Origin of the sequence: Pseudoalteromonas sp. OOF1S-7, from assembly GCF_022347765.1 — a bacterium.
Lineage (GTDB): Bacteria > Pseudomonadota > Gammaproteobacteria > Enterobacterales > Alteromonadaceae > Pseudoalteromonas.
The window spans coordinates 1-54832 of record NZ_JAKRFZ010000027.1 but is presented as its reverse complement, the minus strand read 5'-3'; the positions used below and the strand labels follow the sequence as shown (position 1 = coordinate 54832).

The 54832-nt window shown below is 49.8% G+C and carries 49 protein-coding genes and 1 tRNA gene; 12 read left to right on the top strand and 38 right to left on the bottom strand.

What is annotated here, in order from left to right; all coding sequences use genetic code 11:
• Positions 1-33: 33 nt before the first annotated feature.
• Positions 34-966: a chemotaxis protein CheV gene (locus MHN33_RS23155; RefSeq protein ID WP_010386777.1), complete on the bottom strand. Its 933-nt coding sequence runs from the start codon at positions 964-966 to the stop codon at positions 34-36.
• Positions 967-1105: 139 nt separating this feature from the next.
• Here MHN33_RS23155 and flgA point away from each other — a divergent pair, with 139 nt between their 5' ends.
• From flgA to MHN33_RS23140, 3 genes are all read left to right on the top strand, one after another.
• On the top strand, positions 1106-1819 hold the full coding sequence (flgA, locus tag MHN33_RS23150; protein ID WP_239401771.1) for a flagellar basal body P-ring formation chaperone FlgA: 714 nt from the start codon (positions 1106-1108) through the stop codon (positions 1817-1819).
• A 71-nt stretch (positions 1820-1890) separates the two neighbouring features.
• Positions 1891-2214, top strand: a complete 324-nt coding sequence (gene flgM, locus MHN33_RS23145; RefSeq protein WP_239401770.1) for a flagellar biosynthesis anti-sigma factor FlgM — start codon at positions 1891-1893, stop codon at positions 2212-2214.
• Between the two features lie 8 nt (positions 2215-2222).
• Positions 2223-2651 carry a flagellar protein FlgN gene (locus tag MHN33_RS23140; RefSeq protein ID WP_239401768.1) on the top strand — a complete coding sequence of 143 codons (429 nt, stop codon included), beginning with the start codon at positions 2223-2225 and terminating at the stop codon, positions 2649-2651.
• A gap of 18 nt (positions 2652-2669) precedes the next feature.
• On the opposite strand, the gene MHN33_RS23135 is transcribed toward MHN33_RS23140, so the two are convergent.
• The 3 genes from MHN33_RS23135 to MHN33_RS23125 form a co-directional block, all read right to left on the bottom strand.
• Positions 2670-3011, bottom strand: a complete 342-nt coding sequence (locus tag MHN33_RS23135) for a hypothetical protein (protein ID WP_239401766.1) — start codon at positions 3009-3011, stop codon at positions 2670-2672.
• On the bottom strand, positions 3011-3502 hold the full coding sequence (locus tag MHN33_RS23130; protein WP_082078806.1) for an ImmA/IrrE family metallo-endopeptidase: 492 nt from the start codon (positions 3500-3502) through the stop codon (positions 3011-3013). The genes MHN33_RS23135 and MHN33_RS23130 overlap by 1 nt, the downstream gene beginning before the upstream one ends.
• A 130-nt stretch (positions 3503-3632) precedes the next feature.
• Positions 3633-4127: an LPP20 family lipoprotein gene (locus tag MHN33_RS23125; RefSeq protein ID WP_239401764.1), complete on the bottom strand. Its 495-nt coding sequence runs from the start codon at positions 4125-4127 to the stop codon at positions 3633-3635.
• 134 nt (positions 4128-4261) lie between these two features.
• On the opposite strand from MHN33_RS23125, the gene MHN33_RS23120 reads away from it, so the two are divergent.
• Entirely contained in the window at positions 4262-5452 is a 1191-nt protein-coding gene (locus MHN33_RS23120) for a flagellar assembly protein T N-terminal domain-containing protein (RefSeq protein WP_239401763.1), read from the top strand.
• A gap of 131 nt (positions 5453-5583) precedes the next feature.
• Here the strand turns inward: MHN33_RS23120 and MHN33_RS23115 are convergent.
• The 15 genes from MHN33_RS23115 to rppH all read right to left on the bottom strand — a co-directional run bounded on the left by MHN33_RS23115 (position 5584) and on the right by rppH (position 19882).
• Positions 5584-5658 (bottom strand) — tRNA-Arg (locus tag MHN33_RS23115).
• Positions 5659-5781: 123 nt separating this feature from the next.
• Positions 5782-6441: a FlgO family outer membrane protein gene (locus MHN33_RS23110; RefSeq protein ID WP_239401761.1), complete on the bottom strand. Its 660-nt coding sequence runs from the start codon at positions 6439-6441 to the stop codon at positions 5782-5784.
• A gap of 2 nt (positions 6442-6443) precedes the next feature.
• Positions 6444-7097 (bottom strand): FlgO family outer membrane protein, encoded by a 654-nt coding sequence (locus tag MHN33_RS23105; RefSeq protein ID WP_235410904.1) that lies wholly within the window; start codon positions 7095-7097, stop codon positions 6444-6446.
• A gap of 11 nt (positions 7098-7108) precedes the next feature.
• On the bottom strand, positions 7109-7705 hold the full coding sequence (locus tag MHN33_RS23100; protein WP_239401760.1) for a FlgO family outer membrane protein: 597 nt from the start codon (positions 7703-7705) through the stop codon (positions 7109-7111).
• 67 nt (positions 7706-7772) lie between these two features.
• Entirely contained in the window at positions 7773-8459 is a 687-nt protein-coding gene (locus tag MHN33_RS23095; protein WP_239401758.1) for an SPOR domain-containing protein, read from the bottom strand.
• Positions 8460-8471: 12 nt separating this feature from the next.
• Entirely contained in the window at positions 8472-11447 is a 2976-nt protein-coding gene (locus MHN33_RS23090; RefSeq protein WP_239401756.1) for a hypothetical protein, read from the bottom strand.
• A gap of 13 nt (positions 11448-11460) precedes the next feature.
• On the bottom strand, positions 11461-12273 hold the full coding sequence (locus tag MHN33_RS23085) for a fimbria/pilus periplasmic chaperone (protein WP_239401755.1): 813 nt from the start codon (positions 12271-12273) through the stop codon (positions 11461-11463).
• A 52-nt stretch (positions 12274-12325) separates the two neighbouring features.
• The gene (locus MHN33_RS23080; RefSeq protein ID WP_239401754.1) at positions 12326-12814 is read right to left on the bottom strand and encodes a DUF4402 domain-containing protein; all 489 of its coding nucleotides are present in this window, start codon (positions 12812-12814) and stop codon (positions 12326-12328) included.
• Positions 12815-12820: 6 nt separating this feature from the next.
• Complete coding sequence (locus MHN33_RS23075; RefSeq protein ID WP_239401752.1) at positions 12821-13393, bottom strand: DUF4402 domain-containing protein; 573 nt, start codon at positions 13391-13393, stop codon at positions 12821-12823.
• Between the two features lie 231 nt (positions 13394-13624).
• The gene (locus tag MHN33_RS23070; protein ID WP_239401751.1) at positions 13625-14239 is read right to left on the bottom strand and encodes a hypothetical protein; all 615 of its coding nucleotides are present in this window, start codon (positions 14237-14239) and stop codon (positions 13625-13627) included.
• 85 nt (positions 14240-14324) lie between these two features.
• A complete protein-coding gene (locus MHN33_RS23065; RefSeq protein WP_239401749.1) occupies positions 14325-15158 on the bottom strand; it encodes a thymidylate synthase in 834 nt (277 codons plus the stop codon).
• A gap of 149 nt (positions 15159-15307) precedes the next feature.
• Complete coding sequence (gene lgt / locus MHN33_RS23060; protein ID WP_239401747.1) at positions 15308-16102, bottom strand: prolipoprotein diacylglyceryl transferase; 795 nt, start codon at positions 16100-16102, stop codon at positions 15308-15310.
• 9 nt (positions 16103-16111) lie between these two features.
• Entirely contained in the window at positions 16112-16924 is an 813-nt protein-coding gene (locus MHN33_RS23055) for a sulfite exporter TauE/SafE family protein (RefSeq protein ID WP_239401745.1), read from the bottom strand.
• Positions 16925-16990: 66 nt separating this feature from the next.
• Positions 16991-19270 (bottom strand): phosphoenolpyruvate--protein phosphotransferase, encoded by a 2280-nt coding sequence (ptsP, locus tag MHN33_RS23050; protein WP_239401743.1) that lies wholly within the window; start codon positions 19268-19270, stop codon positions 16991-16993.
• Between the two features lie 93 nt (positions 19271-19363).
• Positions 19364-19882, bottom strand: a complete 519-nt coding sequence (gene rppH / locus MHN33_RS23045) for an RNA pyrophosphohydrolase (RefSeq protein WP_054017354.1) — start codon at positions 19880-19882, stop codon at positions 19364-19366.
• Positions 19883-20298: 416 nt separating this feature from the next.
• Here rppH and mutH point away from each other — a divergent pair, with 416 nt between their 5' ends.
• Positions 20299-20988: a DNA mismatch repair endonuclease MutH gene (gene mutH, locus MHN33_RS23040; RefSeq protein ID WP_239401741.1), complete on the top strand. Its 690-nt coding sequence runs from the start codon at positions 20299-20301 to the stop codon at positions 20986-20988.
• A 36-nt stretch (positions 20989-21024) separates the two neighbouring features.
• Here the strand turns inward: mutH and MHN33_RS23035 are convergent, their stop codons facing one another.
• From MHN33_RS23035 to rlmD, 6 genes are all read right to left on the bottom strand, one after another.
• Positions 21025-21390, bottom strand: coding sequence for a hypothetical protein (locus MHN33_RS23035; RefSeq protein ID WP_239401739.1), 366 nt, complete (start codon positions 21388-21390; stop codon positions 21025-21027).
• Positions 21391-21605: 215 nt separating this feature from the next.
• Entirely contained in the window at positions 21606-22898 is a 1293-nt protein-coding gene (gene eno / locus MHN33_RS23030; protein ID WP_046003480.1) for a phosphopyruvate hydratase, read from the bottom strand.
• Positions 22899-23040: 142 nt separating this feature from the next.
• Complete coding sequence (locus MHN33_RS23025; protein ID WP_239401737.1) at positions 23041-24675, bottom strand: CTP synthase; 1635 nt, start codon at positions 24673-24675, stop codon at positions 23041-23043.
• 102 nt (positions 24676-24777) lie between these two features.
• Positions 24778-25578 (bottom strand): nucleoside triphosphate pyrophosphohydrolase, encoded by an 801-nt coding sequence (gene mazG / locus MHN33_RS23020; RefSeq protein WP_239401735.1) that lies wholly within the window; start codon positions 25576-25578, stop codon positions 24778-24780.
• A gap of 2 nt (positions 25579-25580) precedes the next feature.
• On the bottom strand, positions 25581-27737 hold the full coding sequence (gene relA, locus MHN33_RS23015; protein WP_125783596.1) for a GTP diphosphokinase: 2157 nt from the start codon (positions 27735-27737) through the stop codon (positions 25581-25583).
• Positions 27738-27741: 4 nt separating this feature from the next.
• Complete coding sequence (rlmD, locus tag MHN33_RS23010; protein WP_239401733.1) at positions 27742-29067, bottom strand: 23S rRNA (uracil(1939)-C(5))-methyltransferase RlmD; 1326 nt, start codon at positions 29065-29067, stop codon at positions 27742-27744.
• Between the two features lie 82 nt (positions 29068-29149).
• Here rlmD and barA point away from each other — a divergent pair, with 82 nt between their 5' ends.
• Positions 29150-31930, top strand: a complete 2781-nt coding sequence (gene barA, locus MHN33_RS23005; RefSeq protein ID WP_239401731.1) for a two-component sensor histidine kinase BarA — start codon at positions 29150-29152, stop codon at positions 31928-31930.
• 65 nt (positions 31931-31995) lie between these two features.
• On the opposite strand, the gene MHN33_RS23000 is transcribed toward barA, so the two are convergent.
• The 8 genes from MHN33_RS23000 to pspA all read right to left on the bottom strand — a co-directional run bounded on the left by MHN33_RS23000 (position 31996) and on the right by pspA (position 38690).
• The gene (locus MHN33_RS23000) at positions 31996-32340 is read right to left on the bottom strand and encodes a 4a-hydroxytetrahydrobiopterin dehydratase (protein WP_010386740.1); all 345 of its coding nucleotides are present in this window, start codon (positions 32338-32340) and stop codon (positions 31996-31998) included.
• 10 nt (positions 32341-32350) lie between these two features.
• The gene (gene phhA, locus MHN33_RS22995) at positions 32351-33148 is read right to left on the bottom strand and encodes a phenylalanine 4-monooxygenase (RefSeq protein ID WP_239401729.1); all 798 of its coding nucleotides are present in this window, start codon (positions 33146-33148) and stop codon (positions 32351-32353) included.
• Between the two features lie 213 nt (positions 33149-33361).
• The gene (locus MHN33_RS22990; RefSeq protein WP_239401727.1) at positions 33362-34540 is read right to left on the bottom strand and encodes an aminotransferase class I/II-fold pyridoxal phosphate-dependent enzyme; all 1179 of its coding nucleotides are present in this window, start codon (positions 34538-34540) and stop codon (positions 33362-33364) included.
• 200 nt (positions 34541-34740) lie between these two features.
• Positions 34741-35814: a TIGR01620 family protein gene (locus MHN33_RS22985; RefSeq protein WP_239401725.1), complete on the bottom strand. Its 1074-nt coding sequence runs from the start codon at positions 35812-35814 to the stop codon at positions 34741-34743.
• The gene (locus MHN33_RS22980) at positions 35811-37217 is read right to left on the bottom strand and encodes a YcjX family protein (RefSeq protein ID WP_239401723.1); all 1407 of its coding nucleotides are present in this window, start codon (positions 37215-37217) and stop codon (positions 35811-35813) included. Before MHN33_RS22980 ends, MHN33_RS22985 begins: the two co-directional genes overlap by 4 nt.
• Positions 37218-37308: 91 nt before the next feature.
• Positions 37309-37725: an envelope stress response membrane protein PspC gene (gene pspC / locus MHN33_RS22975; protein WP_239401721.1), complete on the bottom strand. Its 417-nt coding sequence runs from the start codon at positions 37723-37725 to the stop codon at positions 37309-37311.
• Positions 37722-37955, bottom strand: a complete 234-nt coding sequence (pspB, locus tag MHN33_RS22970) for an envelope stress response membrane protein PspB (RefSeq protein ID WP_010386732.1) — start codon at positions 37953-37955, stop codon at positions 37722-37724. The genes pspC and pspB overlap by 4 nt, the downstream gene beginning before the upstream one ends.
• Positions 37956-38030: 75 nt before the next feature.
• A complete protein-coding gene (gene pspA, locus MHN33_RS22965; RefSeq protein WP_046003469.1) occupies positions 38031-38690 on the bottom strand; it encodes a phage shock protein PspA in 660 nt (219 codons plus the stop codon).
• A 180-nt stretch (positions 38691-38870) separates the two neighbouring features.
• Here pspA and pspF point away from each other — a divergent pair, with 180 nt between their 5' ends.
• From pspF to MHN33_RS22935, 6 genes are all read left to right on the top strand, one after another.
• A complete protein-coding gene (gene pspF / locus MHN33_RS22960; RefSeq protein WP_239401719.1) occupies positions 38871-39935 on the top strand; it encodes a phage shock protein operon transcriptional activator in 1065 nt (354 codons plus the stop codon).
• A 104-nt stretch (positions 39936-40039) separates the two neighbouring features.
• Positions 40040-41617: an ABC transporter substrate-binding protein gene (locus MHN33_RS22955; protein ID WP_239401773.1), complete on the top strand. Its 1578-nt coding sequence runs from the start codon at positions 40040-40042 to the stop codon at positions 41615-41617.
• Positions 41618-41619: 2 nt separating this feature from the next.
• Positions 41620-42654: an ABC transporter permease subunit gene (locus tag MHN33_RS22950; RefSeq protein WP_239401717.1), complete on the top strand. Its 1035-nt coding sequence runs from the start codon at positions 41620-41622 to the stop codon at positions 42652-42654.
• A complete protein-coding gene (locus MHN33_RS22945) occupies positions 42641-43534 on the top strand; it encodes an ABC transporter permease subunit (protein WP_239401715.1) in 894 nt (297 codons plus the stop codon). The genes MHN33_RS22950 and MHN33_RS22945 overlap by 14 nt, the downstream gene beginning before the upstream one ends.
• Positions 43534-44541: an oligopeptide/dipeptide ABC transporter ATP-binding protein gene (locus MHN33_RS22940; protein WP_239401713.1), complete on the top strand. Its 1008-nt coding sequence runs from the start codon at positions 43534-43536 to the stop codon at positions 44539-44541. The genes MHN33_RS22945 and MHN33_RS22940 overlap by 1 nt, the downstream gene beginning before the upstream one ends.
• On the top strand, positions 44526-45287 hold the full coding sequence (locus tag MHN33_RS22935) for an ATP-binding cassette domain-containing protein (RefSeq protein ID WP_239401711.1): 762 nt from the start codon (positions 44526-44528) through the stop codon (positions 45285-45287). The genes MHN33_RS22940 and MHN33_RS22935 overlap by 16 nt, the downstream gene beginning before the upstream one ends.
• 53 nt (positions 45288-45340) lie before the next feature.
• Here the strand turns inward: MHN33_RS22935 and MHN33_RS22930 are convergent, their stop codons facing one another.
• From MHN33_RS22930 to MHN33_RS22910, 5 genes are all read right to left on the bottom strand, one after another.
• Entirely contained in the window at positions 45341-47749 is a 2409-nt protein-coding gene (locus MHN33_RS22930) for an ABC transporter permease (RefSeq protein WP_239401709.1), read from the bottom strand.
• 11 nt (positions 47750-47760) lie between these two features.
• Positions 47761-48468 (bottom strand): ABC transporter ATP-binding protein, encoded by a 708-nt coding sequence (locus MHN33_RS22925; RefSeq protein WP_239401707.1) that lies wholly within the window; start codon positions 48466-48468, stop codon positions 47761-47763.
• Between the two features lie 9 nt (positions 48469-48477).
• Complete coding sequence (locus MHN33_RS22920) at positions 48478-49737, bottom strand: HlyD family efflux transporter periplasmic adaptor subunit (RefSeq protein ID WP_239401705.1); 1260 nt, start codon at positions 49735-49737, stop codon at positions 48478-48480.
• Positions 49738-49834: 97 nt separating this feature from the next.
• A complete protein-coding gene (locus tag MHN33_RS22915) occupies positions 49835-50806 on the bottom strand; it encodes a TauD/TfdA family dioxygenase (RefSeq protein ID WP_239401703.1) in 972 nt (323 codons plus the stop codon).
• Positions 50784-54832: amino acid adenylation domain-containing protein (locus MHN33_RS22910; protein WP_239401701.1), on the bottom strand; the 4049-nt coding region annotated here is incomplete at its 5' end. The genes MHN33_RS22915 and MHN33_RS22910, both read right to left, overlap by 23 nt.

Below are 54832 nucleotides of genomic sequence, written 5' to 3'. Positions count from 1 at the left end.
AGTGTTTATTTTCCAAAGTATTACCGCCACTAATTAATCGCAATGAACCCATTTCTTCACGGCTGTTGCCAATTCATCGGGGTTAAATTTAGCAATAAAGTCATCAGCACCGACCTTTTCGATCATTGCGTGGTTGAATACGCCACTTAATGAAGTATGTAAAATAACATGCAAAGGCGCCAGCTTAGGATCCGCTTTTATCTCTGCGGTAAGGGTGTAGCCATCCATTTCAGGCATTTCAACGTCGGAGATCAACAAACCCACGCGCTCTGTGACATCATTCTGGCAATCCATCTCCGCAATTTCTTTCAAACGGATCAAGGCTTCTTTACCATTTTTAGCCAGCTCTGTCTGAACCCCTAAAGGTTCCAGCGCACGCTTCACCTGATTACGTGCCACCGCGGAGTCGTCGGCAATAAAGACAATACGTTCACCCAGATCACGTTGCATTTCACCGTCGGCGACAATTTCTTGACTCACTTCAGTATTGATTGGACAGATTTCGTTGAGGATCTTCTCTACGTCCAGGATCTCTACCAACTCATTTTCAATTTCAGTGACTGCGGTCAGGTATGAATAACGACCTGCGCCCGAGGGCGGTGGCATTATTTTTTCCCAGTTCATATTCACTATGCGCTCTACCGCACCAACCAAAAAGCCCTGTACTGAACGGTTATACTCAGCAATGATGATAAAGCAGTCTTTGATATTTTCTATCGGCGGTCCGCCTACAGCCAGTGACATGTCGATGACGGAAATAGTTTGCCCCCGGATGTGGGCGACACCTCTGATAAACGCATTAGATTTAGGCATTGCTGTCAGGGGGGGGCACTGAAGTACCTCTCTTACTTTGAATACATTAATTCCAAAGCGTTGGCGCCCACGAAGGCGAAATAGTAAAAGTTCAAGTCGGTTTTGACCCACCAACTGCGTTCGTTGGTTGACTGAGTCCAAAATACCTGCCATGTCATTCTCCTGCTATAAAACTGCTTATCGGAACAATGTTTGCTTGTACTCTACCATTCAAAGTCGCCCTTGAAGCGGTGAGGCAAATCACGCAAAATCTTTATACCTTGTTTCACCCCATAAGCATAGTCGAAACATCATGAGTTTGTTAAAAATTACATTATCCGCTTATTTCTTTCCCATAGTGGCATATTTTTTAGCCACGTCATTTGCTTATGGTCAAACCTATGAGTCAAAAGACGTTGAGAAATTGGCAATAGATTTTATCGTGGGGCAGATCCCTGCGCCGACTCAGGAAGAAGAGCAGCAACACGTTTCGGCATTGCCACTGGATACCCGAATTCCAGAACGTCAGTGTCTACGTCCACTGCAAGTCAGCAGCAAATCCAGCCCGCCCTTCAATCGGCAGGTGACGGTCATGGTACGCTGTGATGACCTGGAGTCCTGGGTTCAGTTTGTTCATGTAAAAATCGAAACACTGTTACCTGTGATTGTCAGTACGCGTATGCTTGATAAAGGCGTACTGCTAACCGCAGAGGATCTAACAATCGAGATGCGGCCCAAGCACTTTGTGCGTGCAGCTAACATCGACGATATGAAGCTGCTCGTGGGCAGCAAGACCAAACGCCGCATCCAGCAAGGTAAGCCGCTCAGCATGTTTCAGATTTGCATGATTTGCAAGGGGGATAACGTGACAATTCTGGCCAGTGATGGCACACTTATGATTAAAACCAATGGTATTGCCTTGCAGGACGGGAACTTAGGAGAGCAAATCCGGGTCAAAAATGCAAGGTCAGGAAAAACGGTGCTTGCACGGGTGAAAGATGTTGATTCAGTAGCAGTCAAAATCTGATTTTTTTGCTAAAGTAAGCGAATGGCTTGCCGATATAAAGGCTGAAGCAATTTAACTAACGGGTCATCATCATGGTAAACAACATTAACGGTCAAAATCAGCCGAACAATGTTGCAACAAATGCAAAGCAACAACGTGCTGAATTACAAAGAAATGAAGCAAGTAACACCGCAGCCAAACCGCAAGCACAAGCCAAGGCTGCCGCAGATTCGGTGAGTCTAACGCCGCAAGCTCAGCAACTCAAGGGGTTGCAGGAAAAAGCGCAACAGGCCCCCTCTTTCGACAGTAAAAAAGTCGAAGAGCTTAAAAAAGCCATTGCTGAAGGTAAGTATCAGGTCGACAGTGAGAAGCTGGCTAAAAATATTGCCGCCTTTGAGTTCGATTTATTTGGATAGAGTATTAAGTGGACGATCAAACGGCACTGTGTGCCCATCAACTAACAGCGCAAATTAATCTTCTGGAAGCTCTGACCCAGCTTCTGGATGATGAACTTGAGGCGCTTGCTTCTCGCAACGGCGACAACCTCAAAGAAATCGCCCGTACTAAGCTCACGACCCTTAATCAGTTGCAAAAGCTCGATAAAGACTTGTCTAAATACCCGCAAAACACGTTCAGCCACGATGAAATAACCCCATTAACCGAACAGGTTAAAGATTTACTATATCGCTGCAAGAAACAAAATGACGTTAACGCGCAAGCTGCGCATCAGGCACAATTGACCGTGCGTGAACTGAAAGATATTTTGATTGGTGCGCCAACCTCAATGACCTATGGACAGGATGGTAGTGTTGTTTCCAATATGGGTGAGCTGGTTAAAAACATTAAAGCCTGAGTGATCAGACTAGATAAACTAAGCTTTGGTAGGAAACAAGTTTTTGGTGATCACCAGGATCACGCCGAATACCTCAGCCAAAGTACCCGCCATATATAAATTGAGTGTCCATTCTTCAAAATGCAGCTTACCCACGCCAACCAGCACGAGTACCAGATTCATAATCAAAAGCTGTACGGCAAGAATAACAATGAACCACAAAGCATAACGTTGTTTCAGGCCACGGTCAGACTCGGCATCTTTGACCTTCTGCACCTGCATGGGGTCAACATTGGTAAATTTCTGTTCTTTAACGTTGTGTTTAATTTGTGCAACAAACGACGACTGCTCAGCCTTTCGATCTTCCCTGTTTTGCGTCATTACAACAGCTCCAGTGCATTGAGCTTATATTTGAGGGCCTCAACTGACACACCAAAATGCAGCGCCATTTCAAAGTGAGCCATTTTCTTGCGATGCAGCTTTTTCACTTCTTCATTGGGCATTAATAAGTTGGCAGCAAACTGGTTGGCAAACACTTCTTCCTCGTCTTCGCCGGTAGACGCGCTGGGGCCTCTCAGATCGATATATTCGTATTCTTTGTCTGTATTGTCAGACTCGATACGGGAAATATAATGGCCAAGCTCATGGGCGCAGCTAAAACGCTTGCGATTCAGGTGGTCGTCCTGATGTAACACGATAACCGGATCGGCACCTGCCTCTTTGATCAGCGCACCCGAGACCTTATCTGGTAGCGCCATTTCTACAACGTCCAGACCAAGCGACTTACAAATGGTCACAGGGTCAACCGGAAACTGACTGTCACACCACAAACGTTTAAGCACCTTTTGCGCTTCATTTCTCGGATCAAGCACCGACAAATCTCCCACTCACCTTACTATGCACCTCAGCATCGCTGAGGTGACGTGTATATTTAAACAGTATAAATTGAAGGCACACTGAAAGCAAAGGACATAATTTACCGCCCTAACCCGTCAGGCTCGCTCAGTAATAAGTGACACGTTCGACTTTACGTGGTTTAACCTCGCCAATATACAAATCGTAAACCCGCTTCATATCCAGCTCCAACTCTGTGGTATAAATATCCCCGACCGCATAGCTCTTCATTACCTTTGCACCGCGAATAAGGCCCTGCACCTGACTGCGTAAACCATCATTCTGTGCAACTGCACCTTGTACCGTTGTGCTGGCACTTAACCTGTGACCATAAACCTGCTCTGCCAGTTCTCGATAGGCTTCGAGCTTAGAAACTTTAATGGCCATCAGCATTTTTTCACTGTCACTGCTGCCTGGCTGAGAGCTCAACGGTGCATAGCCAACCGCCTTGAGCACGGGATAAGAGTCGGGTTTCACATAGCTGTATTCAACATGCTTGTCTATGATAGAGCTACATCCCGCCAGACCCAGTGCCGCTGCAATAACACAGGATTTGAGCAGGGTGACTACCCGCTGACGCCAAAGCGCTCTAAACTGATTCATAGGGTAACTCCTCTGTGTGGCCCATGTGGCATATCATCAAGTAACAAATCTTTATGCACAAACCTTGCCAATACCTTTGGCACAGGACTTGCTGTACTAAGTAAGAGATTTGCTTAAAGTTCGGTAATAAAGTCATGAAATTGTCGCGTATTATGAGTGTGTTACTGGCCACCGCCAGTTTTGGGGCCAGCGCAGAGTGGTTTGAAGTTACGGGCTATGCCAATGCACACACCGAAGATCTGGCCGAAGCACGCCAGGAAGCGGTGCAGGATGCCATTACTCAGGCGTTGATCTTTTCCGGCGCCACGGTGTCTAGTGTCACCACACTGGCCGATGGAGTATTGACGCAAGATCAAATCAAGATCAAAAGCCATGGCGAGATCCAGCAAATCAACCTGGTTTCTGAACAAAAGCAAGATGGGATTGTCAGCGTCACTTTGCACCTGGATATCTTCCCCAAACTGGAGCAGTGCGCACAAGCGGCGGTGGCAAAACAAGTGACCATTACGCAAAGTCAGCTCATTCAGCCGCACCAGGCCCGCCTGGGTCAAATTTTTGACATCGCCAAAGCCAGCAGTGAACGCCTTTACCATACACTGGCACAGCGCAATCTCACCGTAAAGCCGATCCCGTATCTGGATCATGCGATCAATGCCCGGCCGTTTTTTACCCAACGCTTTGAGTATGATGGACAACTGATCGACTCTTTGACCACGCTGAGCAACAGTCAGTATGTGCTGATGAGCCAGATCACCGACATTGCAGCGGGAGATAAAACCAACGATGACTACGCATTCTGGCAGGATGAGGAATACGTGCGCAGCTTTAAGATCGACTTTGTTGCATTTGATGCCCTGACCCGTGACAAGGTCTGGCAAAAGCACTACGCCGTCAGTGGTGTCTGGCCTTTTGAAAAGACCAAGATTGTTGATGTCTACAGCGATACCTTTTGGCGCACCAACTATGCCAAGCAGATCCAGAGCGTTTTTAACAGCGTGGCACAGGACCTGGACTCTGCACTGTCATGCCTGCCCAGCAGAGGTAAAATATTACATCGCGAGCAAGGCAAGTTGGTGATTAATCTCGGCCGTAATCACGGCATTGAAGCAGGACAGCTGCTCACCATTTCTCATCGGCGAGATATGCAGGGCACGACCAACCAGTTTTTCCCACAAAGCATCAAAACCCTCAATCAGGTGCGTATCATTCAGGTTAATGCACAAAATGCGATTGCAGAAAACATTTCAGAGCGACCACTGAATAATATCCAGATCAATGATTTAGTCGAAGTCATGGTACAAAAGCAGGAAGATTTTGCGCTGTAAGCGCTTTACTTCGGCAGAACACACAGTGAGGATTAATAACCCACCAGTAATTTGGATTACCTATACCATTTTAGGTTGTTTCTACTGAGGTGTGATTGCTATATCTGATTTGATTTATAAGAGAAAAACGCTGGCGGCCCCTGCAGGAATCGAACCTGCAACTATCCCTTAGGAGGGGACTGTTATATCCATTTAACTAAGAGGCCGTGTCGCTTTGAAAAATACTAAGCGTTTTCGGTTAATTGGTCAACCTTTTGATTCTTAATAAAATAAATGATGTTTTTACAGAGGATGGGCAACGGCAAAGGCAGCACTTTGCCGCTAAATGGCTATCTGGCCGCGGTTGCGCCTGAATCTAAAACAAAGTAGGGAATAGTCACCATACAACTGGCAACCACCAGCCGGCTTTCAAAATCCAGCAAGCGTGCGTTGACTTCCACGCCCCGGTCACGATAGATCATAGTACCAGAAAGCACATGGCTGGGATCGGGCTTGCCTGGTAATGCTCTGCTGTCCCGAGAAAATACAAAATCGCCACTGCGGGTCACCTGGATCTGTTGCTGTGATTTGAAATCAAGGGCCGCATAACCCAGTTTTTGAAATGCGTGTATCAGATTCTCAGACAACTGATTACCCAACTGATTGCTGCTTCTGAGTGTGTCATCAAAACTCACAAAGCTGGTCACTGCCACGGAATGTGGGTGCACGCCTAACAAAGAGTCGGACAATTCCAGTGCTATCTGGGATGCATAGTTGGCCACCTGTTTACGGTGTCGCTCGCTCACAAACCCCGGATCAACCGGCTGCTCAGCCTCTGGCGCTTGTTCCTCCAGTGCTTCATAAAGCACCTCTATCTCTCGAAACTTGGCCACTTTGGGCGTCATAGGCGTGGTTGCCACTGTCTGCGGGGGAGGCTGTGTACCCATCAACTGACAGCCATTCAACATCAGTACCGACAGCGTTAAGCCACTCAGAATGCGTGTTTTCATGATCACTCACCCGCTCGTTGTAACCGGATCCCTTCATGAATAGCGCCGTCTCTTAGCGCATTCACCACTGACTGAGGTAAAAACCCTTGGGCAGTGCCCACCACCACTTTGCTTTGCATACCCACTATCCGGGCATTCACTAAGATCCCCCCCTGATGATGGGTCAAGGTGCCTGCCAGTACGTATTTAAATGGCAGCTCATCAGAGAGCTCTAAAAAGTCACGACTGAAGATAAAATCCCCGTGCTTAGTGACACGCATAAAGTCCGTGGTTTTAAAATCGATCACCGGCACGCCAAAGTTATGCAACTCATGAATAAAGCTTTCGGCAATCTGGTTGCCAAGCAAAGTTGCGTGATTAAAGTCTTCGTCTAAAAAGACAAAACTCGATACCGCTACTGGCGTCTGGTCATTAATGTATTTCACATTGCTCACCATGTCCTGCATCAGCTTCTGTACATAGTGCGTCACATTTTTGGCCGCCATACGTTGAGATACAGACATTTGTTGCACGCCCCGGGGATGGGCCTGAAACTGTTCAGCCGCACTGAATTTACCCGGTGATGTGGCGGTTTCCTGGTGTTTTGTCATACCCAGTTGTGCGCACCCAAACAGAGTTAAGGTAGGTAACACAAGTGCTATCACAGATTTTTTCATCTTTGTCTCCACTAATACTGGCCGCGATGTAGCTTGCCATCTCGCATCTGGGCTTTTTCATTGCCCCACAGCACAGCCTTGGGCACGGATATGGTCGCAGCGGATGCCGTACGACTATCAAGCATAGTGATCAATCGCGCATTGATCGTGTAATGGTCGTGGCTTTCGCTGATGGTGCCTGTCAGAGCAAGGTCAAATTTATGACGTTCGCGCAGCAGGGCAACATCACGGTTTAATAAGTTATCGGCACTGTCCGACAAAGTTAAAGTACGCTGCAGCCGAAACTCCACCACTTCCAGTCCCATCTGTGTCACATAGCTGATCAAGCTTTCCTGAACCTGAGTACTGAGACCACTGCCCTGGTTGCTGGCAACGGCATTGCCAAGTTGGTCCGCCAGATAAAAACTCGTGACGGCAACCGTGGCACCGGGTTTCAATGGGCGGCTATGCTCCCCCAGTGCGGCAGCAAGTTGCCCCATGTATTGATGCAATGTCGGCAAGGGTTGCGCTTGTTCCACCTTCTTTTGTTGCTGCGTCTTCATTATTCCGGCACAGCCACTGAGCAGCACCGACAGGGCCAGTGCGGCTATCACAGCAGGAAATTGCATAATGATCACCTCTTTCTATTTGACGAAACAAATGCAAAAAACGATCCACAATGCTGATGATAGGACACTATAAAGTGATAGGGTTGTCTGTGTAATGACTCAGCAAGCACTGTGGATGAAATGGCTTTAGCTTGTCGCACAATGCTCTACCTTGCGCTTTATTTTCAAATGCGCCCAGTTTCAGCCGAAAGTATCTTTGGCCACGAATTTCGACTTGCTCAACGTTCACCGGTTGCTCCTGTAACGGCGGATAACTTTTGAGCAACCGCTGATGAACCATTTTTAGCTGACTTTGCTTCCTGGTTGATGCCAGCTGAACTGCAAACTCTGCTTTATCTGTTTTTACAGCTAACTTAGGTTGCACATCGCGCGCCTCTTCCGGCACTTCCTTGTTTTCACTGGGTGCAGACTGCACGCCAAGAGGACCGTGATTGCTCTGAGCCTGTTCAACATTACTGGGGGGAGTTGCCACTTTTGCAACCATAACATCCCCCGCGGGCTGAGCAACTGGTGCCAGTGCCAGCTGTAACTGTGAAGCCAGTAAATTCAGATCTTGCTCAATATTTAGCAATTCACTGACCTGAGGCGCAACCTGCTGCCACTGCTCGACACTGCGCTTTATTTGTTCAACCTCGGTATGCAACTGAGCCAGTTGCTGCTCAAGTTGGGCAAGGCGCTGCTCATCCTGGCCTGTACTGGCACAGCCACTGAGCACAACCAGCAAGGGCCATACCAGATAACAATATAACTTCATCACTCACTCCTCTTATAACTTCAGTTCTGTGTCTTCAAGCTGACAGGGAACGCCAGCGCTTTGCAATGACTCGCAATGTTGCTGCAACTGTGTGGTATCCGCGCCCTGGTGAATAAACGCGATCCCCAACACATAAGACTTGGTTTTATCATCAAAAACATAAAACGGAGGCTCTGATATCAAGCTACTATGACGTTGGCGGAGCAACAGCGCATAGGTTTTCAACACCGCCAGCGACGTAAAACGTCCGACAGAAAGGACGGTGACGGCTTTGCCAGACTGTGGTGCCAGCTGCAAATCGACTTCCACCAGCACATCGCCCTGCTCGGACAGGACCACCTCAACCCGATCGCTATGGGCCAGACCGCGCCTTGCAGCACTTGTCACTTTTGCCTGATAGCGGCCAGGCTTAACGCCTGTAAATACATAATACCCATCATATGCCGCCTCGGTTCTGGCTGCCTCCTGCCCCAGCTCGTCAATCAAAGATACTTCCGCATAAGGCAGGGGCGCATGCTCAGTGTCCGTTTGTTGGTACACCACCCCTTCTATTTCGCTGGTGTTCACGAGGGGAAATTCGAGATACTCCACAAAGCCTCGCCGTGGCGTGATTGCAACCCCTTCACTTGCCGGGACAACAAAAGGCATTTCAAGACTCTGAGGATCAATCACCATGTCAGTTTTTTGGTTAACAGGCATACCACTGAGCAGAACCAGCCCCTGCGCATCGGTTTTACCCTGCATGTAGTTTTGCAACGCCCGGATCCGCACATCAGGCACCACTTCATCATCCGCATCAAACACCCCATTGGCATTGTGATCCAGATAGACCTTAACCAGTACAGCCCCATTGCTCGCCAGTCGCCGCTGGCTGACCAACAACTGCTCACTCTCGTTGTGATACCCGAAACTGAACTGGCCATTGACTCCAAGCGACCACTCATCATCACTGTCGTAGCTAAACTGACTGTTAAGGCGTAATTTATCACCCAGCCAGTTAAGGCCTAACTCACTTCTTTGATAGTCGGTATCAAGTGTTTCCCGAAAGCTCAGCTCAACGTTGAACTGCTCGTTCAGGCTGCGGTAGAACCTCGTTTCATATGCAGTTAACTCGCTGTATGGATGCAAGTCGTAATCTAAAATCAGTCGGCCAAAGACGCGACCTAAACGGGTTTGAAATCGCAGCTGACCTGAGGTTGCATGGTCCTTTGCAGTACTGCTGGATTGCCGTTGTAGCTGATTGCTGATGTTCACACGGCCAAATGACGTGCCCACCCGATTGCTCAACACTGTGTATTCGCTGCCCTGATCGGTGCGATTCCACTGTATCTGATTCTGATAAGACAGCGGCTTATCGAATACATTAACCGTACCCGACATCACCATATTCAGACCCTGGCTGTGGCGATACTCCTCGCTTGCTTGTGCGCCTGTAAGCCGTCGTCGTTGTGTTTGCCAGCTGGTACTAACGGCCTGCCCTGCCCACTCGGTTCTGGCACTGAGTTGAGCCTGATGCTGAGCGTCACTGTCGTGGGATAAATCCAGATTTAGCAGCATTCTTTTCCACAGGCTCAGCGTACCACCTGTCGTCAGGATGCGCTCTGTCACCGACTCATTCGTTAAAGCCTGAGAGATACCCGCATACACCGAGATATCATCAGACAGACCGAGATCGTAACGGCCATCGAACTGCCAACCCGAACGAGACGCTGGTGCAGTTCCATTATTAAACACCGAACCGCCTATATCTGTTACTGACACATCAAAATAGCCCTGGCCACTGTCCAGCCCCGTGCCTTCTACAAAATAGCTGCGCTGTTCACGCTCTACTTGCCCCTGAGGGCCATATTTAACCAGCTCAAACTGATTGCTGCCAAAATACAGGGGAATGCGGTCAAAATCATATCGACCCGTTTGAACCTGAAGCTGCTGTGCAACTAGCAGGCCGTTATGATACAGCTCAACGTCCCAGCCAGCTTGAACCGAACCACTGATCTGGACGCTTTGCTCCTGAACTTCATTGTGCAGCGGCCTGTCGGCAACACGCACCCCAACACCTTGCCCTGAGGGTTGTCCGGCGCCAACGTGTGTTGCAAGTATATCGCCCACCTCAACCTGAGTGGCTTTAAGCCCCCCCAGCAGGCGACCTTGCCCATCTTCGCGCTTTCCTTTAAGGCGGCCCTGATCAACAACATCTCCGTCTGTGCCTGAAACAAAGTATTCGACATTCCAGAACGCCAGATCATGTGCCCCTAGCATAGAGTAGTAGTACGCGTCCTCTTTATTGTCACGACGATAGCCAAACTGAACATCCATCAGTGGTGACGACAACATCTGGTAAGCATTCGGTTTCCAGGTTAACCTGGAGGCCGAATTGCCTTGATGCTGAACCAAACGACGCGCCGCCCGAGCCTGACGCTCAAGCGCTGGCAATGGTTCAGGTGTCTGCACACTGAGCCTTTGATCTGTATAATTGAACTGTAAATCGAGTCCAAACCAGTCCGCAACTAAGGCAGACTCGACAAACACTTCACCCTGCGCATGCAATACATCCTGCTGCGCAACGACATATTGCTGTTCGTTGACCTGCGCCACCGTTTGCGCGCTATCAAAGGAAAAGGTGCGTTCAGGGCTGAAATACCAGCCGGAGAAATAATCGGTTTCTTCGTCATCACTGATGGCAAAATCCAGTACGGCAAACAAGCTGCGCAATTCAATTTTTGCCTCTTGCTGACTTTTAACCGCAAACACTTCACCCAGATAGACATTGTCGGCATACACAGACAAGAACAAATCTTCCCCTTCCGGGATACCTGTTTGTTTTGACTGATTGCGCACTGCCAGGCTGGCTTTAGATTGTGTCAGCTTAGCCTGGATGCGTTGCAACGTACTGAGGGCTTTGGAGAGATCCTGCTGCTGAGCACTATAGACAGGCATGGCGCTTCCCAATGCCAGCCCAAGTAGCAGGATCAGAACAAATCTCACCATCTGACCACCGGGGTCAGCGTAACGTGACAGGGAAGATGCGCTCCGCAAATGGTATTCCCTGATATTCACCACTGCCGGTATACACCACTTTTAGCTCCCCGGCACGCGCCCCCTGCATAATACTCGGATCTATCAGCTTTAGCTGTAAGTGCGACTGACTGACCTCCGGATAAATGCTATAGCTGCTCACAATGGCGGCTTCTTGCCATTTAGCTGTGTTGTGTCTGCGCCAAAAAACACTTACCTGGCCAAACGTACTGGCATCTCCCTGGCGAGAGAGCGCCAGCTTAAGGGTATCATAACGACCACTTTCTCCCCGGCTCACCTTAGCACTATCAATGGTGACCTGCGGCACAGATGCCGATTGACGATAAATCACTGGAATACTGTAACTCATAATCATATTCAGCCTGATCCCAACCCCCTTTTTTGCCGAGTCTTTTTTCTCAGGCAGTGCCTGAAAGAACAGGTGTGAGCGGTATTCACCCGCAGCCATGTCTTTCTTTCGCCGCAAAGCCAGTTTAACGACCTGGCGCTCGCCTGGTGCAAGGCGTACCTGCTTCGGTGTCATTCTGAGTAACCCACTTAAACGCCTGGGATTTTCCTGCTCTGACACATCTTTATACCCGCCCTCTGGCAGTGCCAGTTTTTCTTTAAAGCTCAGACGGTAAGTTTTGTACTCCTGGCTGTTGTTGATCAGAAATACTTTGGCATTTCGCTGGCGCTCATCAAACACGACCCGGGTGGGTGAAATCAATAAATTGGCCTGAGACTGAGCGGCGCAAAACAACAGCACCAACAGCATGATGTGAGTAATATATTTCATTGGATCTTGCCTATTCTACTTCTAACGGCGATGAAAGAGAGTCTGTGCTTACTTAATAGCTGACTTCGACGCTGATGGTTGTCTCATACTGTCCATCCAGGTAACTGCCAGCATGGGGCATACTCTGCAATGTGCCTCCTATCACAAGCCGGGCGCGACCATATTGATCAGCGAAGACCCTGGCAGGATGATGAAGCTGGATAACACGCAATGTTCCCTGGCTGATAAGCTGAGTATGTGCCAGCTCATCATTGAGTATATCTGTGGAGATATTCAGATAGACACCGATGGGAAAAGACTCCAGTACAAGCTCTGCTGGGTGTCCTTTTTCGACCACATAGATACTGCCAGAGGAGCTTGTTCCACCGCCCCGGGATACAGTAACCGTGCCGACCACACTGGGGTCTGCCACAATAACAGTGCCAAAGTTCAGATCAGCATTGAGTATAATACTCGCCTGACAGAGCATACTGCCCACCAAGCTGACGAATAGCAAAAGCGCCTTCATACTAAACTGGCGGGCAAATCGCTCACCCGCCATAGCAGATTAGTAGCTCAGCTCAACGCTGAACGTACCTTCATACTCGCCGTCGATATAGTTACCCGCAGCGGCGCTGGTTGTTGTCAGCGTTGCACCCACATTAAACGCAATTTTACCGTCAGCATCAGCCTGTACTGTGGTTGTTGCCGGGGCTGGAGATGTACCAGAAGTCACATAGTAGGTGAAAGTGCCTAGCTTAAAGCCGGGTGTTGTTGGCGGCAAATCTATCGGTAAGACATCGGTTTCTGTCGGATCAGTAATAGTCAGCGTCGCATAGGGTGAAACGCCATCAACGGTAAATTTTGCTGGCGTACCAGGTTCCAGGATCGCAATCTCCGCTTTTGTCACATCGGTTGAATCTGCCCGAGGCGCGGTATTAGGGTTTGCAGCAATAACCAGAGTCGCAGTTTCAACCCCCCCCGTGTCACCACTGGCACGTATTGTACCAAAGCTAAGTGGCTCGGCATTTTCAAACGTGAAGATATTTCTTACTGTTACGGATGCTTTGAATTCCGCAGGCTGCGCTGCAGCCAGTAAAGGCATTGCAGCCAAAATTGAGAGTAGAGAGTACTTGTTCATTAACTTTTCCATCAGCTAGTCCTTTTCATTAAATAGCCGCTTCCATACCCGGCCAAACCACACGTGCAGCGCTTTGCACTGAACGTACAACTAAGACTTTATAGTGATTTTATCAATTCATTCGAGTGCCCTTGGGTAGAAAGGTGCTCAATTTGAATAAAAACACTACTCAGACTTCTTTTATATCGTACCTAAATACAGAATCTTTAATATTATTTCAATACTTTTTAGCTAGTTAACCAATTTACAAGGTTGGCCACTGGCTTGAATAAGACGACAGAACACGACACTTTCTTGTACAGACAGGAAGCCGGAAGCCTGGGAAAGGTAAAACTGAGTATCATTTACCGCCGGTGTTTGTAAATATAATGATACATTTCTAAACATCTCTGGGTAGTAACTTTGTATGAGAGACAAAGATGCGCTGATCCGGTCGTTTTGTGCTCGAGCGCGTGCGTTCAAAAGGTGACGCCCAAACTGCACCACAATGGAACCTTCGCTTGGTGCATTGAACAATTCGCTGGCGGAAGCTGGCTCTACTTGATGAGTCACAACACTTTTCTCTGACTGAGCGATTTTCTCTTCAAGCGGCTGTATGTCATGAGCAGACGATAATAAGATCAGAAGCTGAGACAAGTCCTGCTCCATCGCAGCAACACGCTCAATACCTGCTTTGTGTTCATTGTAGGTCTTGATCAACTCAGCCCTGGCACGCGCTTCAGCTTCTTCGTCCACTGATGGCTGTGAGCTGCAAGCGGACAAAAACCCGGCTACTGTCAATAGTGTGGCCAACATACCAACGAGCCGATGATGTACTAACTGAGTTATTTTGGAATGGATGGACATAACGCCTTACTCCTGCTACAACAAGCGGCCTTCACTGGCCGCCTACCACATAACTAACACCAAATTGGTATAGAACAGTTTAAAATCAGATCGCAACAGGAGCTTTGATGTTGGGATCGGCGTTATAACCCTCAATCGCAAAGTCCTCGAATCGGTAGTCATAGATAGACTCAGGCTTGCGCAGAATATTTAACGTTGGTAACCCCTTAGGCTCCCGTTGCAACTGCTGTTCAATCTGCTCCATATGATTTGAATAAGCATGCAAATCTCCAAAGCTGACAATGACTTCGCCAGGTTCAAGGTCGCATTGTTGTGCCAGCATATGCACCAGTAAAGACAAGCTGGCGATGTTATACGGCAGCCCCAGGAAAATATCTGAGCTGCGAATATACAGCTGCCCTGATAACTTACCGTCCGCCACGTAGAACTGATAGAGCAAGTGACAAGGTGGTAAGGCCATACGACCGGCTTCAACATTCTCTTGCGGGCTCATCGACTCGTCCGGCAGATACTCAACGTTCCAGCCATGGAACAAAATACGACGGCTGTTAGGGTTGTTTTTTAAAGTATCAACGACATAGTCGATCTGATTAATTTCACCACCGTCTTTGGTCGGCCAGGCTGTCCACTGCTTGCCGTAAATTGGGCCAAGATCACCGTTTTCCAGTGCCCATTCATCCCAGATTTTCACCCCGTTTTCATTTAACCAGGTTTTATTGGTATCGCCTTTGAGGAACCAGATCAGCTCATTGGCAATGCTCTTAAAGTGCAGCTTTTTGGTGGTCAGCAGCGGAAAGCCATCCTGAAGATTGTGACGAATCTGACGGCCAAACACGGAGCGCGTACCAGTACCTGTGCGGTCCCCTTTCTGGGTGCCGTTTTCTAATACATCCCGCAACAACTCCAAATACACTTTCATGCTTTACTCCTCAAATGATCTCACTATTGACCCGACTCAGGGGTTATCTGGCACGAAAGTATACTACGTTCGCAGGCTGGGGTAACTAATTCACGACGGGATTTATTGGCGGGCAAAACGGGACCCTGAGATTAGGGTCCCCCTGAGGTTTACGCGCGTGCAGTCGCCGTACGCTTGTGGCTCCAGATCATCAAGCCAAGGCCACCAATCATCATAGGTAAGGACAAGATCTGACCCTGAGAAATCATGCCGGCATACAAACCAATATGGGCATCCGGTTCACGGAAGTACTCAACGATAAAACGGAAAGTGCCGTAGCCAACCAGGAACAAACCAGCAACACTGCCAGCAGGGCGCGGCTGTTTGCGATACCAAATCAACATGATAAACAACACCAGTCCTTCCAAAAAGGCTTCGTAGAGTTGTGACGGATGACGTGCAAGCGGACCACCTGTCGGGAAAACCACAGCCCAGGGCACGTCTGTTGGGCGACCCCATAATTCACCATTAATGAAGTTACCAATACGTCCTGCCAGCAGGCCCACTGGGACCATAGGCACCACAAAGTCGCCAACTGTCAGAGGTGACTTTTTGAATCGCCAGGCAAAAATAAAAATACCTGCAATGACACCCAGTGCGCCGCCATGGAATGACATGCCACCCTGGTCGATACGTAATAGGTACATCGGATTTTCAAGGAAATGATTAAACTGGTAAAACAATACGTAACCAATACGCCCGCCCAGAATGACTCCCAGCATGCCATAAAATAGCAAGTCACTGACTTCATCTTTGGTCCAGCCCGAATTAGGTTTGTCGGCCTCTTTGTTTGCCCACCACATGGCAAACGCAAAACCTATCAGATACATCACGCCATACCAGCGTACACTTAGGGGTCCAATCGAAAAAATGATTGGATCGATTTCTGGAAACTGCAAAGCCATCGCTTTCCCTCAATAAAATAACATTTTTCCCGCAATCACCACGAGCAGTAACGCGAACACTTTCTTAATCACTGGCACCGGCAGGTAGTGCGTTGCTTTAGCTCCGACAGGAGCAACAAACCAGGATGTCAGCACAATACCAAATAATGCTGGTAAATACACAAAACCAGCAAAACCGTCGGTTAATTTCAATATCTGACCACCCGACACTATGTATCCCACGGAGCCAAACAAAGCAATAACGATCCCACTGACCGCCGCACAACCGATTGCCTTGCGCATATCCACGCCGAAGTAGCTCAGCAGCGGGACAATCAGCACGCCACCACCTATGCCAATCATGGCAGACAGTGCCCCCATCAACGTGGTGATAGCAGTAAGCACAGGACCTGATGGCAGTTCACGTGGCTTTTTCGGGGCGCTTGTGCGTGTGCTGAACACCATTTTAGCAGCTATTAACAACACCGAAATGACAAACGTCCACTTTACCCAGTGCACCGGGATCAGCGCGACCATAAACCCACTGATCAACGCACCAACAGCCACACCCGTCATCACCCAGGGAGCAATCTCCCAGGGCACATTATGATTTCGGTGGTGAGCCAGCGCAGAGGAAGTTGACGTAAATAGAATTGATGCCAGTGACGTTGCAATAGCAACAACAATAACAGGCTCATCGGCCAGCACTTCAAAGTACAGTAAGATTGCCGACAGTACAGGCACAATGATCAAGCCTCCGCCGATGCCAAGTAATCCGGCAAGAAAACCGACAATGCAGCCAAGCAAGGCGCAGCTTAAAATGAGTAGCACACTGATTGTCATAAAGACACTCTTATTATTATGGGCGCGTTATAGTAGCGTATCTGTGCGCAGGCCTCCAGTCACGGTTCAGGCCGTATCACTTTTGGTGTAAAGCAGTTCACTAAGGCCTTGCGCTATCAGAAACTCACGCAACAGTCTGTGAACCTGTTTGGCGCTGGATGCCGCAAGACACTGCTTAAGCAGAGTTTCCATATCTTTGACCGCCAGCCTGCGCAAAGTCCACTTTATTTTATTTAATGAGGAAATGTTCATACTAAGACGACGAAATCCCATTGCAACCAGTAAAATTGCACCTTGGGGCTCACCACCCAGTTCACCACACAAACTAAACGGCAGCTCCAGCTGCTGGCAGTCGTCAGCTATTTTCTTTAGCACCCGTAGCACGCTGGGGTGATAGGGTTCGAACAACTCAGCCACCTGCGCATTAGCCCGGTCTACCGCTAATAAGTATTGTGTTAAGTCATTACTGCCTACCGAGCAAAAATCAACTTTGTCGGCCCATTCCGGCAGTAAAAAAATACTGGATGGTACTTCCAGCATCACCCCGATGTCGGGTTTATCGATAGTATAAAACTGATCGGCCCATTCCTCCTGCAACTCGAAATATGCCTGCTCCAGCAGCGCCAATGCTTCATCCACTTCCTCAGTGTGACTGACCATAGGCAACATGATCCGCAAGTTACCCAGGCCCGCATTGGCCTTGAGCATGGCCTTGAGTTGATCTAAGAACAGCTCAGGATGGTCGAGCGTGACCCGTATCCCACGCCAGCCAAGGAAGGGGTTATCTTCACTGATATTAAAATAGTCCAGCACTTTATCGCCGCCGATGTCCAGAGTACGCATAACGACTGGTTCTGGATGATAGCGCGCCAGCACGTCACGATACCAGTTTTCCTGCTCGGCCTGAGACGGGAACTGTCCACGTTGCATAAACCAGGCTTCAGTGCGATAAAGGCCTACACCGTCACAGTATTTAGCACTGAGGTGTTCAGTAGACAGATCCAGACCCGCATTCAGCAACAGGCTGATCCGCTCACCATCTGCGGTGACAGACGCTAAGTGGTGTTCAGCCTCAAATTTATCATGTAGCTGGCCTTCTTTAAGCTTCAGCGCGGAATACTCGTTGCGCAAAACCTCAGAAGGCGAAATATAAACGCGCCCCGCATAGGCATCGAGGATCATATCTTTGCCATCGAACTGCAACAAAGGAATATCTTCAATCCCCCAGATAGCGGGGATCCCCATTGCCCGGGTCAGAATCGAAGCGTGTGAGTTCGCTGACCCATGAACACTGATGACCCCTTTGAGCTTATCTTTAGGTACTTCGGCCAGCATCGCCGGGGTCAACTCGTTGGCAATTAAAATGGTGTTATCCGGGTGGCTTTTCACCATGCTCTCAGTGCTGACCAGGTGATGTAATACCCTGATCCCTAAATCTCTGACATCGACCGCGCGTTCACGGATATAGGGATCGGACATGGCTTCAAACTGCGTCACCAACTCAATAATCACATGCTTTAATGCAGATTTTGCGTTCCATCCCTGCTCCAGCTGTTGCTCAACACGCTGGCCCAGGCTGCGCGCATCCAGAAGCTGCTGATAAACTTCGAATACCGCCAGCGCTTCTTTGGGCAACGAGTCACTGAGGGTATTTTTCAGTACATGAAATTCTTGTCGGGTGGCGGCAACGGCTTGCTGAAACAGCTGTCGCTGCTGATGGACTTGCTCGCACTGCTGAGACTCAATGCTGGCAAAGTCGAGCTTAGGGATCACCACAAAAGCTTCCCCCAGCGCTATACCGGGGGCACTGGCAACGCCTTTGAGCACCGACGTTTTATGACTGGAAGCGTCTTGCTTCAGGACGGACTGTAACTCAACCTGCGCAAGCTGTGAGGCAAGCTGCGCAGACAATGTAATGAGAAAAGACTCTTCATCATGACTGAACACCCGTTCATCACGCTGTTGAACCACTATCACGCCCAGCACTTTACGTTGATGCACGACGGGGACCGACAAAAAGGCATTATAGCCTTCTTCATGTACTTCGGCGTGTAATTTAAACCTGGGGTGACTCTGCGCGTGGGCAATGTTGATTGGCTCTTCACGCTGGGCAACCAGTCCAACCAAACCCTCTGTGAAGCCAACCCGAAACCGGCCAACCGCATCCGGATTGAGACCATCGCTGGCCATCAACACGAAGTTGTCCTGACTATAATCGGCAAAGTAAACAGAACAACACTCGGTGTGCATTGCCTCCTTAACCATCATCACAAAGCGAGATAAAGCCGTTTCGAGGTTATCCTGCTGAGAGACCACCTCCGCGATGGTTCGTAATGTTGCTAACACACCTGACTCCTAAATTGGTAGAAATCGCTCTGTACTGCTTATTTACTCTTTCTGTTGACCACATTTAACACTGGTGACGATACTTTGCACGGATTAACGACGCCGCCAGTGATCTTTATGCGAATGTTCTTTGCGATTAAAGGGCATCGCAAAAGGCGCGAACTCTTTCATCACCCGGCGATAGACATCCCGTTTAAAGGACACAACCTGACGCACGGGATACCAGTAACTCACCCAACGCCAGTCGTCAAATTCAGGATGATGCGTGCGCATTAAGTCTACATCTTCATCTTTGCACTTGAGTTTCAGCAAAAACCATTTTTGCTTCTGGCCAATACACACGGGACTGGAGTCTTTGCGGATCAGCCGCTTTGGCAGTTTATAGCGTAACCAATGTTTTGAGCTGGCAACAATTTCTACATCTTCCGGCCGCAGCCCAACTTCTTCATGCAGTTCACGGTACATGGTCTGCTCGGGTGTTTCACCTTCATCGACGCCACCTTGCGGAAACTGCCATGAATGCTGGCCATAGCGTCGCGCCCAAAATACCTGCCCCTGATTGTTACAAATAACAATTCCTACATTGGCACGAAATCCTTCGGCATCAATCACCTTAAGTGCCTCGTATATTTGTTTGATATGATTTTGATTGTTCCACAACTCAGGGCACTGGGCAAATTTAATTCCCGCTTTTACGCAACTTACCCACAACTTGTGCATAAGTTTAATTATTCATGATGATTTTACAGACAAATCCACAATAACACGATGAAATCTGCATTTTCTCCACAGAATCTGTGGATAATTATGTTTATATACTTGTATTTATCCAATACCGGGCTGCTTTTACCTTTTAATTATGTGGAGCAAAATTCAAAAAGCTCATATAAATCATAAAATTAAATATAAAGAGTAAGAAAGTCACCGCTTAAAGAGTAACCCACAACGTTAACGTACAAAAAACACACAAACCAGTTTTCATCCACATTATCAATTTATTTTTGTTACCATACGGGTCCAATCAGACAATGGCGAGCCAGACCGTGCAAAAACCAACCCCGCCCCTCTCAATTGCCGAACTTATGACCCGTGTAGATGTCATCGCCGGACAAACGCTGGGAGAGCTGGCGGCACAATTTCATTTTAAAACCCCACAGGATCTGAGCCGGGAAAAAGGCTGGCCCGGTCAGCTGATTGAGTATGTACTCGGCGCCAGCGCAGGTTCGAAACCCGTACCTGATTTTGAATTTATCGGTGTCGAACTGAAAACCTTACCGATTGGCTTTAATGGTAAACCGCTGGAAACCACCTATGTGTCTGTAGTACCTCTGACCAACCTGACAGGTTTGCGCTGGCAAGACAGCACAGTCAAGAAAAAGCTCAGTCATGTATTGTGGCTGCCGATTTTAGCGGAGCGAGACATCGCCCCGGTTGATCGCACCATAGGGACAGGTTTCTTATGGCAGCCAAACGCCCTTCAGGAACAGCAGTTGCAACGGGACTGGGAAGAACAAATTGAATTAATTGCGCTGGGACGAGTGGATGAGATCAGTGGCAAACTGGGTGAAGTGATGCAGATAAGGCCAAAAGCAGCCAACAGCAAAGCATTGACCGACGCCATTGGCCCTCAGGGCAAGCTCATAAAAACCCTGCCACGCGGGTTTTACCTGAAAATGCAATTTACACAGGGCATATTAGCTGAACAGTTTGTGGGGTAATATCACAGAGCTGCGATTCTCTACGTTACCTCACTGTTATTTATTCAGCGCAAACTTTTTCATACCTAGTTTATCTAAGGATATCCACCTGCCTGTTGGGCAAGTTGTGGTGTCTTTAAACCAAAATGAAACCTCCTGCTGAGTAGTCAGCGCCACCAATAAAGCACTGTAGATGCCCTGACAGTATTCACTTTGGCTGCCATTTAAATGACAAATACCTGAATCTTTTACCCCACCACTATATCCATTCCAGTTGGTCATGGAAACTAGTAACCGACTACCCGGATCCAACTGAACGCTGCTTACTTTAGCCGTACAAACAGCTTCGGCCGCATTTGCGGTTGCAGAATATCCAAATGAAAGCGCGCCGAGCAAAAGGCATGCGCTGAAATACTTGATCATTGTTAAGGTTCCTTTTTTGAGATTAGGCCTGTTAATTGAGTTTACAACCAGAGCCTACTCCAAAGTTAATAATGGAAGTATTATACTGTTTTCATTAAAGAAACAAAAATCAAATGCTGCACTGTATGTCACATTGCTAAATCAGCGTTAATTTTTTACATGAAAGGCATAAAAAAACCGCGCTCATAGCGCGGTTTTCAGTCAGATAATATGGATTACTGACCTTTGATCTCGCTACGACCTTTGTAGATAGCCTTGTCGCCCAGCGCTTCTTCAATGCGTAGCAACTGGTTGTACTTGGCAACACGGTCTGAACGGCACAGTGAACCCGTCTTAATTTGACCAGCTGCAGTACCTACAGCTAAATCCGCAATGGTTGCGTCTTCTGTTTCGCCTGAGCGGTGAGAGATAACCGCAGTGAAGCCTGCATCCTGAGCCATCTTGATTGCGTCGAGAGTTTCAGACAGTGAACCAATTTGGTTGAACTTGATCAGGATAGAGTTACCGATCTGCTCATCGATACCACGCTTAAGGATCTTAGTGTTAGTAACGAACAGGTCATCACCCACCAGCTGTACTTTGTCACCAATTTTATCGGTCAGGATCTTCCAGCCAGCCCAGTCGCTTTCGTCCAGACCATCTTCGATAGACACGATTGGATAACGTGCAGCCAGGTCTGCCAAGAAGCCAGCAAAACCTTCAGAGTCAAACGCTTTACCTTCGCCCTGCAGGTCGTATTTGCCGTCTTTGTAGAACTCAGAAGCCGCACAGTCCAGTGCCAGTGTGACGTCTTTGTTCATTTCATAGCCTGCAGCTGCAACCGCTTCAACGATCACTTCCAGCGCTTCTTCGTTTGACTTAAGATCTGGAGCAAAACCACCTTCATCACCTACCGCCGTGTTCAGGCCGCGTGATTTCAATACTTTCTTCAGGCTGTGGAAGATTTCTGCGCCCATGCGCAGTGCTTCACGGAAGCTTTTCGCACCCACAGGCTGAACCATGAACTCCTGGATATCAACGTTGTTGTCAGCGTGCTCGCCGCCGTTCAGGATGTTCATCATAGGCACAGGCATAGAGTACTGGCCTGCTGTACCGTTGATGTCTGCAATGTGCTCGTACAGCGCCACGCCTTTTTCTTGCGCTGCTGCTTTAGCCGTTGCCAAAGACACAGCCAGAATCGCGTTAGCACCCAGCTTTTCTTTGTTTTCAGTACCATCCAGGTCCAGCATCAGCTGGTCAATTGCACGTTGTTCAAGGGCATTGTGTCCGTTCAGGGCTGCTGCGATTTCGTTGTTAACATAGTTTACCGCGGTCAGTACACCTTTACCCAGGTAACGAGCTTTATCTCCGTCACGTAATTCAAGTGCTTCGCGAGTTCCTGTTGATGCACCTGATGGTGCACATGCGCGGCCCCATGCGCCCGACTCTAAATGTACATCGGCTTCAACGGTAGGGTTACCACGTGAGTCCATAACTTCACGGCCAATCACTTTTACGATTTTTGACATCTTGATTCCTCTTTTCCCAAAGTGGTGAGTGTGTTGTGTGTCTGCTTTCGCATTGCTATATACCCGCTTGTTGCAGTTACATAGCAATACGGTGTGTTACGGCGATTAAAAAAGCCGTGCACTGAGGCACGGCTTTTCATCATTAAGAATCAGCTTTTTGGTAGCTAAACGCAGCTGCAACGAACCCTTCGAACAGCGGGTGGCCATCGCGTGGCGTTGACGTAAACTCAGGGTGGAACTGAGCCGCAATAAACCAGGGGTGATCTTTGTTTTCGATGATCTCAACCAGTTTCTTGTCTTCCGACAGCCCCGTGAAGGCCAGACCTGCCTGCTCTAGACGCTCAACGTAGTGGTTGTTTACCTCGTAGCGGTGACGGTGACGTTCGGTGATCTCGGCATTACCGTATACGTCGCGTACTTTTGAGCCTTCTTTAAGGTGACACAGCTGAGCACCCAGGCGCATCGTACCACCTAAGTCCGACTCTTCAGTACGGGTTTCAACGTTACCATCAGCATCTAGCCACTCAGTGATCAGACCCACAACCGGATGGGGAGATTTGGTATCGAACTCAGTTGAGTTAGCGCCTTCCAGACCCGCCACGTTACGTGCGTATTCAATCAGGGCAACCTGCATACCTAAACAGATACCCAGGTAAGGTACTTTGTTTTCACGTGCGTACTTGGCCGCCAAAATCTTACCTTCAACCCCCCGATTACCAAAGCCGCCTGGCACCAAAATTGCGTCCAGGTGGTTCAGCAGCTCAGTGCCTTTACTCTCGATGTCCTGTGAATCAACGTACTCGATATTCACGGTCACGCGATTTTTCAAACCTGCGTGCTTAAGTGCTTCGTTGACCGACTTGTAGGCATCCGGTAATTCAATGTACTTACCAACCATACCAATGGTTACTTCACCCGTCGGGTTTGACTCCTGATATAACACCTGTTCCCATTCAGACAAGTCTGCTTCTGGCACATCCAGGTAGAAACGACGACATACCAGGTTATCCAGCTCCTGAGATTTAAGCAGCGCCGGGATCTTGTAGATGCTGTCTACGTCTTGTAATGAGATAACCGCTTTTTCTTCTACATTGGTGAACAGCGCAATTTTAGCGCGCTCATTGGCTGGCAGTTTGCAGTTTGAACGACACACCAGGATATCCGGCTGAATACCAATTGAACGTAACTCTTTCACCGAGTGCTGAGTGGGCTTGGTTTTTACTTCGCCTGCTGCGCCCAGGAAAGGCACTAGGGTCAGGTGCATAAACAAAGCGTGCTCACGGCCCAGCTCCGTACCCAGCTGACGAATGGCTTCAAGGAAAGGTTGTGACTCAATGTCACCCACAGTACCGCCGATTTCAACAATCGCGATATCATGGCCTTCAGCCCCTTCCAGGACTCGACGTTTGATATCGTTGGTGATGTGTGGGATCACCTGAATGGTTGCGCCCAGGTATTCACCTTTACGCTCACGACGCAGTACATCTTCAAAAACACGGCCCTGCGTGAAGTTGTTGCGGCTGGTCATTTTGGTGCGAATGAAACGCTCGTAGTGACCTAAGTCCAGGTCGGTTTCTGCGCCGTCTTCCGTCACAAAGACTTCACCATGTTGGATCGGGCTCATTGTGCCAGGGTCAACATTGATATAAGGATCCAGCTTAAGGATAGTGACGTTTAAACCACGCGCTTCTAATATCGCAGCCAATGAAGCAGCTGCAATACCTTTACCCAAGGAGGAAACAACTCCGCCCGTTACGAAGATAAATTTTGTACTCATGCGAACCCTAGAATATCAGGAAAATTGGAATTTAAATAAGAATCAAGACGGGGCAATAGTATAGCAAAAGCGCAGGGGGCAATCCAGCGAAAAATCACCCCTTTAATTATTCTCACCTGAACGCTGGCGTCGCTTGATTTCCTCCCAGGCGTCATCCATTTGCGCCAGGCTGGCGTCCGGCAAGGCAATTTCCCGCTCCGCCAGAATGCCCTCGATGGCACTAAAGCGGGCGATAAATTTATCACTGGCACGGCGCAAAAGCTGCTCCGGGTCGCGTTTGATGTGACGTGCCACATTCACGGTGGCAAACAGCAAATCGCCAAGCTCCTCCGCACTATGTTCAGAATGCGGGTCCGAACTGAGTGCCTCACTGACTTCTGTGACTTCTTCGGCGACTTTGTCCAGTGCGCCCTGGTAAGTCGGCCAGTCAAAGCCCAGCGCGGCGGCACGCTTTTGGATTTTTGCTGCCCGTGACAGAGCCGGTAAATTCAGTGGTACGTCATCGCCAAACCGCGCGGGCGTCGCTGCGCGTTCCTGGTCTTTAATTGCCTGCCACTGCGCATTTAATTCAGCATCGCTCAACGTGCTATTAGGAGTGTCAAAGACATGAGGATGACGGCGTACCAGCTTATCATTAAGCCCTGTTACTATGTCGTCAAATTCAAATAACCCGGCTTCTTTGCCCAGCTGAGCATAAAAGATCACCTGAAACAATAAATCGCTCAACTCATCTTTGAGCCCGACAAAGTCTTGCTGCTCTATGCTGTCGGCCACCTCGTAGGCTTCTTCCAGTGTGTGGGGCACTATGGTTTCAAAGGTTTGTTGTTGATCCCAGGCGCAACCCTTTTGCGGGTCACGCAGGGTGGCCATAATCTCCAGTAATTGCTGCAATGGGGCACTCATAGTCAGTGTTGTCTCCGGGCTTCAAATACGCCTTCTATTTGCATCAGTTTGGTCAGCAAACGGTTCATCGCAGATAAGTCGCCCACTTCAAGTTTCATGGTGAAAATGGCAATGTGCTTGTCATCCTGCGTATTGACGTTCATATTCATCACATTGAGCTTTTCGTTGGCCAGCACCGAACTGATATCGCGGATCAGGCCGTGGCGGTCATTGGCCTCAATATGCAAGGTCACGGCATAACAGGCACGCACATCGTCTGACCAGCTGACGGCAATTTCCCGTTCCGGGTGCTGCTCACAAATATGGGCAAAGGAATCACAATCGGCACGATGCACGGCAATGCCCCGCCCTTGCGTGATATAACCGACAATCTCATCCCCCGGAACCGGCTGACAACACTTGGCAACATGGCTCATCAGATTGCCAACGCCTTCAACCACAATGCCATTGCTATCGCCTTTGTGCTTTTTCGGCGTGCTCATTTTGAGCTTAGGCATCGGCTCTGGCTTGTCCTGAACATAATTCAGAAACTGATTGATGCGAATATCACCGGCACCAATGGCCACCATTAAATCGTCGAGCTCTTTAAAATTAAAGCGCTCAATGGCGGAGTCGAGATCTTTGTAAGTCAGGTCAAGCTTTTGCAGATGACCGTCCAGAATTTCTTTACCCGCCTGCAGGTTTTTATCTCTGTCCTGCTGCTTAAACCAGTGATGGATCTTGCTGCGTGCTCTGGATGAGTGTACATAGCCCAGCGACGGGCTGAGCCAGTCACGGCTTGGTGACGGGTTTTTCTGGGTCAGTATCTCAACCTGATCGCCGGTTGATAGCTTATGGGTAAAGGGCACAATTTTGCCAAATACCTTGGCACCGATGCAGCGATGCCCGACATTGGAATGAATGTAGTAGGCAAAATCCAGTGGCGTGGCCCCCAGTGGCAAGTCAAAAATATCGCCTTTGGGGGTAAAGACATACACCCTGTCTTCTACAACCTGGTTTTTCAGTTCTTCGGCCAGCTCGCTGCCATCGACCACTTCTTCTTGCCATTGCAGCAGTTTTCTCAGCCAGCTTATCTTTTGTTCATACCCTGAACCACGACCCGGCAACGCCCCTTCTTTATACATCCAGTGCGCCGCCACGCCCAGCTCGGCATCCTGGTGCATGGCCTGAGTGCGGATCTGGATCTCAACGGTTTTGCCTTCAGGACCAAACACCACAGTGTGAATAGACTGATAGCCGTTCTGCTTTGGTGTAGCGACATAATCGTCGAACTCTTTGTGCAGATGGCGCCAGTTAGTGTGTACTATGCCCAGTGCGCCGTAGCAGTCCTGAATTTCATTGACTACCACCCGCATTGCCCGGATATCAAAGAGCTGGTCAAACTCGTAATTCTTTTGCACCATTTTTTTGTAGATGCTGTAAATGTGTTTTGGGCGGCCATACACTTCGGCCTCAATGCCCGCCTCTTTGAGCTTGCTCTGCACCAGCTCGACCATATTGGCCATATAGGCTTCACGGTCCAGGCGTTTATCCGACAGTTGCTTGGCAATGCTCTTGTAGGTTTTTGGGTGCAAATAGCGAAATGAAAGATCTTCGAGCTCCCACTTGAGCTGCCCGATCCCCAGCCGGTTGGCCAGTGGGGCAAAAATATTGGCCGTGGCTTTGGCTGCCACAACCCGCTCTTCCTCAGAGGCATTTTTAACGGCGCGCAAATAGCAGATCTGCTCCGCCAGTTTGATCACCACAGCACGGACATCTTCTACCATGGCCAGTAGCATGCGCCGGATTTTGTCTATCTGCAGACTGCCCTTGCCCTGATGGGCCAACGTACTGATGGAAGCCATCTGTTCAACGCCCTTGAGTAACAGGGCAACATTTTCGCCCTGTGCCTCTTCAATGGCGTCGATCTCAATTTGTCCGGACAGGAAGTAAGGCGTCAGAAAAGCCCCGGCCAGCGACTCCGAATCGAAGTTCAGCTCTGCCAGGATCTCAACCATTTCAATGGCTTTGGCCAAAGTGGTGGTCGCCTCATCTTGCGGACATAAAGCATACACCTGATCCAGCCGGTCGCGCTTTTCCTGCGATAAATTCAGTAACCCAAGCCGGGCATGAAAGTCAGCCGGAAGACCGGATTGATGAGACTGGCGAGTCGCAACCATATGACTACCTCCTTTGGAACAACGCCATGGTTTCTATATGTCCTGTGTGCGGGAACATATTCATTAAACACACTTTATCGACCACAAAGCCCGCTTCCAGTAGCAATGCCGCATCTCTGGCCATGGTCACCGGATCGCAGGACACATATAAAACCTGTTTAAATTGCGTCAACGGCAACTGGCGTAATATCTCGTACGCCCCGGTGCGTGAGGGGTCTAACACCAGCACATCCAGCGCCGCATGAAACCAGTTCGCCGTCGTCAGGGGCTGAGTGAGGTCAAACTGATGAAAACTGACCGTGTCGATGTGGTTAGTGTGCGCATTTTGCCGTGCCATTGCAACCGACTCAGCCACCCCTTCTACCGCAACCACCTTGTTTGCGTATTTTGCCAGCAATAAGGAGAAGTTGCCTATGCCACAAAACAGGTCCAGAACCTGTTCCCTGCCCTTCAAATCCAGCCACTCGAGTGCCCTTTGCAGCATTTGTTCATTAATATCTCGGTTCACCTGAATAAAGTTGTCGAGCTTAAACGCAAACGTCACGCCGGCGCTTTCATAAGCAGGCAACAGCGCATATTGTGGCTGAGACTTGCCATCATCCCAGACAAGCTGCCAGTTTTGCCCCGCAAGGCGCTCTGCAAATTGTGCTTTAACCTGTGAGCTAATCACCCGGGTATGACGCAGCAACACAAACGCACCATTATCTGCGGCACAAAACTGGATATGACTGACACTGCGCAGCTCAGGGTGGGCGCTCAGCGCCCGGCGCAGCGCCTCAAAGCCACCAGCAAAGGCATCAACCATGACCGCACAGTGATCAATTTCAATAATTTTCTTTGACCCGGCGGAGCGAAACCCTAGTCTGAGCTGGTTATTTTGTTTGTCATAGATGCAGGCAATGCGCCCTGCGCGGCGATAATGACGATCGGGCCCTGTCAGTGACGCCTGCCAGGGCAACTCAGTTGCTTTGGCGAATTTGTCAAATAAGGCCGACACCGCCTGCTGCTTGTGCACCAGCTGCGCACTGGCATCCAGATGCTGTAACGAGCAGCCACCACATTGTTGATAGTAATCGCAAAACGGCGTAACCCGCTCCTCACTTGCCTCCAGCACCTTGACGGTTTGCGCTTCGAAAACACGACTTTTTTGTGTCTTTATACGTGCTTTAACCCGCTCGGAACGCAGTGCACCATCCACAAAGCCGACTTTTCCCTGGTGTCTGCAAACACCGCGCCCCTGATGATCCAGCGAGTCGATTGTCAGCTCAACTGTCTCAACTTGCTTACTACGTTGTTTAGAAGATTTTCCAGCACGAAATATTTGTGCCATATTGCCGCCCCTATAAGATTGCTAAACACCTGTTAACTCGATACTCTAGGACTCAGACTACTTACTGTTTTACATCCAATTTATGTCTAAATTGAGTTTGCGCGACAGCGTTTTAGTGTTGACCCTGATCCCAACGGTGTTAATCGGCCTGGTACTTGGCGGTTATTTTACTATAAATCGTTACGTTGAGCTTGAACAAATCCTCAAGCAACAAGGCACCAGCCTGGCCAACACCCTGGCAATGACAGTGGAACAACCCCTGGCTGAACGAGATAAAGCCAGATTACATCGGGTGATCACCACCACCCACAACCAGCATGGCAATTTCGTCAATAGCATCGCGCTGTTTAATGAAGACAATCAATTGCTGTTGACCAGTAACTATCACAATGATTTTAATCAGTTGCATTATCGAGGTAATGTCACTGAATTACATGCCACTGAAATCGTTCAGTACCTCGACAGATACATTATTTTTGCCCCTGTAAAACAGCAACAACAACAGCCCGCCTCCGACTGGCAAAATGCCCATACCCGGACCACCGCATTGCTCATGATAGAGCTCAGTAAAGATCAGGCCATCATTGGCCAGCAGCAAGCGCTGCTGTTCAGTGGCGCCATTATTATGGTGGCGTTGTTGCTGAGTGCCTTTGTCTCGACACGGCTCAGCCGGATGTTTTCAACGCCGCTGTCTCACTTGCTGCTGGCCACGGACAAACTACTCGAAGGCAAAACCAAAATTGGCGTCGATCAGCCCATGCAGGGCGAATTCGACTTGCTCCGTGAAGGTCTGATCACCATCAGTGAAAAAATGGTGCTGCAACGCGATGAAATGCAAAAGCACATAGATCAGGCCACCAGCGATTACCGGGAAACGCTGGAGCAGTACGAAACCCAGAATATCCAGCTGAATATTGCGAAAAAAGAAGCCCAGGTGGCCAACCGGGTAAAATCCGACTTCCTCGCTAAGATGAGTCACGAACTCAGAACCCCGCTCAACGGCGTGATTGGCTTTACCCGCCAGCTCTATAAAACGCCCCTTAATAAGCACCAGAAAGACTACTTAGATACCATAGAGCTGTCGGCCAACAGCCTGCTGACCATCATCAGTGATATTCTCGACTTTTCGAAGCTTGAAGCCGGCGCCATGGAGCTGGAAAGTATACAGTTCCAGCTCAGAGATGCAGTCAATGAAGTGATGACGCTGCTTGCCCCGAGCGCCTATGAAAAACAACTGGAACTGTCGATTGCGATTAATCGCCAGGTACCGGACAACCTGGTGGGCGACCCGACACGCTTTAAACAGGTGCTGATCAATCTGATCAGCAATGCCATCAAGTTCACTGAAAAGGGCTCAGTGAAGGTCGATATCAGCCACCGCCTCAAAGGCGACAGCCAAACCTCGCTGCTAATCTCAGTCAGTGATACCGGACTGGGCATTGCGCAAGAAAAACAAGATACCTTATTTACACCATTTGCTCAGGCCGACTCCAGCATAACCCGCAAATTCGGCGGCACGGGCCTTGGCTTAATCATCACCAAACATATTGTCGAAGCCATGAGTGGCCGCATCACGCTGAACTCTGCGCCTGGCAGTGGCTCGTGCTTTACCTTTAATGCCATTTTTAATCTGCCAAGCCGTTTATTTGACGACGACCTGCCGACCAAGCCGCTGGAAAACAAACGCGTGCTGTACTTTGAGCCGCAAGAGCACACCCGCAACGCTGTTCAGGCTCAACTTGAGGATTGGGCAATGCAGGTCACCTGCTGTAAAAATGAAGAGACTTTCTTTGCCGCCCTGGAGCAGGAGTTTAAGTATGACATCTGCCTGATCGGCAATATGGCAACGGTGGATGATATGCAAACCGTGAAGGCCTATATTACCCAGGCCAGAGAGATGGCCGATTATCTGTACCTGATGGTCAATACCATTTCTCATAATATGCGCGAATCATTAATTGGCAGTGGTGCCGATGCCTGTATCAGCAAACCTATGCACCACAGAAAACTGTGCGATATGCTGGCAGCGCCTTACCGCTTGGATCATCCCAGCGTATCAATTGACGACACAGACTTAGCGCACCTGCCGCTCAAAGTGCTGATAGCCGATGACAATGATGCCAATTTAAAACTGCTTTATACCTTGCTGGAAGAGCAGGTCGATACCATAGATACGGCCCACAATGGTGCGCAGGCGGTGAGTTTATGTAAGTCACAAAAGTACGACCTGATCTTTATGGATATTCAGATGCCGATCATGGATGGCATCACCGCGTGCAGAACGATTAAAGAATCTTCACTGAATGATGATACCCCTATCATCGCGGTAACAGCACACGCGCTGACAGGCGAGAAGGAGCAATTGATCAAAGATGGCTTTAACGGCTATATGACTAAGCCCATCGATGAAGACATGCTGCGTCAGATCATATGTGACCATAGCCCCTCATTACCTCCGGAGAAGCAAAAAGCACAACAGCCTCAGGTGGCCAGCATTGCCCCGTTTGAAAGCCACTTGCTGGACTGGGAGCTGGCCCTGCAACGCGCAGGCAATAAACCGGAGCTGGCCCTGGAGATGCTGGATATGTTGTTGCAAAGTGTCCCCGAAACCCTCAGCCAGCTGAGTGAGTCGGCGCAACAGGAAGATACCCAAACGCTGCTGACGGTGATCCACAAGTTTCATGGCGCCTGCTGTTATACCGGTGTGCCGACGCTCAAGAACCTTGCCGAAACGCTGGAAACGGCCTTAAAACAATCCCGTGACTTTGATTATATTGAGCCGGAGTTGCTGGAGCTGATTGATGAGTTGGCGCATCTGGAACGGGACGCCCAGGTGGTATCAGGCCCGACGTTAACGCATTAGCAAAAGTTGAGCGGGTAGCAGACATTAAAAAAGGCGCTGATGCGCCTTTTTATTTTGCCCGGCACTTACAGTGCAGCAAAGATCTCGTCGGTTTTCGCCGCACAGATAAAGTCGTTTTTGTGCAGGCCTTTGATAGAGTGGCTCCACCAGGTTACTGTCACTTTGCCCCACTCAGTCAACAGACCCGGGTGGTGACCTTCATCTTCTGCCATATCACCTACTTTGTTGGTGAATGCAATGGCTTGCTTAAAGTTCTTAAACTTGTAAACACGCTCAAGCTGCATAATGCCGTCACGTACTTCTGGCACCCAATCCGGGATCAGCTTGATCAGTTCAGCTAATTCGGCATCTGACACTTTAGGCGCATCCGCACGACACGCTTCACATTTTTGTGCACTTAAATCAGACATCAATAAATCCTTAACTTGCTAGTTTGTTTTTAGGTGGGAACTTAGGCTCAAACAGACCCAGTTCTTTGGCCTTACGTACCTGCGCCATAATATCCATTTGTGAGATATCAAACAAATCGTCAATGGCGTTAATGGTGTAGTACAAAGGCTGCATAATATCAATTCGATATGGTGTGCGCAGTACATCAAGTACTTCTAACGGGTTGATCTGAGGCTCGCCGCTGTAAACGTATTGAGTTTCACCCGGGCTTGATAAGATCCCGCCGCCATAAATGCGCAGGCCATCTTTGGTCTGCATCAGACCAAACTCAACGGTAAACCAGTACAGACGGGCCAGATACACGCGGTCTTTTTTCTCTGCGGCATAGCCCAGTTGACCGTACTTATGCGTAAATTCCGCAAACGCCGGGTTAGTCAGCATCGCACAGTGACCAAAAATTTCGTGGAAGATATCCGGCTCCTGCAGATAGTCGAATTCCTCTCTGCTTCGGATAAAAGTCGCAACCGGGAACTGCTTGTTAGCAAGCAGGCGGAAAAACTCATCAAAGTCGATCAATGCTGGTACTGGCGCTACCTGCCAGCCCGTCTCACGCTCCAGTACCTCGTTCAGCTCGTGTAGCTGTGGGATACGGTCGTGGGGTAAATTGATTTTTCGCAGGCCTTCGAGGTACTCATCACACGCTTTGCCTTTAATGCACTCTAGCTGTCTGGCAACCAGTTCAGACCAGATCTGATTTTCTTCTTCTGTCCATTCGATCAGGCCCTGCTCGTTGGGCTGTTTAGACGTGTATTTACTCGATTTAGCCATAGTAACCTTCTTGGTAATGCGCCGTATTTGAAGAAAAACAACGCGTCAAAGTGTTACCCGGATACTATGTAAAAGTGAGGAAAAGTTTAATAGCCAGACCTGAAATCGGCCCGGCCAGAAAGGGTAATTTTGTACAGTTTATCTTACATGATTAGCAACAAAATAATACACCCCTTATTTAAAGGGCATCACAGAGGATACAACCGTAAACATCTATATACAAGCAAATGCATTTTCCAGGTCTTCGATAATATCCTCCACAGCCTCAAGTCCGACAGAAATACGGATCAGGCCATCAGAAATCCCTGCAGCCAGACGTTCTTCCCTGGTATAAGGAGAGTGCGTCATTGATGCTGGATGCTGGATCAAGGTTTCCGGGTCGCCCAAGCTGACCGCCAGAGTGCACAGCTCGGTCGCATTAATAAACTTCTCGCCTTCGCTCACCCCGCCTTTGATTTCAAATGCAATCACGCCCCCGGCACCTTTCATTTGCTCACCAAGGAAACGGTACCCCGGGTGCGCTGGCAAACCCGGATAATAAACGGTATCAACCTTAGGGTGGCTATCGAGAAACTCCGCCACTTTTTGCGCATTTTCACAGTGCCTTGCAACACGCAAGTGTAAAGTTCTGAGGCCTCGATTGATCAACCAGGCATCGTGCGGGCTAATCGTTGCCCCAATGTCCTTCAGTACAGTAAGTTTGATAGTCTCAATGTGTTCTGCACTGCCGCAAACAATACCAGCCACAACGTCGCCATGACCATTGAGGTATTTTGTTGCGCTGTGGATCACAATATCAATGCCATAGTGCTTGGGTTTTTGCAGTAACGGCGTCATAAAGGTATTGTCGATGACACTGATCAACTTGTGTTGCTGAGCAAACTGCCCCAGCATGACCAAATCCAGTACCGTCATATTGGGATTGATCGGCGTTTCAGCAAATAACATCTTACTATTTGGCTGCAGCGCATCGGCCAGCGCCTGCGAGTCTGTCATATCGACAAAGGTCACCTCAATGCCAAACTTGGGCAGCATATGCGCAAATAAGGCAAAACTGCACCCATACAGTGCCTTGGATGCGATCAAGTGGTCACCCTGCTGCAGAAAGCTCAGCACAGAAGCTGATACCGCCCCCATACCGGTCGCCGTCGCTGCTGCATCTTCCATTTCTTCGAGCTGGGCCAGCTTCTCTTCCAGCTCCCGGGTTGTCGGGTTACCAAGACGGGTATAGATATAGCCAGCTTCTTCACCAGCAAAACGCGCCGCGCCTTGAGCTGCATCTTTGAACTTGAACGTCGAACTCTGATACAGAGGCGCTGTCAGGGCACCATGTGGGTCATTAAAGTGGTTGGGACCATGGATACAATTGGTCTGATCATGTAGCTTCTTCATTGCTTACCTATTTTTGTTATTCGGACGAATACCAATTAGATATTCCATGGCGCAAAAATGTACAAGCGTGCCGGACGCGCAGATGGCTAACCCGGGCCGGTTAAATTAACCCGGGTGTACACATAAGTTGTCACAAGAAAGAGAAGAAAAATAAAAAACCAGTAAGAACAAACAAAATAACAACAGTAAACACTTACAAACTACTTTTTAACCGCCTCCTCCGATCCGCCGGAAGATTGCCGTATTAACAGGTTTGCCAGTTTACGTGCAGTCTGCGATAAGTAACCTGCGGCAGGCTTACTGACGGGAATGGGTCGACATAGAGACATCGCTTTGTAACCAAGGCGGGCTGTGAAAACGCCAGCGCTGAGACCCTGCGCCGAACGCGCTGACAGCTTACCCAGTAGCTCAGCGCCCAGGCTGGTGGCTGCCAGATCGCTCAACAGCTCACTGGCACCGACAAAAATGATCTGTTTAAGTAGTAAACGATAAAGCTCAATACGGCTGCGATAACCCAATTTAATTCCGTACAACTGGCTTATCTTTTCTATCAGCACCACCCCTCGCCACAACACAGCCAGCATATCAGTAATGGCCATGGGGCTAATCGCCACCATTAGTGCGGAGGTACTGGCAAACTGTGCGATGAGTTGCCGGGCCCGTTCATCCAGTTCCTGTAGTAAGGTTTTGTCGTACAGTGCCAGAACTTCCCGGTCGGTAAAATGGGGTTGTAAGGTCGCCATAAACTGACTGACCTGTTGCTTATCATGCTGCTTGAGGAGCGGCTTTAACCAGGTTTGTGCTTCGCCAATTTGGTTACTACTTAACAACCTTTGTGCCCCGGCGCGTTGCTGTTCCAGCTTTTTTAGTCTGCCAAGGGCACGTACTTCTGACCAACAGAACTTAGCCAGCACAACCAGCGCACTCACAATCACCAGTCCATATAATCCGGCCAGAACCCAGCTGCGATTAAGTGCATCCAGCAGTGTCAGAATCATTTCTACCGGGATCAGCACAGCCAAACCCAGCAGCAATAATTTACGCCAGCTCAGAGTGGCTCTGTGTGGTTGTACAACTGGCTCCATGGGGATCGCTTGCAACTGTGCATCAAGCGTCTGCTCGCGCTCATCTGATGCACTTATACTTGCCCGCCCTGTGCCCTGTTCAACGCGCCGGGCCTGTTGCTGCTCAGGCTCAGTGGTTGACTGAGCGGCCTGTGGGGCCGCCTCTACCCGAACTCGTCGGCCATGGGGTGACTGCGTTGGCTCACTCATAATAGTTTGTCTCCCAGTAAAAACTGTAATACATGGTCGAGCCGGATATGTTCGATTTGCCCCTGGTAAGCCGGATAAGGCTCAAAAGATAAGAACTCATACCCTTGCCCGGGCCATTGCTGCGCGCTGGGCAGATGCTCGGGCGGGATCGGCGGCAGATAGCTGATATAATTCGATTCCCCCACCGGCTTGCCATAAATGCAGGACAAGGTCTTACCCTGCTCGGTCAACTGCTTCGGCTGAGTACTCTTCACCGATGAAATTGCCATGGTATCGATTTCCACGCCTGAGAACCTGAGTTCGTTTTCGCTGGGCAACAGCAGAGCATGTAATAAACGGGTTAGCTTATCCTGATCGGCCAGCGCCACGCTGTCACACTTATTGGCCGCAAATAACACCTTGTCTATGCTGGGACGAAACAAACGGGCCAGCAGGCCGCTTTTACCATGGCGGAACATCGCCAGCGTATCACTTAACGCAGCCTGGGTCTCTGTTAGCGTGGTATGGCCGTCGTTGAGTGCGCTGAGCAGGTCCACCAGCACCAGCTGACGGTCAAAGCGGCAAAAGTGCTCACGATAAAAAGGCGTGATCACTTGCTTTTTATAGGCCTCAAAACGCTGTTCAAGATGATGATACTGACTCTGCTCGGGCACAGCGTCCAACCCGGATACCGGAAAAAACTGTAAAATTGGCGCCCCTTCAAGCTCACCGGGGATCAACATACGGCCCGGCTGCAACCGTGCCAAGCGGGTTTTCGCCTTGAGTTGCTTAAGTACATCCGCATAACAATTCGCCAGCGCAGCCAGCTCACTTTCATCAACTGCAGCCGTAGCATCAAACTTGGCCAGTTGCTGCAAAAAAGGTGCACTAATATGCGCATAATCCGGCTGAGCCAGGCGCCTGAGCTGTTGCTCGCTCCAGCTGGCAAAATCCTGGTTCAGCATTGGCAGGTCCATCAGCCATTCACCTGGATAATCGATCAGCTCCAGGTAAACGGTGTGAGTGTCACTAAGGTGCTGTCTCACCCCCTGCGTCGAGCGAAACTTCAGTGCCAGTGTCAGGGTGTTGATCCGCTGCGTAGAGGGCGGCCAGCTGGGCGGTTCAGCCAGTAAATGTTGCACCGCATTTTGGTATTCAAAACTGGGAATATCTAATGCGCTTTGTGGCACCTGTTTACAGGCGACCAGTCGCTGCTCACGCACTACTTCAAAAAAAGGCAGGTTCTGCGCCGTCGCCTGAGTGGTTAAATGCTTAACCAGAGCCGTAATAAAGGCCGTTTTACCACTACCGCTGAATCCAGTCACAGCCAGTTTGACATGCCTGTCCAGACTTCGGGTGAGGGTTTTGTGGGTGGTTTGCTGGAGCTTTTGCAGCGCCCTGGCAGTCAGACCTGATACACTCATAAAGGCACATATTCCTTATACTGTCAGCAAAGGTAACAGGGCTGCCGAGGCCTGGGCAGCGCCCCCTTTGCATAGCTGTCATTCACTCTGGCTAAAGTTTATTGATCTCGCGCTTTACCGTGTACTCGCTCGAAGTAACATACGTCTCCATATGCTGGATGCGGCCATCCAGGCGTGTCAAACGATCTTTCAGGTCAAACAGGGCCTGGCGCGGCGGCTCACCTTTTTGCCAGACTTTAAACTTGACCGAGACTGGGTCTTCGTCTTTGCTTGCATAGCTGCTGTCTGCACCCTGCGTTTGTGATGCCTCAGCTTTTTTATCCAAAATAAACCAACAGGCGATATAGACTACAATAAACAGCGGGCCACCGGATAACAACACCGCAGTCACGAACAAGATCCTGACCAGCCAAAGCTCCATGTCAAAGTAGTCGCTCAGCCCCGCGCACACCCCCGCTAATTTGCCCCTTTTCGGGTCGCGGTATAATTCTCGTCTACGTTTACTCATACTTTGCGTCTCCATTCAGGTGACTCTTGGTCAAGCAGGGCCTCCAGCGTTTCAACGCGTTGTGCCATCTTCTCTGCTTTGTGTGCCAATTCTACCAGCTGGCGGTGCTCGTGTTCGCTCAGCCCCTGACTGACCTGCTTTTTGCTACGATAGTGCAGGATCAACCATAGCGGTGCCACGACAATCATAAAAATAATGATCGGGGCGACTAAAATCTCTGCATCAAACATATTCCTCTCCTGTCTAACCTGGGCATGTTGTTCTTTTCATTATTGCACCTACCTTAACAGCAGGTGCAGTCAAATTCACTTATCGGCCAGTTTTTTCTTCAATGCCGCAAGCTCGTCGTCTACTTTTTCATTTTTTTGCAGATCAGCAATTTCATCCGCCAGTGATTTCTTGCCTAAATCGTACGATTCAACCTGAGATTCCAGTCCATCAATTTTGCTTTCATAACGCTCAAACCGATTCAGTGCATCTTCGACTTTACTGCTATCCAGCGCCTTTTTCACATCCAGACGAGATTCGGCTGAACGCTGACGCAGTACAATGGCTTTTTGACGCGCCTTAGCGTCGGCCAGTTTTTCCTGCAAAGTGGTAACTTCCTGTTGCAGTTTTTCAATGTGTGACTCAACGTGTGCCAGCTCCTGTGTCACACTGTCTGCAGCGTCCGTGGCCTTTTGCTTTTCCAGCAAGGCCGCTCGTGCCAGATCTTCACGATCTTTGGTCAATGCGAGTTCCGCTTTTTGCTGCCAGTCGTGGGCCTGAGTGCGTAGCTGTTCAACACGACGCTCCAGTTCTTTTTTCTCAGCCAGCGTTTTTGCCGACGTCGAACGTACTTCAACCAAGGTGTCTTCCATTTCCTGAATGATCAAACGGACCATTTTTTCTGGATCTTCCGCTTTATCCAGAATCGCATTGATATTAGAATTAACAATATCAGCAAAACGTGAAAAGATTCCCATAATCTATTACCTCTTTGGTTAGTAATTAGTTTGCTGATTAGATGTATCAATTAGCTTGCCAACTTTTCAATAAAATTACTTTATTAGAATCAAAAGGTTATAATAATACAAAAATACTTTCGCTTCACCGGTTTTTAAAATACACTAGATGTTAGTCAAAAATACTAAGAGTTAGGCAATATGAGCCAGTTTCGCCAACAGGATAATTTACTCGGCCAGTCTGATAGCTTTCTGGCTGTATTGGACCAGGTCTCACAGCTCGCTCCACTGGAGAAACCGGTGCTGATCATCGGTGAGCGTGGTACAGGTAAAGAGTTGATTGCGGCACGATTACACTACTTATCCGAGCGCTGGGATCAGAACTATGTCAAACTCAACTGTGCTGCATTGAACGAGAACTTACTGGAAAGTGAGCTGTTCGGTCACGAGAGTGGCGCGTTCACCGGTGCCAGTAAACGACACGAAGGTCGCTTTGAGCGTGCCAATGGCGGCACCCTGTTTCTTGATGAGCTTGCCAATACCTCAGCCATGGTGCAGGAAAAACTCCTGCGGGTAATTGAATATGGTGAATTTGAACGGGTTGGTGGTAAACAAACAGTTAAGGTCGACACCCGACTCGTCTGCGCCACCAATGAAGACCTGCCGACACTTGCTGAGCATGGCGAATTTCGCCACGACTTACTCGATCGGTTAGCCTTTGACGTTATCACACTTCCCCCATTGCGCGAACGTAAAGAAGATATCCTGCTACTGGCTGAACATTTTGCTATTAATATGGCCCGCGATCTGGGCTGGTCGTTATTCAGCGGCTTTACCCGCAGCGCCACTGAATTGCTGCTCGATTATCCCTGGCCGGGCAATATTCGTGAGCTCAAGAATGTGGTGGAACGGAGTTTATATCGTCATGGCAGTGAGCAATTGGCTGTGCACCAGATTGTATTCGACCCGTTTGCCAGTCCCTACCGACCCACGCAACGCATTAAAAGAGCCGTAGATATCCCAGCTCAGGCAGCTGTGGCCCCTGTGGTTATGGCAGAAGCACCGCAAACCAAACCGTCTGTTTCCTCGTTTCCGTGCGATCTGAAGTCACTCTCCAATGAGTTTGAAATCGACCTGCTGCGCAATGCCCTGGAGCATAGCCAGTTTAACCAGAAAAAAACCGCTCAGAACCTTGGCCTGACTTATCATCAGCTACGGGGCTATCTGAAAAAATACAATCTACTGGACTCGCAACAAGAGGCTTAGCCGTGGCTAACAGAGCAACTGATAAACCACCGACCCGGGCACTCTGTCTGGTGCCATTGTGTCAGCATCTGGGCAAAGGCTGGCTGCTACCCATCACTGCGTTCATCGCTCTGCTGCTCAGTGGCTGTAGTGATAACAAAGCACAGACCCAGCGCAAGATCCAGGGGATCGTCTATTGCGCCGAAGCTAATCCGGTGTCGTTTAATCCACAGGTCACCACAACAGGTTCAACCATAGATATCATAGCTAACCAGCTATACAACACGCTGATCAGCATAGATCCACTCACCGCAGAATTTCGCCCTGAACTGGCAACCGGCTGGGAGATCAGTGAAGATGGTAAGCAAGTCACCTTTACGCTGCGCAAAGATGTCTCTTTTCATAGCACGGACTATTTTACCCCCACCCGGACTATGACTGCCGATGACGTGGTGTTTTCGTTTAACCGTCTGTTCGATGTGTACAATCCGTTTCATTTTGTCGGTGATGCTAATTACCCCTATTTTCAGAGTGTTGGCATGGATCAGCTGATCCGTCAGATAATCAAGGTAGACGACTACACAGTAAGATTTGAACTATTCAGCAGTGAAAGTAGCTTTTTATCCAATATTGCCACTGACTTTGCGGTGATCCTGTCGCAGGAGTACGCCATGCAACTGGTAGCACAGGAGCGAAAACAGGATTTTGACATGCTGCCAGTGGGCACCGGCCCCTACAAGTACAAAGGCTTTTTGCGTGACAACCTGATCCGCTATCACAAGCATCCGGGTTACTGGAAACACGACCTGGCCATGGATCAGCTGGTGTACGACATCACCACTAACAATACCAGCCGCATTGCCAAAATGCTGACCAAGGAATGCGACATCACCGCGCACCCCAGTGCCACTCAGCTGGAAACCCTGGCGGCGCGCAAAGATATCCGGGTCGATAAAGCCGTTAATCTGAACGTTGGCTACTGGGCGTTTAACACTGAAAAACCGCCGTTTGATAATGTCCTGGTGCGCAAAGCACTGGCACACAGTATCGACTTTCAAAAAATCATGAAAGCGGTGTTTTACGGCAACGGGATCCAGGCCCGTTCTATATTGCCACCTTCTTCCTGGGCATTTCAGACTCAGGCAATGCCCAGCTATGATCCGGAACGCGCCCGGGAGTTTCTGACACAGGCAGGGTATCCAGATGGCTTTGAAATGGATTTGTGGGCTATGCCGGTGTCGCGCATTTATAACCCCAATGCCCGAAAAATGGCCGAACTGATCCAGAGCGACCTGCGTGAAATAGGGATCCGTGCGACCATTGTTGAATATGAGTGGAACACCTTTTTGGAGCGTGTAGACCGCCACGAACACGATAGCGTGCTGCTGGGCTGGGCCGCAGATACACCAGATCCGGATAACTTTTTCAGCCCTTTGTTAAGCTGCACAGCCGCCTTTAGTGGCAAGAACCCTGCAAACTGGTGTAATCCGGAATTTGACTTATTACTGACTCAAGCGCTGGATACAACCGATCTGCAGCAGCGTAAGGAGTTTTATCAACAGGCTCAGCAAATGTTGATTGCCGAACTACCGCTGGTGCCAATTGCCCATGGCATGCGCTTTCAGGCCAGTAATACCAGTGTGATGGGCATCGAGTTGCGCCCGTTCGGCGGCATCTCTTTGGCGAATGCGAGGAAAAACTAATTATGTTTGCTGACTTTCTGTTTCGTCGCCTCAGCCTGCTGCTGTTTATGCTATTTGCCCTGACAGCATTTACCTTTGCGCTGAATTACTTGTTTCCCGGTGATCTGCTGACCAACTTCAGTGGCGAGCTGAATGCCAACTTCAGCGAGACACAAATTCTGGAGCAAAAGTATCACATAGACGACAACCTGCTGGTCCAGTATCAGGCCTTTCTGGTACGCCTTGTTCAGGGTGACTGGGGGCTGTCTTTGTCCTCGGGCCAGGCTGTATTCGGCCACATTAAACAGCTATTTCCCGCCACCATTGAGCTTTGTGTATATGCACTGATTGTGGCGCTGTGTCTGGGGATCCCGGCCGGTGTTGTCGCCAGTGCCTATCACAATAAATGGCCGGACAAAGTGATCAGCTCGCTGACCTTGCTGGGTTTCTCTATTCCCGTGTTCTGGTTGGCCTTGTTACTGATTATGATTTTCTGCCTTAGCTTTGGCTGGTTCCCCATGTCGGGCCGTATTGGTCTGCTTTATGAGATCCCAGCGGTCACCAACTTTATCCTGCTGGATATCTGGTTACATGACTTTCCTTATGGCGGCCAGGCGTTTGCAGATGCACTGCACCATCTGACCCTGCCCACTGTGGTGCTGGCCATGTACCCAACCACCGTATTAGTGCGTTTTACCCGGGATTCCATGTTAACGGTACTGGAACAAAACTACATTAAAACGGCTCGGGCAAAAGGCCTCAACCGCCGTCAGCTGATCCTCGACCATGCTCTGCGTAACGCACTGTTACCAGTAATAAAACAAATCGGTCTGCAATTTAGTACACTGATCACGCTGGCCATGGTAACCGAAGTGATTTTTTCCTGGCCCGGAATTGGTCGCTGGATGATTGAGAGTATCTATCAGCGAGACTACCCGGCCATTCAGGGGGGACTGCTTGCGGTCTCCTTTTTTGTCATTTTCGCCAATATGCTGGCCGATGTGATCCACACGCTCCTTGACCCGTTAGCCAGGAATCAGGCCCATGGCAAAGTTTAACCTCTTTACAGAAGAGTCGAACCGCTCTCCGTTATCCCGGCTGTGGCGAAAGTTTAAAGCCAATCACCCGGCACTGGTCGGCTTGTGGCTATTTATTGCGCTTGCTTTGCTTGCGTTGCTGGCGCCTCTGCTGGCACCTTACGGCATAGATCAACAACATGCCGACGCCTTATTGCTGCCCCCTTCCTGGCACGATGAGGGCAACGTGAATTTCATCCTGGGTACTGACGATTTGGGCCGGGACGTATTGTCTCGTCTGATGCGTGGCGCCACCTATACCTTTGGATTATCTATTGTGGCGGCATTATTAACCACCCTGATGGGGGTGGTGCTGGGCACTTTGGCCGGATGTAGCCAGGGCTTCAAGTCGAGCTTGCTCAATCACTTGCTGGATATCACGCTGGCCATTCCCTCACTGCTGCTAGCCATCATCATTATTGCCATTTTGGGCCCGGGCTTATTCAATACCGTGTGGGCGATTATTTTCGCGCTGCTTCCTCAATATATTCATTCGATCCGCAATCTGGTGGTTGAAGAACTTAACAAAGACTATATCAGTGCATTCAGGTTGGATGGCGCCAATCGTTGGCAGTTGATAGTACGAGGCGTACTACCCAATATTTATGAACATATCGTGGTGATATTCACACTGGCATTGTCTACAGCAATTCTGGATATTGCAGCACTGGGCTTTTTGAAGCTCGGAGCTCAGCCGCCCACCACCGAGTGGGGTGCGATGCTGGCAGAAAATCTGGGCCTCATTTACCTTGCCCCCTGGACCGTGGGCTTGCCCGGGGCGCTATTGTTTTTATCGGTGCTTGCAACTAACCTTGTCGGAGACGGGTTACGTGACGCATTGCAGGCGAGAAAGGCGGATTAATGCAATTACTTGATATCAAAAACCTCACCATAGAGTTACCTACGGACAATGGTGTGATCCGCGCCGTTGACCGGGTCAGTATGAGTCTGAAAGAAGGTGAAGTGCATGCGCTTGTGGGTGAATCCGGTTCAGGTAAAAGTCTGATAGCCAAAGCCATTGTCGGGGTTTTAAACAACCGCTGGCGGGTCACCGCGGATCGGATGCACTGGCAAGGGGTTGATCTGATGCGCCTGAGCCCGGAGAAACGTCGTAAACTGGTAAGCCGGGATATTGCCATGATCTACCAGGAGCCCAGCCGAAGCCTTGACCCAACCGCTAAGATTTTTGAGCAAGTCGCTGAATCTTTGCCCGATAATTGTTTTAAAGGGGGCTTTTTCAGCCGCCGCAATGAGCGCAAAGAAAAGGTCAAAGCCCTGCTGCACAAAGTGGGGATCCGGGATCACCGCCGGGTGTCCGGTAGCTACCCTCATGAGCTCTCGGAAGGCGTCTGTCAGAAGGTGATGATAGCGATGGCCATTGCCAGAAGCCCCAAGTTACTGATTGCCGATGAACCCACTACGGCACTCGAAACCACCACCCGGGCACAGGTTTTTCGCTTATTAAAAAGCCTTAATCAGCTTAAAAACATGTCGATCTTGATGATCACCCATGAGCTGGAAGAAATCGCCGACTGGTCTCATGCCATGCATGTACTCTATTGTGGCCAGATGGTTGAGGCGGGGCCCACAACAAAAGTCTTTTGCCATCCTTATCACCCCTATACGCAGGCGCTGGTGAAATCTTTGCCCGACTACGCCCATGGAACTGGCCACAAAGCGTCTTTCTTTGCACTCAAAGGCACCATTCCGCCTTTACAGCACTTACCAATTGGCTGTCGGCTGGGCCCTCGTTGCCCGCAAGCACAGCGTGAGTGTGTAGTCACACCAGATCAGGTGAAATCGCATGGGCACGCCTATGCCTGCCACTTTCCATTGCTTCAGGAGAAGAAAAAATGCAACCCGTGCTGAAGGTGCAGTCATTGAATAAAACCTTTAACACCCGGGCAGGCCTGTTCCGACGCAAGCGCGTTAAGGTGCTTAAAGACGTTTCTTTTGCCGTGGCACCGGGCGAAACGCTGGCGGTGATTGGTGAAACCGGCTCAGGTAAAAGTACCCTGGCCCGGGTTCTCGCGGGCGCAGAGCATGCCGATTCGGGGCAGATCCTGCTAAGTGGTGAGATGATTGAAGACAACGGTCATCACAACCATGATTGTCGTCATATCCGGCTTATCTTTCAGGATCCGACTCGCTCACTCAATCCGGGTCTGACCATAGGGGATATGCTGGACGACTGCCTGCGCTTAAATACCCAGCTCACCAAGCGTCAGCGCGACAAAAAGATCAATGCAACCTTATCTCGTGTTGGCCTACTTTCCGAGCACTACGATTACTATCCCCATATGTTCAGTGGTGGGCAATTGCAGCGTGTGGCACTGGCGCGCGCCTTGATCCTGGACCCCAAAGTGGTGGTACTGGATGAAGCATTGTCGTCACTCGACCCGTCAGTTCGGGCGCAAACCGTAAACTTGCTACTGGAACTGCAACGTGATTCCGGGTTGAGCTATATCCTGATCACCCATCATCTCAGTCTGGTTCGCCACATGAGTGATAAGTTACTGGTATTGAGCCGGGGAAAAAGTGTGGAATATGGACACTGTGAAGCAATTTTTCGTGCCCCCCAGTCTAAGGTCATGCAGAAGTTGCTGGCAGTTTGATTATGTCAATACACATGGGCCAGGCACCTCATTCCCCTGCCTGGCCCATCGGCTTACTCTGCTCTGAGGGCCGCAACCGGTTCATCCTGAACAGCACGCCGCGTTGGTACATAACCGGATAACAACAACATACTGGTCAACAAGGTGCTGGTTATCAGGGCTATCGCAATATAGGTTGCCAGGCCAATCTTAGACCCTATCATGGAAGCAAACACCATGCAGCTCAACACATAAACTACCAGACCAATACCAAGGCCAATCAGCAATGGACCCATATTGCGTTTTAGAAACAAGATGGTGATCGCGTGGTCTTTCGCACCCAGTGCACGACGAATGCCAATTTCGTGACTACGCATACTGACCGACGCCGCAGATACCCCATACACGCCCATCAGGGCCAGAAATAATGAGAATACACCCGAGTAAATCACGCCATTTGACATGATCCCCAGCATATCGGCATACAGATTGGCATTTTTCTCCAGATCAACGATAAAGGAGAACTGATCCTGGTAATCACTGCGTCCAAGCCAGGTATAGAAGTCCTGCTGGGCAGACTGCATGCCAGATTGTTGCTCAAAGATCAGCTGAACCCACTCGTATGGCGATTGCAGGTAAGACACATACAATTCATCGTATTCTGCCAGGGGGGCATACATACCCTGAGTGTTACCACTGCGATCGCTGACAATACCTACGACAGTGTGGGTGACATATTTATCGTCCAGCTCAATGTCTAATTGCTTACCCAGCGCAGACTGAGTATTGAAGTGACGCTTGGCAAACGACTCGCTGACAAGGACAACACGCAGGTTTTCGCTGTTGTCTCGGGCATCTATCCCCCGTCCTTCAAGCAGGGTTTGGTCAAAGAATGCCAACTTGCCAAGTGTCCCCATCACATCGACTCGGACTCGTGACTGCGCATCCATACGGACATTTTTCAGCCCCATGTTCTGCATCATATCAGCCTCCGAGACACTGCTTAATTTTGCCAGATCCTGCACGGCGGTTTCGACAAAGTTGACCTTTTGCTCAGGCCGTTCAAACTCAGCCCCCACCAGATCAAAATAAGCGGCATAGCGCCCCTGGGTGTTTTCCGCCGTCACCATATCGGTAATATTAAAGATAACGGAACTACCCAGACTGCCCGACAACATGAGTACAGCAATGATCGCAACCTGAATAGTCACAATAATACGCGACAAACGACCTGCGCCTCTGCCCAGCGAACCTCGGGTGCCGTCGCGCAATACTGTATTAATATCCATCTTAGCGGCTTTCACGGCCGGTAAAACGCAGGCAAAGAAAAACGTAAACAGAATAAATAGTACTGCCATACTTAATGTCTGCCAGTCCAGGTGCCAGTTCCACCAAAACGGCATGCCATTACCTAAACTTGCCTGCAAAATGCCATTAAGCACTGATAATAAAATAGTTGTCAGCACAATGGCCAGCGTGCCGCCGAGTACGGTAATTAACCCCCCTTCACAGACCAGCTGGCGTACCAGTCGGGTTGTTTTAGCGCCCAGGGCACCACGGATAGCCGTTTCTTTCTGTCGCTCAATGGAGCGAGAGAACAGCAAGTTACCTGTGTTAATACAGGCCATAAATAAAATCGCCAGCGCAAAGCTTTGCAACCCGATAAAGATAAAGGCGCCCATACCCTCAATGTTCTGTTGCTGCAAACTCATGTGTGTGACTGTGGGGGCAATAAACTGCACCCGGTCACTTTGCGTCAGACGTCTTTCTCGCACAGCGGTTAGAGCCGCAGCCAGTTCCGCATTGGCCTGTGCCTCTGACACATGGTCATGCAGCCGGCCCAGCACACTGACTTGTTTGTCCTTCAGGTCAAACTGAGCGAACTGATTAGGATCCAATGGTAACCACAGATCAGAAGTGACCGGGAATTTATAGCCTTCGGGCATCACCGCAACCACTTCATAGCTTTTTCCTGCGAGACGAATATGCTCGCCAAGGATCGTTTCCCGACCTGCAAACACGGTTTGCCAGACATGATAACTTAACGCCACCACTGGTGCCTGGCCTGCAACGCCATCGTTATGATTAAAAGTCCTGCCCAGCAGCGGTTCAGTCCGGGTGAAGGAAAAGAAGTTTGGCATCACCTTTTCACCGAGCAGACTGACGCCCTGCCCCTGGTTGTCCATACGTACTTCTTCACGGTAATGCAAAGTATACTCATCGTACACCGCGCCAAATTGCGACTGACCCAGTTGCGTGACGTCTTCAAATGTCAGCACCCGCGTACTGCCTGTCAGGTGTGGTGTCACAATGCTGCTGGCGTCTTTACCCTGTAACGGCTTAAACGAAATGGTATAGACCATGTTGAAAGTCAGCAAGCTGATCGTCAATCCTGCGGTCAGTATAAAAGTCACCAGCATGGTGAATTTCGGTGCTTTCGCTAGCAGCCTGAGGGCATAGCGAATATCAATTAAAAAACCCATAGCCCCTTACCTCAAGCGCTTTTTGCCAGCTCAGGCAGTGGTTTATCACTGACAAGCTGGCCATCAAAGATATCAATTCTGCGGCTGGCGCAGGCAGATGATCGTGGGTCATGCGTGACCATGCAAATGGTACGCCCTTGCTGATGTAGATCATCAAACAGCTGAAGTACGATATCGGCATTTTTTGAATCCAGATTACCCGTTGGTTCGTCCGCCAGGATCAGTTTGGGATCGTTAACCAGTGCTCTGGCAATCGCAATACGTTGTTGCTGACCACCTGACAACGCAGACGGAAAGTGTTTTACCCGATGTAACATGTCAACCTGCTCAAGCACCGACAAGGCTTTTTCTTTCGCTTCTTTAGCATTGTACTTGTCCTGGTAAGTCAGTGGTAAAATAACATTTTCCTCTATGGTCAGATCACTGATCAGGTTAAAAGACTGAAATACAAAACCAATATGATTGCAACGTACGGTAGCACGTTGATCCCGGCTCAGGTTTGACACGTCATTGCCCGACAGAAAGTACTGGCCGCCAGAAGGCGTATCCAGCATCCCCAAAATAGACAGTAAGGTGGATTTTCCACACCCCGAAGGCCCATTTATTGAGACATATTCTCCTCCTTTCACTGAGAAGCTAATGTCTGATAAAGCCATCGTTTTCAGCTCGTCGAACTGAAAATATTTACTGATATTCTTAAGTTCTAGTATGTTGCTCATTGTGCTGTCCTAATTATGTAAAAATATTTTTTCGTTATTAGCAAAGTTGTCGGTGGCGGAAATAATTACGGTATCACCGTTATTCAGGCCCTCAGTAATCTCGATAAAATTCACAGAACTTTGTCCAAATCTGACCTGCACGGCCTGCGCAATATTGCCTTTACGATCCACTTTAAAGAGCTTGGCACTTTGATATTCTTCGGCAAACGCGGGCTTGGCAACGAACAAAGTATTGGGTTTGTCGGTGATATTAATCACCCCTTCAATTGACAGTTCAGGCCTTGCTTCACTGGGCAGGGTATCTATCAGATCCACTTCCACCGCAACCAGGCCCTTTTCAACCTGAGGGCTGACGCGTGATACAACGCCCTGGATCTGAGATTTGCGCGTATCTATGGTGACCGCTAACCCGGGTGTGACATCCTTGATTTGTAACTCCTGCACATCTATTTCTGCGATCAAACTGCGCGGATTGGCGATTTTGCCAACACTGCCGCCTTCTGCGACATCCTGACCCAATTCCAGATCCATGCTTTGTAGCACGCCATCCATTGCGGCACGTACATACAGGTTATCAAGCTGCTCCTGAGCTCTGGCCAGTTCTTGTTGCAGGGTCTGCTGCTGTGCTTTGTGGGCCTGCTTCTGCGCTTCAATATTGAGCTTTAATTTTTCCAGTCGCTGCTTCTGTAGTTCGTGATCCAGCTTGCTGCTTTGTACTGTAAATTCGGTACGCTTGAACTTAATCTGTGACACACTGCTGTTGCCCATCTCACGCAGTTTGCGCTGCGCATTCAGCTCCAGCTCATTGCCCTGGTGTGTCATTTTAGCCCGCTTTACCGCTGCCTCTGCGTCCAGCAAGTCAGATTCGAATTGAGCATACTGGGCGGTATTTTCGGCAATGGTTTTTTCCAGCTTGGCTTGCGCATTCGCCAGTACCAGCGACAGTTTAGGGTTATTGAGTTTGACGATGGGCTGTCCTTTTTCAACCACCGCACCGGCCTTTACAAAGACTTTCTCTACCCGCCCGGCCACTTCCGACGCCACCCAGATCACTTCTTTGGGTTTAAGTACCCCCATGCCTCTGACACTCACCTGGAACTGCCCGGTTTGCACTTTTGCCGTACGCACATCGGTACTGTCAACCAGGGCGGTTGCCTGTCCAAAATAGCTTTTAAGCCACCAGGCACAAGCCATGATCACCACCGCGGCCAGCGCAATTTTGACGTACCGCCAGTTAAACTTCTTTTGCTCTTCAATGGTAATGTCCATCTCTGTTCTCCACTGTGAACCGGACCCGCTGTCCAATTCAAATTATGTGTTATTTTGGTATTGCTTATTATTGCTTTAGGGCACGCACAGCAAGTGCTTACCAACCATGTTCTCTGGCCATGCCAACGAGTACTTTGCGATCACCACTAAAGGGCCTTCTGCCATGGGTAAACAACATATTGTCTACCAGCATCAAGTCGCCTTTTTGCCAGGGGGTGTACAGTGTGGTGTCATCATAAGCTGCACGAATAATATCCAGCACGTCGGGTTCAAGTGGCTCACCATCACCGTAAAACGCGTTGCGTGGTAAGCCACCTTCACCACAGGCACTAAGCAGCTGGGCGCAGGTTTCCTCACCCAACGAGGACACATGGAACAAATGCGCCTGATTGAACCACACCTGCTCGCCGGTTTTAGGATGTCGGGCAATTGCCGGGTTGATCTGTGAGGTGCGCAGGCGATGTTCGCCGATCCACTCAAAATCGAGCTGATTACTGACACAATACTTTTCTACTTCATGTTTATCTGTGGTCTGAAATACTTCACTCCATGGCAAGTCGATATCACCGTAATTGCGCACATATTTCACTTTCTTCGCGGCAAACTTTTCGCGGATCTCTCGCGGAATACGATTAAAGACTTCGCGGCTGTCAGCAATCGGAGTTTCACCTCCGGCCTGCGGGGGTAACAGACAACATAGCCCCAGTCGCATCGCCCACTTGTTTGAATAAGCGTGCTCATTGTGCTGCGGGATCACTTCATCCGGGTGATATTCCGTTGCCGTGTAGACGTTGCCCTTCAACTCAGTACGCGGCGTTGAGCGATAGGAATAATTCAACAGTTCAGCATCAAACAGGGTACTTAATACCTGACCGAATTGTTTACTGCTCATGATATTGAGACCACGCAACAATATCGCACCATTGGCATCGAGCAAGGCATCTATTTGTGCCCCATACTCCGCCGCCCAGTGAGTGGCTCTTTGCCCGTCCAGGGCAACCTCCAGTAGCAGAGGCATGCCCTTTACTGACTGTAAATCCTCCACGCTATACTTCTCTAACACTGTCATCTTCAAATCTCTCTTGTTGTAACTGTTGTTTGCCAATCCGCTGATCAATCTGCTGTTTTATCTGGGCAGCAAGTTCTTTGCTGTTTTCCTGCCACAATATTGAATAGTGATCGCCGGTCACACTGCTGTGAGGCAGCTGTAATTTATCTCTCAAAAATATCTGATAGGTTTCGGTCCAGCTGGGGTTTGCCCGGGCACCAATCAGGAAGCAACGCTGTGCCACTTCGCTCGTCAGCTGATAGCCTTTGGCCAGACTGGTGTGACGTAGCATCAGACGTTCAAACTGCTCGGCAAAACCAGCGGGGATCGCCAGCTGTTTAATCAGTGCCTGTAGAGCCTGCTCTGTGTTGGTCTCACTGACATCGGAACAGGCTATATAGCTGTCCAGCAATATGGTCAGCGCAGGCGAGTACGATGCCAGTTGCTTGCTGATCTCAGCCGCCAATAGTCCACCCATAGAGTGACCTAATAGCACCAGGCGCCCTGCTTTCAGTGGCTGCATAAAATGGCTGCGAATATGCGTGCAATATTCATTTGCATACGCCTGAATGCTTAAGGCTGCTGCGTGTTCAGGCAAGTGTTCATAGCCATAGACCGCCCCTTCTCCCTCCAGGGCTTGAGCTAGCGGCGTAAAGCTGCGCGCCAGGTCGGCCGCGCCCGGCAAACACAACACAGTGAATGCCGCATCGGCGCTGTTGTTTAAAGGTTTCAGCTGTGGCGTCGCCTGTTCGGTGCCGCCCGCTGCAATAAGATCTGCCTGAGCTGCCAGCTGCGTTGTTTTAAACAACTGCTCCAGCGCCACTGCACAGGCGAACGATTTTTCAATCAACATCGCCAGCGTGATCAGTTTCAGTGAACTGCCCCCGAGCGCAAAAAAGTCACTCTCTTTATAAATTGTCTGAGTCGGGCACTGCAGTACCTGCTGCCACAAGGTCGCCAGCTGCTTTTCCATGTCCGTTTGTGGCGCGCGTGCTACCACGTTTTTGCGCGCTGGCGTTGGCAGAGCGCGCCGATCAACTTTGCCATTTGCGGTCACAGGCCAGGGTGAAACATGGCACAACAGCGTCGGCACCATATAGGCCGGTAAACTCTGGCTCAGGCACTCCTGTAACTGCGCTGTCAGCTGTGCTTCATCCAGCTCCGTGGCACTTAGCGTGCTTTTAAAATAGGCCACCAGAGTCGGGGTAGCCTGGTCCAGCTCAATGGTGGTAACCAGGGCTGAATCCACTTCTGGTTGTGCCAGTAAAACGCTTTCTATTTCTCCCAGCTCGATGCGTAGTCCATTGATCTTTATCTGATCATCACTGCGCCCGAGATACTCAATATCGCCGTTATCGAGATAACGCACTAAATCACCGGTTCGGTACAATCGGGCACTGGCCCGCCCGCCCATTTCGTTCTGGTAGGGATTGGTAACGAACCGCTCAGCAGTCAGCTCTGGCTGGTTATGGTATCCCCAGGCCAGACCATCTCCGCCGATAAACAACTCTCCGGCACTGCCAAAGGGCACCAGCTGCAATTCATCATCGAGGATCAACAGCTGGATGTTCTGAATAGGTTTACCTATGGGTACTGTGGTGCTGATTGGCTGCGAGCAATCCCAGTAGCTGACATCAATTGCCGCTTCGGTTGGCCCATAGAGATTGTGTAATTGTGCCTCAGGCAAACTGGCTCTGAAGCCCTGTACCTGCTTAACCTGTAACGCCTCCCCGCTACAGAATACCTGACGAATACTGGTGCACTGTGCCAGCACACCATAATCCAGCATGATGCCCAGCATGGAAGGAACAAAGTGCAGCTTGGTCACACCGCTTTGGCGAATTAACTGACACAGATATTGTGGATCTTTATGTCCCTCAGGTCGCGCCAGTACCATCTGAGCGCCCCGGCACAACGGCCACATAAACTCCCACACAGAGACATCAAAACCAAATGGTGTTTTTTGCAAAATAACATCGTGGCTATCACACCCGTACTGCTTATCCATCCAGTCAACCCGGTTCACCAAAGCCTGATGGCTGACTAATACTCCCTTTGGCTTACCCGTCGACCCTGAGGTATAAATCATATAGGCCATATCCTGAGCACTCAGCCCGGTTTCCTGCGGACTCAGGTCCTGCGTTGCATAGTGTTCAAAACGTGTCGCGTCCTGCGCGTATCCATCCATCAGGATCAGTGCAGGCACATTTTCTTTATTTTCCAGGCACTTAAGCTGATGGTCACTTTGCGTCAAGATGCTCGTAATACCTGCGTGTGCCAGCATATAGTCCAGACGTGTTTCTGGCAGTGTCGGGTCAAGCGGTACATAGGCACCACCGGCTTTCAGTATGGCCAGTATGCCGATCACCATTTCCAGGGAGCGGGTCATGCACACACCCACCAGAGTGCCGGGAACAACCTGATGCGCCGCACGCAGGTGCCTGGCCAGCTGGTTCGCTTTATCATTGAGAGACTGATAGCTCAGTGTCTGCCCTTCGTAACATAGCGCGGTTTGCGTCGGGGTTTTAGCGACCTGACGTTCAATCCACTGCGCCATCGTCAGCGTAGTGTCATAATCAACCGGTGCCGGATTGAGTGTCTCAAGTAAGTGCGTTCGCTCCTGTGCGGATAGCAACGCGATGCTGCTTAACGGCACCGACGTGGATTGCAGCTGTGATAGCTGAGTTAATATCTGCATCAGATGGCGATTTAGCGTACTGATGTGCGCATGCGTAAACAAGGCTTTGTCATACACCCAGTTAATCGCAACCCCCTGCACTGACGTACTCATGTTGACTTCAATATCGAATTTGGCCACGGTCTGTGCTGCGCCACGCATAGTCAGTGCAGCCCCGTTCAGGTCCAGCTCCCCCTGCTCAGTGGCCTGATCATCAAGGCCATAATCAGTCTGCGTGGTGAGCATAATTTGAAATAGTGGCGAATGTGCTGTACTTCTGGGCACATTTAAGCGCTCGACCAGCTGCTCAAACGGTACGTCCTGATGCGACTGTGCGCCAAGATGCACCGCTTTAACATGCTCTAAGTAACGCGTTATGTCGGGCTGAGCCGTGCTCACTCTCAGCACCAGGGTATTGACAAAAAAGCCGATTAAAGACTCAAGCTCAGTCTGTGTGCGATTCGCAACCGGTGTGCCTATCACCACGTCTTTGCTGTTACTGTGCCTGCTCAGCAATAATGAAAGCGCGCTGTGTAATAGCATAAAGGAGGTCAGTCCCTGCGATTGAGCCAGCTCAGCCAACCCAGCCGCGACATCACTATCCAGATTACCCTGTACCAGATCCCCGACATGCTGCTTGATCTGCGGACGCGGGTGGTCCAGCGGCAGGCTGTGTACCGGAGGCAGATCAGATAATTGCTCATTCCAGTAGGTTAACTGGCGCTCCAGAACCGCGCCGCTCAGGTAGCTATGTTGCCAGTGGGCATAATCAGCGTACTGAATCGGTAACGGAGTCAGCGGGTCAGGTTGTTTTTGGTTGAAGGCCCGATAAAGCTGTACAAACTCTTTCATCAGCACCTGCAACGACCACCCGTCAGAAGCGATATGATGGATATTAAACAGTAACACAGACGCATGCTCGGAATCGGCACCCGTATCTATATACGCAGCCCGGATCATCAGGTCCCTGCTCAGGTCAAACGGTTGTGACTGTAAGCGCTGGATCGTGTCAGTGAGCGTCTGCTGCTGCGTCGTAGCGTCCAGCGTACTGATGTCTTGATAATCCAGCGTAAAGCGCGGGTCAGTCTGGATCACCTGCTCTGTTCCCGAGTCGCCGTCCCGATAGACACTGCGCAGTACTTCGTGACGAGCAACGATGGTGTTCAGCGCCGCCTCGACCGCATTCAGGTCCAGCGCACCGCGCACTTCAAACGCCGCCGGCATATTGTATTGCGCCGAGCCGCCCTGTAAGCGGTCGATAAACCACAGTCGTTGCTGTGCAAAGGATGCCACCATGCGGCCATCCGCCGGGCGTGGCTGCGCAACTATTCGCTCTGCGACCATAGTGCCTTGTGCCTGCTTAGCTGCTA

Bases quoted from the DNA above. Each gene is read 5' to 3' on its own strand.
- rlmD (WP_239401733.1), bottom strand. From the start codon at position 29,067: ATGGCACAAATATTTCGTGCTGGAAAATCTTCTAAACAACGTAGTAAG.
- MHN33_RS23120 (WP_239401763.1), top strand. From the start codon at position 4,262: ATGAAATTGTCGCGTATTATGAGTGTGTTACTGGCCACCGCCAGTTTT.
- MHN33_RS23080 (WP_239401754.1), bottom strand. From the start codon at position 12,814: ATGGCGGGTGAGCGATTTGCCCGCCAGTTTAGTATGAAGGCGCTTTTG.
- MHN33_RS23105 (WP_235410904.1), bottom strand. From the start codon at position 7,097: ATGAAAAAATCTGTGATAGCACTTGTGTTACCTACCTTAACTCTGTTT.
- phhA (WP_239401729.1), bottom strand. From the start codon at position 33,148: ATGGCTAAATCGAGTAAATACACGTCTAAACAGCCCAACGAGCAGGGC.
- pspC (WP_239401721.1), bottom strand. From the start codon at position 37,725: ATGAGTAAACGTAGACGAGAATTATACCGCGACCCGAAAAGGGGCAAA.
- MHN33_RS23125 (WP_239401764.1), bottom strand. From the start codon at position 4,127: ATGAATCAGTTTAGAGCGCTTTGGCGTCAGCGGGTAGTCACCCTGCTC.
- eno (WP_046003480.1), bottom strand. From the start codon at position 22,898: ATGTCAAAAATCGTAAAAGTGATTGGCCGTGAAGTTATGGACTCACGT.
- MHN33_RS22980 (WP_239401723.1), bottom strand. From the start codon at position 37,217: ATGAGTGTATCAGGTCTGACTGCCAGGGCGCTGCAAAAGCTCCAGCAA.
- MHN33_RS23095 (WP_239401758.1), bottom strand. From the start codon at position 8,459: ATGAAGTTATATTGTTATCTGGTATGGCCCTTGCTGGTTGTGCTCAGT.
- MHN33_RS22930 (WP_239401709.1), bottom strand. From the start codon at position 47,749: ATGGGTTTTTTAATTGATATTCGCTATGCCCTCAGGCTGCTAGCGAAA.
- pspA (WP_046003469.1), bottom strand. From the start codon at position 38,690: ATGGGAATCTTTTCACGTTTTGCTGATATTGTTAATTCTAATATCAAT.
- mazG (WP_239401735.1), bottom strand. From the start codon at position 25,578: ATGAGTGCCCCATTGCAGCAATTACTGGAGATTATGGCCACCCTGCGT.
- mutH (WP_239401741.1), top strand. From the start codon at position 20,299: ATGGCGAGCCAGACCGTGCAAAAACCAACCCCGCCCCTCTCAATTGCC.
- MHN33_RS22925 (WP_239401707.1), bottom strand. From the start codon at position 48,468: ATGAGCAACATACTAGAACTTAAGAATATCAGTAAATATTTTCAGTTC.
- MHN33_RS22945 (WP_239401715.1), top strand. From the start codon at position 42,641: ATGGCAAAGTTTAACCTCTTTACAGAAGAGTCGAACCGCTCTCCGTTA.
- lgt (WP_239401747.1), bottom strand. From the start codon at position 16,102: ATGGCTTTGCAGTTTCCAGAAATCGATCCAATCATTTTTTCGATTGGA.
- MHN33_RS23155 (WP_010386777.1), bottom strand. From the start codon at position 966: ATGGCAGGTATTTTGGACTCAGTCAACCAACGAACGCAGTTGGTGGGT.
- MHN33_RS23110 (WP_239401761.1), bottom strand. From the start codon at position 6,441: ATGAAAACACGCATTCTGAGTGGCTTAACGCTGTCGGTACTGATGTTG.
- MHN33_RS23035 (WP_239401739.1), bottom strand. From the start codon at position 21,390: ATGATCAAGTATTTCAGCGCATGCCTTTTGCTCGGCGCGCTTTCATTT.
- MHN33_RS23100 (WP_239401760.1), bottom strand. From the start codon at position 7,705: ATGCAATTTCCTGCTGTGATAGCCGCACTGGCCCTGTCGGTGCTGCTC.
- MHN33_RS23075 (WP_239401752.1), bottom strand. From the start codon at position 13,393: ATGAACAAGTACTCTCTACTCTCAATTTTGGCTGCAATGCCTTTACTG.
- pspB (WP_010386732.1), bottom strand. From the start codon at position 37,955: ATGTTTGATGCAGAGATTTTAGTCGCCCCGATCATTATTTTTATGATT.
- MHN33_RS23055 (WP_239401745.1), bottom strand. From the start codon at position 16,924: ATGACAATCAGTGTGCTACTCATTTTAAGCTGCGCCTTGCTTGGCTGC.
- flgM (WP_239401770.1), top strand. From the start codon at position 1,891: ATGGTAAACAACATTAACGGTCAAAATCAGCCGAACAATGTTGCAACA.
- MHN33_RS22950 (WP_239401717.1), top strand. From the start codon at position 41,620: ATGTTTGCTGACTTTCTGTTTCGTCGCCTCAGCCTGCTGCTGTTTATG.
- MHN33_RS23065 (WP_239401749.1), bottom strand. From the start codon at position 15,158: ATGAAAGTGTATTTGGAGTTGTTGCGGGATGTATTAGAAAACGGCACC.
- MHN33_RS23070 (WP_239401751.1), bottom strand. From the start codon at position 14,239: ATGTCCATCCATTCCAAAATAACTCAGTTAGTACATCATCGGCTCGTT.
- MHN33_RS22990 (WP_239401727.1), bottom strand. From the start codon at position 34,540: ATGAAGAAGCTACATGATCAGACCAATTGTATCCATGGTCCCAACCAC.
- MHN33_RS22915 (WP_239401703.1), bottom strand. From the start codon at position 50,806: ATGACAGTGTTAGAGAAGTATAGCGTGGAGGATTTACAGTCAGTAAAG.
- MHN33_RS22920 (WP_239401705.1), bottom strand. From the start codon at position 49,737: ATGGACATTACCATTGAAGAGCAAAAGAAGTTTAACTGGCGGTACGTC.
- MHN33_RS22940 (WP_239401713.1), top strand. From the start codon at position 43,534: ATGCAATTACTTGATATCAAAAACCTCACCATAGAGTTACCTACGGAC.
- barA (WP_239401731.1), top strand. From the start codon at position 29,150: ATGTCTAAATTGAGTTTGCGCGACAGCGTTTTAGTGTTGACCCTGATC.
- flgA (WP_239401771.1), top strand. From the start codon at position 1,106: ATGAGTTTGTTAAAAATTACATTATCCGCTTATTTCTTTCCCATAGTG.
- MHN33_RS23025 (WP_239401737.1), bottom strand. From the start codon at position 24,675: ATGAGTACAAAATTTATCTTCGTAACGGGCGGAGTTGTTTCCTCCTTG.
- MHN33_RS23135 (WP_239401766.1), bottom strand. From the start codon at position 3,011: ATGACGCAAAACAGGGAAGATCGAAAGGCTGAGCAGTCGTCGTTTGTT.
- MHN33_RS23000 (WP_010386740.1), bottom strand. From the start codon at position 32,340: ATGTCTGATTTAAGTGCACAAAAATGTGAAGCGTGTCGTGCGGATGCG.
- MHN33_RS23090 (WP_239401756.1), bottom strand. From the start codon at position 11,447: ATGGTGAGATTTGTTCTGATCCTGCTACTTGGGCTGGCATTGGGAAGC.
- pspF (WP_239401719.1), top strand. From the start codon at position 38,871: ATGAGCCAGTTTCGCCAACAGGATAATTTACTCGGCCAGTCTGATAGC.
- relA (WP_125783596.1), bottom strand. From the start codon at position 27,737: ATGGTTGCGACTCGCCAGTCTCATCAATCCGGTCTTCCGGCTGACTTT.
- MHN33_RS22985 (WP_239401725.1), bottom strand. From the start codon at position 35,814: ATGAGTGAGCCAACGCAGTCACCCCATGGCCGACGAGTTCGGGTAGAG.
- MHN33_RS23085 (WP_239401755.1), bottom strand. From the start codon at position 12,273: ATGAAATATATTACTCACATCATGCTGTTGGTGCTGTTGTTTTGCGCC.
- MHN33_RS22935 (WP_239401711.1), top strand. From the start codon at position 44,526: ATGCAACCCGTGCTGAAGGTGCAGTCATTGAATAAAACCTTTAACACC.